The organism is Streptomyces sp. NPDC033229 (assembly GCF_055576875.1).
The window spans coordinates 135,533-192,942 of the sequence record NZ_JBVIQR010000009.1 but is presented as its reverse complement, the minus strand read 5'-3'; the positions used below and the strand labels follow the sequence as shown (position 1 = coordinate 192,942).

The window sequence follows — 57,410 nt, the reverse complement described above, 5'->3', positions numbered from 1 at the left end:
GCGGCCGAGGCGCTGCGCCGCCTCGGCATAGAGCCACCCTGCCTGGTGACCGGCCCGCGCGCGCAGCCCATCGCCTACGCGGCGGGGTGTGTGTCCGCCCAGACCGCGGGCAACAACCGCTCGACCACAGCCGCCGACATCGTCCGCACCTCGGGCCGTGAGCCGACGGCCGTCCTCTTCGACCCCCGCGACGGGCATCTGCCGTCCTTCGCCCGCGACTGGCTGCCCCGGCCGCTGCCGGGCACCGACTGGGTCGCGTACGTCCCGTGGGCGCCGCCGGGACCGCCCGGTCAGGCCTCCCGCAGCAGCGCGGCGAGGTCGCTGTCCACGTCGAGGTGACCCGCCTCGGTGCCCGCGGGCACCAGTTCGTACGAACGCCCCAGGAACCGGCGGAGTTCGGCGGTGTCGAGCTGGACCATGGCCACCCCCTCCCGCGCGTGGAACTCCAGCACCGTACGGTCCGTCCCGCACGGCCACACCTGTACGTCCCCGCAGCCCGTCGAGGTGTTGAGGCCCGTCGCCAGCAGCTCGCGGGCGAAGGTCCACTCGACCTCCGCACCGTCGAGGGAGGCGGCGGGCGGGAAGGCGATGTGCACGGCGAAGGGATCGGAGCGCTCGTAGCGCAGCCGCGCGGGAACGGCGCGGGCCGGCGGGGCCGAGACGATGAGCCGGGCCTGGACGGCCTGGTCGATGAGAGTGGACAACGCCTGCTCCCTTGCGCTTGATTCCGGGTGGTGCGGGTCCTTGCCTCTTCGGCTGGAGAGACGGGATATCGATCGCCCTCGTGCACATGAATCGAGCGTGAGCTGCGTCACTGCCCTTGGATGGGGGAGACATTTGCGATCTACGCTTGCGAACTCTAGGTAATGCCTCCAAGGGTGGGCGGACCTGCCGAGAAGTCGCCCGCCCGCGGCGAGGCACCGACAGGAGTGCGCACCACGATGACCGACCGTTCGACAGCGCCGGGAGCGGCCGACTACACGCGGCTCTACGAGCGCGAACACCCGCGGCTCGTGGCGTACGCGCGCACCCTCACCGCCGACTCCTGGGCCGCCGAGGACCTCGTGGCCGAGGCCCACTTCAGGGTCTGGCGCCGGCTGCGGGACGGGCACGACATCGACAACGTGTCCGCCTACCTCACCACCACCGTGAAGAACCTCGCCACCACCGTGGGGCGGGCGACGCGGGAGATCCCGCAGGACCCGGTGGACGGGCCCGCCTGGCCGGACGTCCCGGCCGCGGCCGGCTCCGACCCCTTCCAGCGCGTCGCCTACGTCGAACTGCTCGCGAAGGTCCTCGGACAGCTGCCCCGCCGCTGGGTCACCGCGCTCTGGCTGGCGGAGGCGGAGGAGCAGCCGCTGGAGACGGTCGGCCGGCGCATCGGCGCCGGGCGCGGCGCCACGGCCGTCCTGCTGCACCGGGCCCGCGAGGGCATGCGCCAGGCGTTCCTGCGCGCCCTGCCGGGTGCCCCGGCACGGGTGGCGTGCGGGAAGCACTGGGAGCGGATGCCCGCGTGCGTACGGGGGGTGGCCTCCGCCCGGCAGTCCGACGGGCTCGACGCGCACATCGCCGACTGCCCCGACTGCCGGGCCCGCATGGCCCTGCTGACCCGGGCCAACCACCGGCTGCCCGCCCTCGTCGGCCCGGCGCTGCTGGTGCTGTTCGCCGGAGGCGCGGGCAAGTTCCTGCTGCCGGTGCTGGGCACGGTGGGCGCGACCGGTGCGGCGCACGGTGGTTCGGGCGGTGCGGGGTCGGGCGCGCTCAAGTCCGTGGGGCAGCTGTTGCGTGGCGGGACGGGGCAGGCCGGTCCGGTCGCGGCGGGCGCGGCCGGTGTGGGCGTGCTGGCGGTGGCGGGCGCGGTCGCCGCGGGTATCGCGTTGGCCGGCGGGACCGGGACCGGGACCGGGCCGCGGCAGGAAGCCGCGGCCCCGGGGGTGACGGCGCCGGCGCGTACCGGTTCGCCTGCGCCGGGGCCGACGGCTGCGACGGAGGCGGCTGGGCCGACTGGCCCGGCTGAGTCGACTGGCCCGGCTGGGCCGTCGGCACCCGGCTCGCCCGCTCCCGGGGCGACGGGACGGCAGACGCCGGGTGTGCCCGCGCCCTCCGTCACGGCTGTCCCGCGCACGGTCACACCGACGGCGCCCCCGGTCGTCCGGCCGCCCGGTCCGTCCCCCACGGCCGCGTCCGCGCCCACGGTCGCGGCACCCACCCGGTCCCTGGCCCCCGCCCCGACCCCGACGGTCGCCCCGTCGACCACCCCACCGCCGATCCCGAGCCCCACCCGGGCACCGAACCCGTCACCCTCGCCCACCCGCCACTGCCTGGAGTGGGGCGCCGGGCACTGGACGATCTGCTGGTACGGCTGAGCCGCCCGTGCGGGCGTGCCGGGTGTACCTCCGCTGCGCGGCGGTGTCCTCGAGCTCCGCCGGCTACCGCTGGGAGGTGCCCCCAGCGGGCTGCTGTGCTGTCTCCTCAACCGCCGGACGGGCCTGGCGGCTGAGCTCGGCCACATCAAGCCGGTCCGGCGTTTGAGAACGCGCCCGCAGGGCGTTCGCCGCCGCAGGCGGCAAGACGGCCCCGCGGTCGGCAGGACAAACCGGCCCTACGGGCGGACAGGCAGCGCCGCCAGGACCTCCCAGCCACCACCCGGGACCGGCCCCGCCGTCAACGTGCCGCCGATCGCGTCGGCCCGTTCGGTGAGGCCGACGAGGCCGAGACCGCCGCTGTCCTCGGGCGTGCGGTGCGGCTGCCGCCCCGGGGCGGCGCCGTCGTCGCGCACGGACACGAACAGGCGGTGGCCGGCCCGGCGGAGGGTGACGCGGACGGCCGAGGCGCCGGGGCTGTGCCGGGCCACGTTGGCCAGGGCCTCGCCGACGATGCGGTGCACGGACGCCGCCAGTTCGGGGGCGAGGCCCGCGTCGAAGCAGGGGTCGACGCGCAGGGTGACCCGCGGGGCGCCCGGATGCGTCCGGTGGAAGCCGTCGACCAGCTCCGTGAGCCCGCCCACCCCCGGCAACGGCTCGCGGTGGGGCTGGTCCTGGTGCAGGACGCGCAACAGCCGCCGGGCCGACGTCATCGCCTCGTCGCCGGCCTCCTCGATGTCCCGCAGGGACGAGGCGACGCGTTCGTCCTTCGCTAGCGAGCCGGCGGCGCGCGCCAGCAGGGTCATCGCGGCCACGTGATGGGAGACGAAGTCGTGCAACTCGCCCGCCAGCTCCAACCGTTCGGCGTCGCGCGCGGCGGCCACCGCCGTCGCCCGCTCGGTATCCCGGTAGCGCAGACACAGGCCCAGCGCGGCGACCCCGGCCACGACGAGGGCGTAGGCGACGACGGTCGTGCCGAGCGCGTTCGCGTCCCGCACGGGCGCGGCGAGCACCCCGGCGGCCAGCGCGACGCCCAGCGGCACGGCGGCCCGTACCGGAACGCGCCGGGCGACGAGCGTCAGCAGGGTCAGCAGCGCCGCGCTCTCCGCGAACCCCAGGAGCGGCACGTGCGCCCCGACGGCCAGCAGAGCGCCGGTCGCCGACCACGACACCCCGGCGGCCGCCAGGGCCCGTACGGGGAGTGCCGCCCACGGCAGCACGCACAGGGCGACCAGCAGACCCGCGACCCACATCACCAGGTGCGCGTGGTGCCCACCCGGGTGGTCCGCGGCCTCCCGGCTCAGCACCCATCCCTCGATCAGCCACAGGCCGCACAGGACGGCCACCGGCCATCGGTGCCGTCGACGCGGGGGCCCGGGAGAGGCGCCGAAGGGGCACGGCAGGGGGAGGGGGGTCATGCGTTTCACGCTAGGCGCGCCCGCCGGGCCTTGGATCGCCCGTACAGTCACACCCGATCGGCCAAAAGGATGAAACTTGGACTGTTTCCTTCGGTAACGGCGCCATGGACGGGCCGCCCCCGGTCGGCTAGCTTCCCGCCCTATGAGACGGATGGGGAAGTCGTTACGAGGATTGCTCGCCGGGGTCTGCGGGGTGGCGCTCGCCGTCGTGGGCACCGCGCCCGCCCGGGGCGCCGTACCCGCCCCGCACGGCGGGGACGGCCTGCGGCAGCCGGCCCGGGACGCCTTGCGGCAGCCGGCCGGGGAGATGCCGCGGCAGCCCGCCTGGGAGGCGAAGACCAGCGGGTCCGACGCGCGGTTCCGCGGGCTCGCCGCCGTGAGCCGCAGCACCGCGTGGGTGGCGGGCACCAAGGGGACGGTGCTGCTCACCCGTGACGGGGGACGCCGCTGGCACGACGTCTCGCCGCCCGGCGCGGGCGGACTGGAATTCCGGGACGTGGAGGCCTTCGACGGGCGCCGCGCGGTGGTCCTGGCGATCGGCGAGGGCGAGGCCTCGCGCGTCTTCCGCACGGACGACGGCGGCGCCACCTGGGCGGAGAGCTTCCGCAACACCGACCCGAAGGCCTTCTACGACTGCCTCACGTTCTTCGACACCCGCCACGGCATCGCCCTCGGCGACCCCGTGGACGGGAGGTTCCACATCCTCGCGACCGACGACGGCGGGCGCCGCTGGCGGGTGCTGCCCTCGGTCGGGATGCCCGCGGCCCTGCCCGGCGAGGCGGCGTTCGCCGCGAGCGGTCAGTGCGTGGTCGGCGCGGACGCGCGCGCCGGATCCCACGCGTGGTTCGCCACCGGCGGTGGCGCGACGTCCCGCGTCTTCCACTCGGCCGACCGCGGCCGCACCTGGCGGGCCACCGACACGCCCCTGCCGGCCGGCGACCCCGCGCGCGGCGTCTTCGGGCTCGCCTTCCGTGACCGCGCGCACGGGCTGGCCGTCGGCGGCGACTACCGCGCCGGGCAGCCGTCGCCTTCCGCCGCGGCCCTCAGCGGCGACGGCGGCACGACCTGGACACCCTCGGGCCGGCCACCGGCCGCCTACCGCTCCGGCGTGGCCTGGCTGCCGCACAGCCGGTCCGCCGCCCTCGCCGTCGGACCGACCGGCAGCGAGTTCAGCACGGACGCGGGCCGCACCTGGCGCGCCTTCGACCCCGGCTCGTACGACACGGTCGACTGCGCACCCGACCGCGGCTGCTGGGCGGCGGGGGAGAAGGGGCGGATCGCCCGTCTCGCCCGGCCGGGCCGGTGACCGGTACCGGCGGGGCTCAGGAAGGCAGTTCCTGCCGGTAGGACTCCAGCGGCGGGGCGGTCTTCGTCGCGAGGAACTCCGTGACCGAGTACTCGCACACCCCCGCCACGGTGAACGGGTCGCTCTCCACGATCTCCTCGATCTTCGACCGGTCGTCGCCGAGGGCGATGATGACCCCGCCGTCGCGCGGCACCTTGCGGCCGGAGGCGATGAAGACACCGGACGCGTAGTGCGCGTCCAGCCAGGCGATGTGCTCGGCGAGGGCGGCCTCGACGCGCTCGACGGGGGCGATGTAGGTCAGCTCCAGTACAAACATGATCAACAGGCTACGCGCCCGGGGCGCCCGGTGCCCGCCCCGGGAGCCCGGCGCGCCCGCCCCTGGATTAACGTGAGCCGCACTATGACCACTGCGCACATTGACCACGGCGGCCACGAGAACCTGCCGGGCGACTGGCCGACGACGGAGGCGGAAGCGCTCGCCGTCCAGGACGAGTTGCGCGGCCGGGTCGTGACGGACGAGGCGGGGCCGCCGCCCGGGGAGCCGCTGGTGGTCGTCGGTGTGGACGTGGCCTACGACGACGAGCGGGACGTCGTCGCGGCGGCGGCCGTCGCGCTCGACGCGGAGACGTTCGACGTCGTCGAGGAGGCCACGGCGGTCGGCCGCGTGGCCTTCCCCTATGTGCCGGGCCTGCTGGCCTTCCGCGAGATCCCCACCGTGCTCGCGGCCCTCGACCGGCTCACCGTCACCCCCGGCCTGGTCGTCTGCGACGGCTACGGGCTCGCCCACCCCCGCCGCTTCGGCCTCGCGGCCCACCTCGGCGTCCTCACCGGCCTGCCCACGATCGGCGTCGCCAAGAATCCCTTCACCTTCACCTACGCCCCACCCGGCCCGCGCCGCGGCGACACGTCCGCGCTCCTGGACGGTGACGAGGAGGTGGGCCGCGCCCTGCGCACCCAGGACGGCGTCAAGCCCGTCTTCGTCTCCGTCGGCCACCGGGTGAGCCTCGACCACGCCTGCGCCCACGCCCTGCGCCTGGCCCGCGACTTCCGCCTCCCCGAAACCACCCGCGCGGCGGATTCCCTCTGCCGACGGGCGCTGTCGGAGGTGGGGGAGTCCAGGAGTGCGGGCGGCTGAGGACGACGTGACGCCGTCTTGACACCCCCCGGCCGCTGGGACAGATTCGGCCGCGGGCGCGGAAGCGGATCCGCCGTGTCCGGGTCGCTCGCCCGTTTCCCTCCGTCAAAGGCCGGTCCCGCGATGCGTCTGCCCAGTCCCCTCTCCGGCGTCGTCCCCCCGCTGTGCACTCCGCTCACCCCATCGGGCGACATCGACGCCCGCTCCCTCGCCTCCCTCGTCGAACACGTCCTCACCGCGGGCGCCACCGCCGTCTTCGTCCTCGGTTCCAGCGGGGAGACCGCCTGTCTGAGTGACGCCCAGCGCCGCACCGCGCTGCGGGCCGCCGTCGACGCCGTCGCCGGCCGGGTCCCCGTGCTGGCCGGGGTCATCGACATGACCACCGCCCGCGTGCTCGACCAGGCCCGCGCCGCCGCCGCGCTCGGCGCGGACGGGCTCGTCGCCACCGTGCCCTTCTACGCGCACCCCCACCCGACCGAGACCGCCACCCACTTCCGCCGCATCCGCGACGGGGTGGACCTGCCGCTCCTCGCCTACGACATCCCGTCCGCCGTCCACACCAAGCTCACCGCCGCCACCGTCCTCGCGCTCGCCGAGGACGGCACCCTCGCCGGGCTCAAGGACAGCAGCGGCGACGGCGGGGCGCTGCGCCGTCTGCTGGTGGCCCTGCGCCGCCGCGGACTCGCCGACACGTTCTCCGTGCTGACCGGCTCCGAACTCACCGTCGACGCCGCCCTGCTGGCGGGCGCCCACGGCGTCGTCCCCGGGCTCGGCAACGTGGACCCGGCCGGGTACGTACGGCTGTACGGGCACGTGCGCGCCGGCCGCTGGGCCGAAGCGGCCGCCGAACAGGACCGCCTGGCCGCGCTGTTCGCGCTCACCGAGACGGGCGACCCGGCGGCCATGGGCGGCAGCTCCTCCGCGCTCGGCGGCTTCAAGGCCGCCCTCCATCTGCTCGGCGTCATCGACTGCCCGGCCACCGCCGCCCCCCAGACACCTCTCCCCGACGCCGCCGTGCGGTCCGTACGCCGGCACCTGGAGGAAGGCGGGCTCCTGTGAACGCGGCGGGCCCGGCGCCTCCCCGGCGCCAATTCACTTTGCGCCCGCCCGTCCGGGCGCTACCGTCAGCGACGTGATCACCTACCGAAAGTCCCATGCCGCGTAAGCCCCCCGCCCGGATCCGCCCCGGGCTGCCGAGAAGGCCGCGCCGCCACGACCGCCCCGGTCGCGTCGTCCCCGGACTCTCCGCTCCCGCCCAGCGGCAGACGGCCGACTACGAAAACGTCCACGACCGCCCCGGCGGCCTCGCCGACGCCGTCACCTCCTGGTCCCGTACCGTCCACGGAATGCGACGTCACGCCTCGGACGGGGACTGGAACGACGACGCGGACTGCCCCTGCTGCTCCACGAGCCGCGAGGCGCGCATCCTCCTGGAGGCGGCCCTCCACGCCCTTCCGCCACGCGCCGCGCGGGAACTGCGCGCGGTGGTCGAGCCGCTGGACGCGCTGTTCCTCGACCGGGTCCTGCCCGACCAGCGCCACAGCGACGCCCCCGACTGGTGGACCTACACACACCACCGAAAGCGCTACTGACGAAACGTGCCGCGCCGCCGCCCGCGCACTAGCGTGACGGGCAGCGGCGCGTGCCGCGACGCGTACGGACAGCCCCGACCGGAGGACCCCATGCCGGCATCCCCAGCCCCCCTCACCGTGCGAGCGAAGGTCCGTGACTTCGCGCTCGGACTTCCCGGAACCGTCGAGGAGTTCCCGTGGGAGGACGACGCCGTCATCAAGGTCAACAAGAAGATCTTCGTCTTTCTGGGAGCCGAGGGGAACACCGAGAGCCCCGGCATCGGCGTCAAGCTCAAGGACGAGGAGACCCACGGGCACGCCCTCGCCGTACCCGGAGCCGCACCCAGCGGGTACGGGCTCGGGCGGTCGGGCTGGGTGTCCGTGCCGCTGACCGGCGGGACGCCGGTCGACCTGCTCTGCGACTGGGTCGAGGAGAGCTACCGGACCATCGCCCCCAAGCGGCTGATCGCCCAGCTCGACGCGGGCTGAGCCCGCCTCCCGCAGTCCGGGCACCCCCGCCCGAGCCCGCCGACGCCCCGGCCAAGTGCCGCCGCGGCGGCGGGATTCCGCCGTCTCCGGAACACTCCCGGGGGCTTGTGCGAAGTGGAACACGTTCTTAATATCGCGAGTGACATCACGAGTGTTACAGCAGTTGTGTCACAAGAGGTCGTCACGGGACTGGGGTCTGGATGGCAGCGTCGGGGAACGGTCCGCTCACGGGGTTGCGCGTCGTCGAGCTCGCGGGCATCGGGCCGGGCCCGTTCGCGGCCATGCTCCTCGCCGACCTCGGCGCCGACGTCGTCCGCGTCGACCGCCCCGGCGGTCCGGGGCTCGCCATCGACCCCGACCACGACATCGCCAACCGCAACAAGCGCTCCGTCGTCGTCGACCTCAAGGCCGAGCACGGTCCGGCCACCGTGCTCGACCTCGTCGAACGGGCCGACGTGCTGCTGGAGGGCTACCGCCCCGGCGTCGCCGAGCGGCTCGGCGTCGGCCCCGACACCTGCCTCGCCCGCAATCCCCGGCTCGTCTACGGACGGATGACCGGTTGGGGCCAGGAGGGCCCGCTCGCGCACACGGCCGGGCACGACATCGGCTACATCGCCGTCACCGGTGCCCTGGGCATGACCGGCCCGGCCGACGGCCCGCCCTACCCGCCCGCCAATCTCCTCGGTGACTACGCGGGCGGCTCCCTCTACCTCGTCATCGGCGTCCTCGCCGCCCTCCAGCACGCCCGGACCACCGGCACCGGACAGGTCGTCGACGCCGCCATCGTCGACGGCACCGCGCACCTCACCGCCATGATCCACGGCATGCTCGCGGCCGGCGGCTGGCAGGACCGGCGCGGGGCCAACCTCCTCGACGGCGGCGCGCCCTTCTACGGCACGTACGAGACGGCCGACGGGGGCCACATGGCGGTCGGCGCGCTGGAGCCCCGCTTCTACGCCGAGTTCATCCGTCTGCTCGGCGTCGAGGAGACCGCGCCCGCCCGCGACGACCTCACCCGCTGGGGCGAGCTGCGCACCGTCGTCGCCGACCGGTTCCGGCAGCGCAGCCGCGCCGAGTGGACGGCCGTCTTCGAGGACTCGGACGCCTGCGTCGCGCCGGTGCTGTCGCTGCGCGAAGCGCCCGGGCACCCGCACCTCGCCGCACGCGGCACCTTCATCGAGCACGCCGGCCTCGTCCAGCCGGCTCCCGCCCCGCGCTTCTCCGCCACCCCCGGCTCCGTCCGCAGGCCGCCCGCGCGGCCCGGCGCCGATACCGCCGAGGTCGCCCGCGACTGGGACGTCCGCGGCCTCGAAAAGCCCCAGGAGGGCCCGTGACGATGCAGCGCCGGATCTTTACCGCCGACCACGAGGCGTTCCGTGAGACCGTGCGGACGTTCCTCGCCAAGGAAGTGACACCGCACTACGCGCGGTGGGAGGAGGACGGCGTCGTCTCCCGCGACGCCTGGCTCGCGGCCGGGCGGCAGGGGCTGCTCGGCCTCGCGGTGCCCGAGGAATACGGCGGCGGGGGAGAGCCCGACTTCCGCTACAGCGCCGTGCTCACCGAGGAGTTCACCCGGGCGGGCGCCTCGGGGCTGGCGATCGGGCTGCACAACGACATCATCGGCCCGTATCTGACCTCGCTCGGCACGGACGACCAGAAGCGCCGCTGGCTGCCCGGCTTCTGCACCGGCGAGACCGTCGCGGCCATCGCCATGACCGAGCCGGGGGCCGGCTCCGATCTGCAGGGCATCCGCACCGCGGCCGAGGACCGGGGCGACCACTGGGTGCTGAACGGCTCCAAGACCTTCATCTCCAACGGCATCCTCGCCGACCTCGTCATCGTCGTCGCGAAGACCACGCCCGAGGGCGGGGCCAAGGGGCTCAGCCTGTTCGTCGTCGAGCGCGGGGCCGAGGGCTTCGAGCGCGGCCGCAACCTCGACAAGATCGGCCAGAAGGCCCAGGACACCGCCGAGCTGTTCTTCCGTGACGTCCGTGTCCCCAAGGAGAACCTCCTCGGGGAACTGCACGGCGCGTTCGGGCACCTGATGACCAACCTGGCCCAGGAGCGGATGAACATCGCCGTCGCCGGGATCGCGGCGGCCGAGCACCTGCTGGAGATCACCACCGCGTACGTCAAGGAGCGCGAGGCGTTCGGCCGTCCGCTGGCCAAACTCCAGCACATCCGCTTCGAGATCGCCGAGATGGCCACCGAGTGCGCAGTCACCCGCACGTTCCTGGACCGCTGCATCGAGGACCACGCCCGGGGCGGACTCGACGCCGTGCACGCCTCGATGGCCAAATGGTGGGCGACCGAGCTGCAGAAGCGGGTCGCCGACCGCTGTCTGCAACTGCACGGGGGGTATGGCTATATGACCGAGTACCGGGTCGCCAAGGCCTTCACCGACGGCCGGATCCAGACGATCTACGGCGGGACCACCGAGATCATGAAGGAGATCATCGGCCGGTCCCTGCTCTCCTGATCCGCCCTCGCCCCCTCACCGATCCCCCTTTTCGAAAGGCTGCCGACCTTGAGCACCGAAGCGTTTATGTACGACGCGATCCGCACCCCGCGCGGCCGCGGCAAGGCCAATGGGTCGCTGCACGGCACCAAGCCGATCGATCTCGTCGTCGGCCTGATCCACGAGATGCGCCGTCGCTTCCCGGACCTGGACCCGGCCGCCATCGACGACATCGTGCTCGGCGTCGTCAGCCCCGTCGGCGACCAGGGCTCCGACATCGCCAAGATCGCGGCCATCGCCGCCGGGCTCCCCGACACCGTCGCCGGCGTCCAGGAGAACCGCTTCTGTGCCTCGGGCCTGGAGGCCGTCAACCTCGCCGCCGCCAAGGTCCGCTCCGGCTGGGAGGACCTGATCCTCGCGGGCGGCGTCGAGTCGATGTCCCGCGTGCCCATGGCCTCCGACGGGGGCGCCTGGTTCGCGGACCCCATGACGAACTTCGACGTCAACTTCGTTCCCCAGGGCATCGGTGCCGACCTCATCGCCACCCTCGGCGGGTTCACCCGCCGCGACGTCGACACCTTCGCCGCCCGCTCACAGGAGCGCGCCGCCGAGGCGTGGAAGGCCGGCCGTTTCGACCGTTCCGTCGTGCCCGTACGGGACCGCAACGGCCTCGTCGTCCTCGACCGGGACGAACACCTGCGCCCCGGCACCACCGCCGACTCCCTGAGCGCGCTGAAGCCCTCCTTCGCGGGCATCGGCGAGGCGGGCGGCTTCGACGCGGTGGCGCTGCAGAAGTACCACTGGGTGGAGAAGATCGACCACGTCCACCACGCGGGCAACTCCTCCGGCATCGTGGACGGCGCGGCCCTCGTCGCCATCGGCAACCGCGAGGTCGGCGAGCGCTACGGCATGACGCCCCGCGCCCGTATCGTCTCCGCGGCCGTCTCCGGCGCCGACCCGACCATCATGCTCACCGGCCCCGCCCCCGCCACCCGCAAGGCCCTCGCCAAGGCGGGTCTGACCATCGACGACATCGATCTGATCGAGATCAACGAGGCGTTCGCCGCCGTGGTGCTGCGCTTCGCCCACGACCTGGGCATCGGACTGGAGAAGATCAACGTCAACGGCGGTGCCATCGCCCTCGGCCACCCCCTCGGCGCGACCGGCGCGATGCTGCTCGGCACCGTTGTCGACGAGCTGGAGCGCCAGGACAAGCGCTACGGCCTGATCACCCTCTGCGTCGGCGGCGGCATGGGCAGCGCGACCGTCGTCGAGCGCCTCTAGCCTGCCGGCTGTGGGCTGTCCGTGCCGCCTCTCGCCTGGCCGGCGGATCCTCGACTGCGGGCCGGCTTTGCCGCCTGCGGCGGCGAGCGCCCTGCGGGCGCGTCCTCAAGCGCCGGACGGGCTTGATGTGGCTGGGCTACGGCAATCAAGCCCAGCCAAAACCAGCCCCTGGGGGTACCTCCCAGCGGTAGCTGGGGGAGATTGAGGGCACCGCCGCGCAGCGGAGGTGTCCACCCAGCCACCATCCCGCGAAGACCACCCGGACCGGCTCAGCGCCAGCGCACCGCCACCGGAAAACCCTGGAGACTTCGACATGAGCGAGAGCACCACCATCCGCTGGGAGCAGAGCGGCGACGGCGTCGTCACCCTCGTCCTGGACGACCCGAACCAGTCGGCCAACACCATGAACGACGCGTTCCGGACGTCTCTGCGCGCGGTCGCCGACCGGCTCGAGGCCGAGCGCGCCTCGGTGACCGGCGTCATCGTCACTTCCGCGAAGAAGACCTTCTTCGCGGGCGGCGACCTCAAGGACATGATCAGGATCGGGCCCGCGCAGGCGCAGCAGGCCTTCGACGCGGGCATGGCCATCAAGCGCGACCTGCGCCGCATCGAGACCCTCGGGGTGCCCGTCGTCGCCGCGATCAACGGCGCCGCCCTCGGCGGCGGCTACGAGATCGCCCTCGCCTGCCACCACCGCGTCGCGCTCGACGCCCCCGGCACCAAGATCGGCCTGCCCGAGGTCACCCTCGGCCTGCTCCCGGCGGGCGGCGGCGTCACCCGCACCGTCCGGCTGCTCGGCATCACCGACGCGCTGCTGAAGGTCCTCCTCCAGGGCAAGCAGTACGACCCGCGCCGCGCCCTGGAGGCGGGCCTGATCCACGAGATCGCCGCCACCGGCGACGAACTGCTCGCCAAGGCCCGCGCCTTCGTCGCCGCCCACCCCGAGTCCCGGCAGCCCTGGGACGTCAAGGGCTACAGGATCCCCGGCGGCACCCCCTCGAACCCCCGCTTCGCGGCCGACCTGCCCGCCTTCCCGGCGAGCCTGAAGAAGCAGCTCGCGGGCGCCCCCTACCCCGCCCCGCGCAACATCCTGGCCGCCGCCGTCGAGGGCTCCCAGGTCGACTTCGAGACCGCCCAGGTCATCGAGGCCCGCTACTTCACGGAGCTGGTCACCGGGCAGATCTCCAAGAACATGATCCAGGCCTTCTTCTTCGACCTCCAGGCCGTCAACGCGGGCCGCAGCCGTCCGCAGGGCACCGCCCCCCGCACGGTCCGCAAGGTCGCCGTCCTCGGCGCCGGGATGATGGGCGCGGGCATCGCGTACTCCTGCGCCCGGGCCGGCATCGACGTCGTCCTCAAGGACGTCTCGCCCGAGGCCGCTGCCAAGGGCAAGGCCTACTCCGAGGGCCTGCTCGCCAAGGCGCTCTCCCGCGGCCGCACCACCGAGGCGAAGCGCGACGAACTGCTCGCCCGGATCACCCCGACCGCCGACCCGCAGGACCTCGCCGGCTGTGACGCCGTCATCGAGGCGGTCTTCGAGGACCCGGCCCTCAAGCACAAGGTCTTCCAGGAGGTCCAGCACATCGTCGAGCCCGACGCGCTGCTGTGCTCCAACACCTCCACCCTGCCCATCACCGTCCTCGCCGAAGGCGTCGAACGGCCGGTGGACTTCGTGGGCCTGCACTTCTTCTCGCCCGTCGACAAGATGCCGCTGGTGGAGATCATCAAGGGCGCGCGGACCGGCGACGAGGCCCTCGCCCGCGCCTTCGACCTCGTCCGGCAGATTCGCAAGACGCCCATCGTCGTCAACGACTCCCGCGGCTTCTTCACCTCCCGGGTCATCGGCCGGTTCATCAACGAGGGTGTGGCCATGGTCGGGGAGGGCGTCGACCCCGCCTCCGTCGAGCAGGCCGCCGCCCAGGCCGGGTACCCCGCCAAGGTGCTCTCCCTGATGGACGAGCTGACCCTCACCCTGCCGCGCCGGATCCGCGACGAGACGCGGCGCGCGGTCGAGGCCGCCGGCGGCACCTGGGCGCCGCACCCCGCCGACGCCGTCATCGACCGGATGGTGGACGAGTTCGGCCGCACGGGCCGGTCCGGCGGCGCCGGCTTCTACGACTACGCCGACGGCAAGCGGACCGGTCTGTGGCCGGGCCTGCGCGAGCACTTCGGCCGGGACACCGGGCGGGACGGGGCGGCCCGGCCCGTGCCCTTCGAGGACATGAAGGACCGGATGCTCTTCTCCGAGGCGCTGGACACCGTCCGCTGCCTGGAGGAGAACGTCCTCACCTCCGTCGCCGACGCGAACATCGGCTCCCTGCTGGGCATCGGCTTCCCCGGCTGGACGGGCGGGGTGCTCCAGTTCATCAACGGCTACGAGGGCGGCCTGCCCGGCTTCGTGGCCCGGGCCCGGGAGCTCCAGGCCGCCTACGGCGACCGCTTCGAGCCGCCCGCGCTGCTCGTGGAGAAGGCGGAACAGGGCGGCACGTTCCGCTGACGCGCGGGCGCGCCTGCGGCGGGCACGTGACTTCGGGCCTCGGCCCGCTGCGGGCCCGCCTTGCCGCCTGCGACGGCGGGCGCCCTGCGGGCGCGTCCTCAAACGCCGGACGGGCTGGAGGTGGCCGAGGCTGGTCATATCCAGCCACGGGCTTGGCGGCTGGGCTCAGCCAATGCAGCCCGTCCGGCGATTGAGGACACCGCCGCGCAGCGGAGGTGCGGCCGCCGGCCCGGACCGGCTACGGCCGCTTCTCGGCGTACACAGCCCGCAGCTCCTGCTTGAGCGACCGCTGGAACGCCGTCACCAGGGCCTGCACCACCAGCGGCTGCACATGGGCCGACAGCGACTTCATCGCCTCGATGTTCTCCTTGTCCACCTCGCCCTCGAAGAGCCGCGTCAACTCCCGGGCCGTGGAGCGGGCGTGCTCCAGCAGCACCGTGCGGGCCGCGAGGATCGTCTCCAGCGCGATCGGCACGTCCAGCAGCCGCACCCCCAGTCCCAGCAGCCCCGGGTCCACCCGGAACGTGTCCCCGTCGCCACCCCCGCCTTCCCGCGCGCCCATCCGCTCCAGGACGTTCAGCGCGGCCAGCCGGTCGATGTCCTCCTCGGCCAGCGCCCGCCCGGCCCGTCGCTCCAACTGGGCGCGGGTGGCCTCCTCCGCCTTGTCCGGCAGCCAGGACGCCACCAGCGCCCGGTGGATGGCCAGGTCGTGCGCGCTCAGGTCCGGTGGCAGCTGCCGCACATAGCGTTCGATGGCCGCGAGCGTCAGCCCCTGGTGCTGCAACTCCTCGATCAGCGCCAGCCGGGACAGATGGTCCGGGCCGTAGTGCCCGACCCGGCGCGGCCCGATCTCCGGCGGGGGCAGCAGACCGCGGGTGCTGTAGAAGCGGACCGTCCGGACGGTGACCCCCGCGCGGGCGGCCAACTCGTCGACGGTGAGGATGGTTTCCCCGCTGTCCGTGGCCATCGGCGGCGCCTCGCTCTCTCTTCCGGCCCTGCTGCGGTCGGCTCTGCCGCGGTTTCGTCCGGGCTGCGGTTTCGTCCGGGCTGCGGTTTCCGTCCGGGCTGTGGTTCCCGTCCGGCTCAATCGAGTTCAACAGTATTGCTGTGCCACCACCACTGTGAAACCTTCCCTCTCGACCGGTCGTCAGCCCAAGGCCCACGGACACCAACACCTGGAGGCCGCATTGAGCACGCCCCCGCGCCGTCGACTCCCCGCCGCACCGGACGAACTCACCCTCCCCGCGCTGCTGCTGCGCAACGCCGAGGAGTACCCCGAACTCCCCGCCCTGACCTGGCGCGACCCCGGCGCCGCCGGACCGCGCACGCTCACCTGGGCGCGGGTCCGCGCCGAGGTCGCCGCCCTCGCCGCGGGCTACGCCGCGCTCGGCGTCGGGCGCGGTGACCATGTGCTGATGATGATGGGCAACCGGCCCGAACACTGGCTCAGCGATCTCGCCCTCGTCCACCTCGGTGCCGTCCCCGTCTCGGTCTACGGCACGTCCTCGCCCGAGCAGATCGCCCATATCGCCCGGCACAGCCGGGCCCGGCTGGCCGTGCTCGAAGGGGCGGGCGAGCTGGCCCGCTGGGAGCCGCTGACCGATGACGCCACCGTCCCGTTGGAGAGGCTCCTGGTCGTCGACGCCGCGGCGGCCGGACGGCACACTCCGTACGCGACGCTCACCGCGCGGCAGTCGGCACCCCACGACGGCGCGGCCTTCGACAAGGCCTGGCGGGAGGTGCGCCCCACCGACCCGGTGACCGTCGTCTACACCTCGGGGACCACCGGCGACCCCAAGGGCGTGGTGATCACCCACCGCGCCGTGCTGCTCGACTGCGTCGGCATCGACCGCGCGGTCGACCTCCCCGAGCACGTCGAGCACCTCTGCTATCTGCCCTTCGCGCACATCGCCGAACGGGTGCTCGGCATCTACCTCCCCGCCCTGCGGGCCGCGCACGTCCACCTCTGCGACGACCCGGCCACCGTCGCCGCCCGGGTGCGCGAGCTGCGCCCGGCGGAGTTCTTCGGGGTGCCACGGGTGTGGGAGAAGCTGACCGCGTCCGTCCGGGCCGCGCTGGAAACCCTGCCGGAGGAGCGCCGACGGGTGATCGAGGCCGCGGGCGAGACGGCCCGCGCGCACGTGGCGCACCGGGCGCGGGGCGAGGAGCCGCCGCCCGCGCTGGCGGCCGCGTACGAGGCGGCCCGGCAGCAGGTGCTCGTGCCGCTGCTGGCCCTGGCGGGGCTGGACCGGCTGATGTGGGCCGGCAGCGCCACCGCGCCGATGCCCCGGGAAGTCGTCGACTTCTGGACCGGGTTCGGCATCGTGATCATGGACGGATGGGGGCTGACCGAGACCTCGGGCGTGGTGACCCTCAACGCGCCGGCCGACTTCCGCCTCGGGTCCGTGGGCCGCCCGCTCGACGGGGTGGAGGTGCGGACGGCAGCCGACGGCGAGCTCGAGGTGCGCGGCGAGATCGTCTGCGCCGGATATCTGCGGGCGGACGGGTCGGTGGAGAGCGCGACGGACGCCGAGGGATGGTTCCCCACCGGTGACATCGGGCGGATCGACGAGGACGGATTCGTCTGGGTCGTCGACCGCAAGAAAGAGATCATCGTGACCTCGACGGGCAAGAACGTCTCGCCCGCGCTCGTCGAGAACGCCCTCAAGGAACACCCGCTCGTCGGCCAGGCGTTCGTCCACGGCGACGGGCGTTCCTACCTCGTCGCCCTGCTCGTCCTCGACGCCGAGCTGACCCGGCCCTGGGCCGCCCGGCACGGCATCGACGCCGCCCCGGACGCCCTGGCGGACCACCCGGCCGTACGGGCGGAGATCGACCGGGCCGTGGCGGCGGCCAACGCACGGCTGAACCGCACCGAGCAGATCAAGCGCTACCGGCTGCTCACCCGCGAGTGGGGCCCGGCGACGGGCGAGCTCACGCCCTCGCTCAAGCTGCGGCGGCGGGTCGTGCGGGAGAAGTACGCCGAGGAGATCGAGGAGTTGTACGCCCCGTGAGCGCGACGGCGGCCCGTCACCCCGCACACGCGGGATGACGGGCCGCCCGGTGGCAACCGATCGCTGGATCAGTGCTTGTGCGCGCTCTGCGCGGCCTGGATCTTCTTCCACGACTTGGGCTCGGCGAACTTGCCGGGCCGGTCGGCCGACACGCCCTTGCCCGCCTTGCCCGCCTTGCCCGTGGCGGCGGTCTTGCCGATGCCCGCCTTCGCGGCGCTCGCCTTCGAGGGCTTGGAGCTGGTGAACAGCCAGGTGTCGAAGAGCTTCTTCAGCGGCTTGCCCGACGCCTTCTCCGCGAACGTCACGAAGTCCTGGACCGAGGCGTTGCCGAACTTGTTCGCCGTCGGCCAGTCCTTGAGGATCGCGAAGAACGCCTTGTCGCCCACCGTGTTGCGCAGCGCCTGGAGGGCGACCGCACCACGGTTGTAGACGGCGGTGTGGAACTGGTTCTCCGCGCCCGGGTCGCCCGGCTTGACCTTCCAGAAGGCGTTGTCCGCCGGGATCGAGGTGTAGATGTAGTCGGCCAGCTCCTGACCGGTGCCCTCGCCCTCCTTCTCCGACCACAGCCACTGCGAGTAGGTCGCGAAGCCCTCGTTGACCCAGATGTCACGCCAGTTCTTCACCGAGACGCTGTCACCGAACCACTGGTGCGCCAGCTCGTGCACGACCACCGAGGCGTTCGCACCGTTCGCGAACTGCTTGGGGCTGTAGAACGGCCGGGTCTGGGTCTCCAGCGCGTAACCCGTGGTCACGTTCGGCACATAGCCGCCGGCCGCGTTGAACGGGTACGGGCCGAAGACCTTGCTCTCCCAGTCGAGGACCTCGGTGGTGCGCTCGACGCTGGCCCTCGCCGACGCCGCGTTGTCGCCCAGGTCCTTGCTGTAGGCGTTCACGACCGGCAGGCCGTTGGTCGTGGTGTCCGTCGTGATGTCGAACCTGCCGACCGCGAGGGTGGTCAGATACGTGGCCTGCGGCTTGGTGGCGCGCCAGTTGTAGCGCGTCCATCCGAGCTTCGAACTCTTCGACGCGAGGACGCCGTTGCTGATCGCCTGGACGTCGTCCGGCACCGAGACGGAGATGTCGTACGTGGCCTTGTCGGTCGGGTGGTCGTTGCCGGGGAACCACCAGATCGAGCCCTCCGGCTCGCCCGCGATGACCGCGCCGTCCGGCGTGCGCAGCCAGGCGGTGGATCCGTCGACCTTCACCTGGGACGGCACTCCGCTGTAGCGGACGACCACGCTGATCTGCTTGTCCTTCTCCAGCGGGGCGGCGGGGGTGACCTCCACCTCGTGGGAGCCGGACTTGGCGAACGTCGCCTTCTTGCCGTTGACCAGCACCTCGCTCACATCGAGCGCGAAGTCGAGGTTGAAGCGCGACAACGTCTGGGTGGGCGTGGCGATCAGGGTCGCCGTGCCCTCCAGCTTGTCCGTCTTCGGCTGGTACTTCAGCCGCAGGTCGTAGTGGGACACGTCGTACCCGCCGTTGCCGGCGGCCGGGTAGTAGGAGTCTCCGACGCCCGGTGCCCCCGGTGTGGCATCGGCTGCCGACGCCGGGATCGCCAGCAGCAGGCAGGCAGCGGCCGCACTCGGAACGATGAGTCTGTGACGCACGAATCCTCCAACTCGTAAGGGAGAACGATCGGGAGAACGATCAATCACTCGCACCCTATGTACTCACTGTGCATAGGGCCATGTCCATGGCTTATCCCGACATGTGATCGACACGCGGCTGTCATCAGTGCGATCCCGGCCACCTCGTGAGTCCCGGTCCGCGTGCTCCCGCCCCTTCTGTACGGGAGTTGACTCACGCTACGGTCCGGCCGTGCCCAAACGCGCGCGGGACACCCGCATACCTGTGACCACGTTCGTCGTCGCGGCCCTGGCCGCCCTGTTCGCCGTACTCGTCCCGCTGCCGACGGCCGCGCAGGCCGCGCCCGCGCCGGAGGGCGGGTCACGGGGCGGGCAGAGCAGACCCGTCTACTCCTACGACCGCGCCGTGCGCGAGACCGTATGGGTCGACATCGCCCTCGACGGCGACGGGGACGGTCGCACCGACCGGGTCGCCGTCGACATCATCCGCCCCCGCGAAGCCGCCGAGCGCGGCCGCCGGGTGCCGGTGATCATGGACGCCAGCCCCTACTACTCCTGCTGCGGACGCGGCAACGAGAGCCAGAAGAAGACCTACGACGAGCAGGGCCGGCCCGTCGGCTTCCCGTTGTACTACGACAACTACTTCGTACCGCGCGGCTACGCCGTCGCCCTCGTCGACCTCGCCGGAACCAACCGTTCCGACGGCTGCACCGACGTCGGCGGCCGCTCCGACATCCAGTCCGCCAAGGCGGTCGTCGACTGGCTGAACGGCCGTGCGCACGGCTACCGCACCCGCACCGGCACCGACGCCGCCCCGGCCGACTGGACCACCGGCGCCGTCGGCATGATCGGCAAGAGCTACGACGGCACCATCGCCAACGGCGTCGCCGCCACCGGCGTCGAGGGCCTGGAGACGATCGTCCCGATCGGGGCCATCAGCTCCTGGTACGACTACTACTTCGCCAAGGGCGCCGCGCTCTTCGGCAGCGGCCCCGACGGACTCGCGTCCCGTGTCGAGAGTCCCGAGGCACGCGGCCGCTGCCAGGCCGTACAGCGTGAGCTCGTCGAGGGCGCCCCGCGCAACGGCGACTGGACCGCGCTGTGGAGCGAGCGCGACTACGTCCCCGACGCGCACCGGGTCCGTGCCGGCGTCCTCGCCGTCCACGGCATGCAGGACCTCAACGTCCGCACCAAGCACTTCGGCCAGTGGTGGGACGCCCTCGCCGCGAACGGTGTCGAACGCAAGCTCTGGCTCTCCCAGACCGGGCACGTCGACCCGTTCGACTTCCGCCGCGAGGCGTGGGTTGCCACCCTGCACCGCTGGTTCGACCACTACCTCCTCGGCTACGACAACGGCGTCGAGCGCGAGCCGATGGCCGACGTCGAACACGCCCCCGACCAGTGGCGCACCGACCGCGTCTGGCCGCCGCGGGCCACGGCCACGACCACGCTGCGCCCCGCGCCCGGAACCACCCCGGGCGTCGGCACCCTCGGCCTCGCACCGGCGCCGCGCGGCGCCACCGCGTCGTTCACCGACGACCCCGCGAAGAGCGAGCGCGACTGGTCGGACCGCATCGACACCGCCACCCCCGACAAGGCCGGGTTCACCACGCAACCGCTCGCCCGTGATCTGCGGCTGTCCGGCTCTTCCCGGGTGAGCCTCACGGTCACCCCGTCCACCGCCTCCGCCCATCTCTCGGCCGTCCTCGTCGACCTGGGCCCGGCCGGCATCCGCGACTACGCGGCCTACGGGGAGGGCATCCGCACCCTGGAGGACCGCACCTGTTGGGGCAGCACCGGCACGGGCGACAGCGCCTGCTACAAGCGGACGGAGGCCGAGACGGCGCAGGTCGGTTTCACGGTCTTCAGCCGCGGCTGGGCCGACCTCGGCCATCACGCGAACCTCGCCCAGGGCCGCCCGCTGACCCCCGGCAAGCCGTACACCATCACCCTCGACCTGGCCGCGAGCGACCACGTCGTCCCGGCGGGCCACCGCCTGGCGCTGATCGTCGCGGGCACGGACCGGGGTCTCCTCCAACCCGCCTCCACCACCCCGCGGTTGACGGTGGACCTTCGCCGCACCGCCGCCCGCCTCCCGCTCGTCGGCGGCCACGCGGCCTTCGCCCGTGCGACGGCGGGGTCGCACGACGGCCTGCCGCTGATGCCGATCGCCCCGGCGCGCGGCCTGGGCATCCCGGTCCTCGACCACCTGCCGTAGGCCTGGCCGGTAGTTCCAGCCCGTCCGGTGTTTGAGGACGCACCCGCAGGGGCCCGCCGCCGCAGGCGGTACGGACGGCCCGAGGCCGAGGGGCCGACGGATCATGTGAGCGGGCACTGCGGGACGCCTCGTGCGCACCACCGCTGCGCGGCGGGTGTCCTCGATCTCCCCCAACTACCGCTGGGAGGCGCCCCCAGCGGGCTTGTTTCGGCTGAGCCCGGCCCACATTCGCACGGTCAGCCCTCGGCCAGCTCCGCCGCCGCGAGGGCGCAGCCCCAGGAGACGGTGACCCCGGCCCCGCCATGGCCGTAGTTGTGGATCAGCCGCGCCCCGCCCGGCAGCCGGGCGGCCTCCAGCCGCACCCGGGACCGGGCCGGGCGCAGCCCCACCTTGTGTGCCAGGACGGGCGCGTGCGCGAGAGCGGGGTACACCCGGGCACAGCGGGCGACGATCGCCTCGGCGGTGACGGGCGTGGGCGTACGGTCCCAGACGTGGTCCAGGGCGGTGCCGCCGAGCACCACGCCGTAGGGCTGGGGGAGCACGTAGAGGATGTCGGCGGCGTCGTGGGCGGCGGCCACGAACCACTCGGTCACGCCGGGGTTGTCGACGACGACGATCTGGCCCCGCACGGGGTGCACGTCCGGGTCGGGCACCAGATCGCGGGCCCCGAGCCCGGTGCAGTTCACGACGGTCGCCGCCGCGCGGCCCGCCTCCGCGAGCGAGCCGACCGTACGGGCGGTGACCGTGCCGCCCGCGGCGGCCAACCGCCGGTGCAGGTAACGGAGATGCGTCGGCATGTCCAGCAACGGGGTCCGGGCGCGCAGCCCGTACCCGTACCCCGCGGGCAACTCGTCCGGCCCGGCCGCCCGCAGCCCCGGCACCCGCGCCGCCCACGGGCCCAGCTCCGCCAGGCCGACCTCCGCCTGGGTGCCGTCGACCATGCGCACCCCGGTCTCCGCGGGCCGCCCCGCCAGCTCGGCCATCTCCCGCAGCGACCGCAGCGCCCACTCCCCGGCTGCGGCCTCCGGCTCGATGCGGTACGGCCACCACAGCCCCCCGGCCAGCGCCGACGTGGTGCGGGCGGCGGCCTCCCGGCTCCACACCTCGACCCGCCGCCCGCGCTCCGCCAGCACGACCGCGCTGGTCAGACCTATGACCCCGGCACCGATCACGATCACGTCACTCGCCATGCGGTGACCGTACCCACGAAATCCCCGGCGGTGGGCTCGAAGCGGCACACGCGGGGGAATACTGCGGGCATGGCCACGTACGCGACCTTCGGGCTGGCACCGGCGACGCGCGCCGGCGGTGTGCTGCCGGACGGCGGGTACCAGGCGCACCGGGACTTCCTGGACTTCATCGTCGACGGCCGGGCCCTGCTGGCCCGCCTCGCCGACCTCGACGCGGTCTCCCCGCTCGCCGCCGACCTCGGCCCGTCGATCTTCACCGCACACGTCCGCCGACTGCTGCTGGACGCCGACCCCCCGCTCTCCGACGGGCGGTACGTGCTCTACGGCTGCCCCGAGTGCGAGGGCCTTGCGTGCGGCGCGGTCACCGCCGTGATCGAGCGGGACGGCCCCGACATCGTCTGGCGGGACTTCGCCTGGCAGACCGACGAGACCCTCGACCTCGCCCGCGACGGCTACCCCGGCATAGGCCCCTTCCGCTTCCGCGCCGGCGAATACCGCGCCACGCTGGAACGGCTCCTCGCCGACGGCGCCCCCCATACGGCCGCCCGCCGGGTCCTGCTGGTCGGCGGCCGCGTCGACGTGCTCGCCCGGCTCGCGTCGGCCCTGCGGTCCATCGGCGTCGGCGCCGAGATCACCCGCGACGCGGCGGGCGCGACCGGCGAGGAACTGCGGACCTACGGGGCGGTGGCCTTCGACCCGGCGATCGGCGACGACGAGCGGGCCGCCGTCCGCGCCGCGCTCGCGGCCGCGGGATCCGACGCCGTCGTCATCGAGCCCCTCGCGCCCATCGTCCCGCTCCTCGTCGCCCGCATCGAACAAGCCCTCCAGCGCACCCCCGACGACCGGCGCCCGCTGACCGCCCTGACCGCCACCACGGCCGAGGCCTACGTCGAGGTGTCCGCCGCCTGCCGGGTCCGCCTGACCGGCTACCGGCTGGACCGCCTGCACCGGGTCCGTACCCATGACCTCCTCGACGCCCGCCTGGAACCGGGCCCGCACACGGTGCCCCTCGACGGACGCCTGGGGAAACGGGCGAAGGACGGGACGTATCTGGTGGCGCGCACCTTCGGGGACGTACGGGTGGCGAGAGTGGGCGGGTGAGCGGCGGGCCCCCGGGAAAACCGGTTCGGGAGCGCCCGGAGCAGCGGCTAAAGTCGAAGGTCTTATGAGTGCCACTCTCGTCGCCAAGGACCTCGCCGCCGGACACGGCGACCGCACCCTCTTCTCCGGGCTCGACCTCGTCGTCGCGCCCGGCGACGTCATCGGTCTCGTCGGGGCCAACGGCGCCGGGAAGTCGACGCTGCTGCGCCTGCTCGCGGGCCTCGACACCCCCGAGGCGGGCGGCCTCCGGCTCAGCCCGCCGACCGCGAACGTCGGCCACCTGCCGCAGGAGCCCGACCGCCGGGACGGCGAGACCGTACGCGCCTTCCTCGCCCGCCGCACCGGCGTCGCCGAGGCCCAGGCCACGCTCGACGCCGCCACGCAGGCACTCGTCGACGGCACCCCCGGCGCGGACGACGCGTACGCCACGGGCCTCGACCGCTGGCTCGACCTCGGCGGCGCGGACCTCGACGAGCGCGCGGCGGAGGTCGCGGGCTCCCTCGGCCTCACCGTCGACCTCGACCGGCCCATGACCAGCCTCTCCGGCGGCCAGGCGGCCCGCGCCGGCCTCGCCTCGCTGCTGCTCAGCCGCTACGACGTCTTCCTCCTCGACGAGCCCACCAACGACCTCGACCTGGACGGCCTGGCCCGCCTGGAGAACTTCGTCACCGGGCTGCGCGCCGGCACGGTCCTCGTCAGCCACGACCGCGAGTTCCTCGCCCGCACGGTGAACAAGGTCCTCGAACTCGACCTCGCCCAGCAGCAGGTCACCCTCTACGGCGGCGGCTACACCGCCTACCTGGAGGAACGCGAAACGGCCCGCCGGCACGCCCGCGAGCAGTACGAGGAGTACGCCGACACCCGCGCCGGGCTGGAGGACCGCGCCCGCACCCAGCGGAACTGGATGGAGAAGGGCGTCCGCAACGCCCGGCGCAAGTCCACCGACAACGACAAGATCGGGCGCAAGTTCCGCGCCGAGTCGACCGAGAAGCAGGCGGCCAAGGCCCGGCAGACCGAGCGGCTCATCGAGCGGCTGGACACGGTCGAGGAACCGCGCAAGGAGTGGGAGCTGCGCATGGAGATCGCCGCCGCGCCCCGCTCGGGCGCGGTCGTGGCCACCCTGCGCGGCGCCGAAGTACGACGCGGCTCCTTCACCTTCGGCCCCGTCGACCTGCAGATCGACTGGGCGGACCGGGTCGCCATCACCGGCGCCAACGGCTCGGGCAAGTCCACGCTCCTCGCGGCGCTGCTCGGCCGGCTGCCGCTGGACGCGGGCGGCGCGACGCTGGGCCCGGGCGTGGTGGTGGGCGAGGTGGACCAGGCACGCGCCCTGTTCTTCGGCGACGAGGCGCTGCTGGCCGCGTTCGAGGCGGCCGTACCGGAACTGGAGCCGGCCGACGTCCGCACCCTGCTCGCCAAGTTCGGCCTCAAGGCCGCGCATGTGCTCCGCCCGGCCGCGACGCTCTCCCCTGGCGAGCGCACCCGCGCCGCGCTGGCACTCCTCCAGGCCCGCGGCGTCAACCTCCTCGTCCTCGACGAGCCCACCAACCACCTCGACCTGCCGGCCATCGAGCAACTGGAATCCGCACTCGCCTCCTACAACGGCACGCTGCTCCTGGTCACCCACGACCGCCGCATGCTCGAAGCGGTCCACACGACGCGCCGCATCGAGGTGACGTCCGGCCGCATCGCGGAGCGCTGACGCGCCCCACGCGACCGGGACCGTGTCACCCCGGGGCCCGGTGTGGCACCGCCGGGCTCCATCGCTGGGGTTGGGCGCCGTCGCGGCGGGAAGTCGTTGCGCCCCGGCCGCTCGTTTCCGCCGGAGCGGTGGGCCCCCCACGGAGTGGTCCGATCGTGGAGGGCCGTCCGGGTGGGGTTACTGGTTCAACAGTCCCGCGCGGCGCAGCGCGTCCGCCATCGCGTCGTTCGCCGGGGGCGCGGCCTCGCGGGGGGTCGTGCCCCCGCGGCGCTGCTGCGGGGCGGCGCGACGGTCGGCGCCGCGGGCGCCACCGCGGGCTCCGCGCGGCTCGCGGGCCGCAGGCCCGCCCGCAGCCCCGCCGGACGGCGACTCGTCGTCCAACCTGAGCGTCAGCGAAATCCGCTTGCGCGGAATGTCGACGTCCATGACCTTCACCCGCACGATGTCGCCCGGCTTGACCACATCCCGCGGGTCCTTCACGAACGTCTTCGACATGGCCGACACATGCACCAGCCCGTCCTGGTGCACCCCCACGTCCACGAAGGCACCGAAGGCGGCCACATTGGTGACGACCCCCTCCAGCAGCATCCCCGGCGCCAGATCGCCGATCTTCTCGACGCCGTCCTTGAACGTCGCCGTCTTGAACGCCGGACGCGGGTCACGGCCCGGCTTCTCCAGCTCGCGCAGGATGTCCGTGACCGTCGGCAGGCCGAAGGAGTCGCTCACGAAGTCCGCCGGGCGCAGCGAGCGCAGCGTCGTCGTGTTGCCGATGAGGGAGGCGACCTCGCCACCCGTCTTCTTGATCATCGCCCGCACCACCGGGTACGCCTCGGGGTGCACGCTGGACGCGTCCAGCGGGTCGTCGCCGTCGCGGATGCGGAGGAAGCCCGCACACTGCTCGTACGCCTTCGGGCCGAGCCGGGCCACGTCCTTCAGCGCCCGGCGGGACCGGAAGGGGCCGTTGGAATCGCGGTGGGCGACGATGTTCTCCGCGAGGCCCGCGCTGATGCCCGAAACGCGCGAGAGCAGCGGCGCGGAGGCGGTGTTGACGTCGACGCCCACGCCGTTGACGCAGTCCTCGACGACCGCGTCGAGGGAGCGGGACAGCTTCACCTCGGACAGATCGTGCTGGTACTGCCCGACGCCGATCGACTTGGGGTCGATCTTGACCAGCTCGGCCAGAGGGTCCTGGAGCCGCCGGGCGATCGACACCGCGCCGCGCAGCGACACGTCCAGGTCCGGCAGCTCCTGCGAGGCGAAGGCCGACGCGGAGTACACCGACGCCCCCGCCTCCGACACCATCACCTTCGTCAGCTTCAACTCCGGCTGTCGGGCGATGAGATCCGTCGCGAGCTTGTCGGTCTCGCGCGACGCCGTGCCGTTGCCGATCGCGATCAGCTCCACGTCGTGCTCGCGGGCGAGCCGGGCCAGCGTCGCCAGCGACGCGTCCCACTTCTGCTGCGGGACGTGCGGGTAGATCGTCTCGGTCGCGGCTACCTTGCCCGTGGCGTCCACGACGGCGACCTTCACGCCCGTACGGAAGCCGGGGTCGAGCCCCATCGTGGCGCGGGTGCCCGCGGGTGCGGCGAGCAGCAGGTCCCGCAGGTTCGCCGCGAAGACCCGGACCGCCTCGTCCTCGGCGGCCTGCCGCAACCGCAGCCGCAGATCGATGCCGAGGTGGACCAGGACGCGGGTGCGCCAGGCCCAGCGCACGGTGTCGGCCAGCCACTTGTCCCCGGGCCGGCCCCGGTCGGCGATGCCGAACCGCCGTGAGATCGCCTGCTCGTACGTGCTCGGGCCGCCGTCCTCGCGCGGCTCCTCCGGCTCCAGGGTGAGGTCGAGGACCTCTTCCTTCTCGCCCCGCAGCATCGCCAGCACCCGGTGCGAGGGCAGCTCGGTGAAGGGCTCGGCAAAGTCGAAGTAGTCGGCGAACTTCGCGCCCGCCTCCTCCTTGCCGGCCCGCACCTTGGCCGCCACGCGCCCGCGCGACCACATGCGCTCGCGCAGCTCGCCGATCAGGTCCGCGTCCTCCCCGAACCGCTCGGTCAGGACGGCCCGCGCGCCCTCCAGCGCGGCGGCCGCGTCGGCGACGCCCTTGCCGGGATCCACGAAGGCCGCGGCCGCGGCGAGCGGCTCGACGCCGGGGTCGCGCAGCAGCCCGTCCGCCAGCGGCTCCAGCCCGGCCTCCCGCGCGATCTGTGCCTTGGTGCGCCGCTTGGGCTTGAAGGGCAGATAGATGTCCTCCAGCCGCGCCTTGGAGTCCGCCTCGCGGATCCGCGCCTCCAGCGCCCCGTCCAGCTTGCCCTGCGACCGCACGGACTCCAGGACCGCCGTCCGGCGGTCCTCCAGCTCCCGCAGATACCGCAGCCGCTCCTCGAGGGCGCGCAGCTGCGCGTCGTCGAGCATCTCGGTCGCTTCCTTGCGGTAACGGGCGATGAACGGCACGGTCGAACCGCCGTCGAGCAAGTCGACGGCCGCCTTCACCTGCCGCTCCCGCACGCCGAGCTCCTCGGCGATCCTGCCTGCGATCCTGCCTTCGGTCGACGCACCAGCTGCCGTCACGATCACGCTCCGCTTTCTCTTCGAGCTGCGATCTGCATTGTGGCAGGTACCGCCGACAGCGCCGCCCGCCGCCGCGCGTTCCTCCGCACGCGGCGGCGGGTAGCCCGCATCGACGGAGGGAGCCTCAGCCGCGCAGGTCCGGGGGGAACGCGCCCGCCTTGACGACGGCCGTCGCGAAGACCGTCCCCAGCTCGGTGAGCCGCTCCACGCCCGCCGCGCCCAGGTGCTCGTACGGCCCCGCGTCCAGCCGGTCCGTCTCGATCTCCAGGTCCTCGCGCTGCTTGACGCCCGCCTCCGTCAACTTCCCGTCCGCGTCGAGCAGTCCGCGCTCCCGCAGCCGCTCCCGCCCCGCGGCCAGCTCCTCCTCGCTCCAGCCGCGCGTGGCGAGCAGCCACTTCTCGGACATGCCCTGGCCGCTCGCGGCGTGGCTGACGATCGCCTCCACCGGCCCGACGCCCGCCGCGGCCAGTGCCATCAGATGCCCGTCGCCGCGGTGCTCGCGCAGCAGCGTGGCCGCGTGCCAGTAGGCCAGGTGCGGGGCGTCCGGCACCGGCAGATCGGCGTGCGCGGAATACAGCGGGCGGGCGGAGCGGCTGCAGCCCTCCGTGGCGCGCAGCGCGAGTTCGGCCGCCTCGGCCATCTCCGGGGAGGCGACGACGTCGTCACCGAGCAGCCGCCGCATCATGCTGTCACACGCCCGCAGCCGGGCCTGGAGAACGTCCTGCGGCGAGGCGACGTCCCACAACCGCGGGATGAATCCGGCCACCAGGTCGTGCTTGAAGTTGTAGAAGGTCGCCGTGATCGTGCCCGCTTCGACCCGGCCGAGGGCGGCGCCCCGTCCGGCGAAGTAGGCGCCCTCCTGGAGACCGAGCCGGCCCAGCTCCTCCCGCAGGTCCGGCGAGAAGTAGAGGGCGGAGTGCACGGTGTTGACAACGTTGTGGCAGCGCCGACCGGCGCGCTCGGGCAGAGTGGTCATGTGCCGCACGTTACCTACTAGTTGGTAGGGGTGGTAGGGCGGGGTGGCCCTCCCCGGACCGCCGCAAGCCCCCCGGGGGTGCCGGCTAGCGGGGCCGTCCCACGGTCCATCCGAAGCGCGGTGCCCGGCGTTCCAGGAAGGCGGCGACCCCCTCGGCGGTGTCGCCGCTGTCGCGCGCCTGCTCCGCCCAGTACGCGAGCCGCTCCGGGTCCTCCCCGGCACGCGCCCCCGCCGCGAACTCCTTGGCCGCAGCCTGGGTCAGCTGCGAACGCGAGGCCAGCACCCGGGTGAACTCCGCCACCCGCTTGTCCAGCGCGTCCCGCGGCCACACCTCGTCCACCAGGCCCGTCCGCAGCGCGCGCTCGGTGTCGATCAGCTCGGCGGAGAAGAGCAGGTACTTCGCCGTCGCCGGGCCGACCAGCTCCACCAGCCGCCGGGTGGACGACGCCGCGTAGACGATCCCCAGCCGCGCCGGGGTGATGCCGAAGGACGCCCCTTCCGCCGCGAACCGCAGGTCGCAGGCGGCCGCGAGCTGGCAGCCGCCGCCCACGCAGTGGCCCCGCACGGCCGCGACCGTCGGCTTGGGGAACGCGGCGAGGGCCTCCTCGGCGGCGACCGCCAGGTCCCGTGACGCCTCGGCGCCCTCGGTCAGCGTGGCGATGTCCGCGCCCGCGCAGAAGGTGTCCCCCTCGCCGGTCAGGACGAGGACGCGGACGGCCTCCTCGGCCGCGCACTCCGCCAGCAGCCCGGGCAGCGCCCGCCACATGTCCGTGGTCATGGCGTTCCGCTTGGCGGGGTTGGCGATGCGGACGGTCGCGACACCGTCGGCGGTGTCCAGATGCAGTGCGGGCTCCATGTGCCGGATGCTATCCGGGCGTGATCATGCGATCCGACCTATGATCCGGACAGGGGGCGCTGTGAGGAGGCGCTGATGTCCGGAACCCGCAGGCGCGAGAACGGGCGGGCCGGCCCCCACGGTCGGCTGAGCCGCAGCTTCGGCCGGCTCGCGCTGCTGGGCGCGGTGCTCGTCGTCGCGGGGCTGGTGGGTCTGTGCTACGTCGGCTTCGCGACCCTCACCACCATGATCCTCTTCGGCTGGCTGCTGCTGGTGGGCGGTGTGGTCGGACTGCTGCACGCCTTCCAGTCGCGGCAGAGCAACTTCTTCTGGCTGGCCGTGGTGGTCGCCGCGCTGAACCTCGCCGCGGGCGTGGTGGTGATCCGGCGGCCCGAGGGCGCCGCCGAGACCCTGACGATGTTCGCGGCACTGCTCTTCCTGGCCGGCGGGGTGTTCCGGCTGGCGGGCGGTCTGGTGGTGCGCGGCCCGCAGTTCGGCTGGACGCTGGTGCAGGGTGCCTTCGGGGTGCTGCTGGGCGTTCTGGTGCTCGCCGACTGGCCGCACAGCAGTCTCTATGTGATCGGCACCTTCTTCTCCCTCGCGTTGCTCTTCGACGGCCTTGGGCTGATCGCGATCGGGGTGGGCGGGCGCCGCGTGGTGAGCCTGGTGGAACAAGAGGGCCAACAGGGGCGAGGGGGAGGCCTGGGCGGCGGGGGAGCGGGCCCGGCGGCCGGCGCGCCCCCGGACTGACTTGGAGTCCGATATTCCGCAACGTTCATGGAACGCGGAACACAGCGACCGAAATCGGTCACCTGGATGCCCAATTGCCGCGTCCTCGATCAAATACCATCTAAAAGTGCTGATTTCTACACAGTGCGCAGGTGTGGACCTTTACATTCCCCAACACTCGTGGGTGCGGCACAGCCACGGTGAGGGGTTGGTATCGGACATGGAAATCCTCGGGAGCGTCCCGCCCGAACCGGGGCAGGCCGCCCCGCTCCGGAGACCGATGGAATACGACGGCACCTGGCGGTTCACCGCCCCCGCGCTCGACTCCTCCGTGCCCCAGGCCAGACACGCGGTCCGCGATCTCCTCCGGCACCAGGGCGTACGGCTGCCGGGCGATCTGCTGCACGGGCTGCTGCTGATCGTCTCCGAGCTGGTCACCAACGCCGTACAGCACGCGGCGCTGCTCTCCCCGGAGGTGGCCGTGGAGGTCTCCCTCGGCCCGGACTGGGTGCGGGTGGCCGTCGAGGACAACCACCCCTACCGGCCCAAGCCCCTGGAGGCGGACGACGGCCGCACCGGCGGCCGGGGGCTGCTGCTGGTCAAGGCCATCTCGGAGGAGGCGGGCGGCCGGTGCGACGTCGAGCACACCGCGAGCGGCGGCAAGGTGGTCTGGGCCGCCCTGCCGCTCCTCGCGACGGCTACCAGCCCGCCGCGTCCCCGGTGATCTCCCGCACCACCGGCCGGGCGGCGTCGAGCACGGTCGTGAACCACGCGGAGAAGGGATACTCCGCCAGCAGCGCGTCCAGCTCGGCGGGGGTGACGAACGCCGTCTCGCCGATCTCCTCCGGATCCGGGTGCGGCTCGGCCGTCACGGTCCCGACGAAGAGGTGGTTGTACTCCTGCTCGACCAGGCCCGAGGCCGGGTCGGGGTGGTTGTAGCGCACGGTGCCGGCCTCCCGCATCAGCGCGGGGGCAAGGCCCAGCTCCTCGCCGGTACGGCGGGCGGCGGCGACGAACGGGGGCTCGCCGGGGTACGGATGGCCGCAGCAGGTGTTCGACCAGACACCGGGGGAGTGGTACTTCCCCAGCGCCCGACGCTGCAGCAGCAGCCGGCCGCGGTCGTCGAAGAGGAAGACCGAGAACGCGCGGTGCAGTCGGCCGGGCGCGACATGGGCGGAGAGCTTCTCGGCGGTCCCGATGGTTCTGCCGTCCTCGTCGACCAGCTCCAGCATGATCGGTTCAGCGGTGGATACGGAGTCGGCGGAGCCCTCGGCTGATGTGATCGGCATTGACCATCCTCTTTGTCGGTCTTCGGTTCACAAGTCTGCCGTACGAGCCCCCGCCGTCAGTGACAGAGTTTGGCTTCGTGCTCGGCATGTCCGCTGGGCTCCAGCTGGAACGTGCAGTGCTCCACGTCGAAGTGCTCGCCGAGGCAGCCCTGCAGGTCGTGCAGCATCTTCTCGTGGCCGCCGGTCTCCAGCGCCGACTGGTCCACCACCACGTGCGCCGAGAGCACCGGCATTCCGGATGTGATCGTCCACACATGGAGGTCGTGCAGGTCCACCACCCCCGGCAGCGCCATGATGTGCGCCCGGACCTCGTCCATGTCGACGTCCTTCGGCGCGGCCTCCAGCAGGATGTCCAAGGCCTCGCGCAGCAGCTTGAGCGTGCGCGGCACGATCATCAGACCGATCAGCAGCGAGGCGATCGGGTCCGCCTGCGTCCAGCCGGTGGCCATGATCACCAGGGCCGAGACGACCACGGCCAGCGATCCCAGGGCGTCCGAGAGGACCTCCAGGAACGCCCCGCGGACATTGAGGCTCTCCTTCTGGCCGCGCATCAGCAGCGCCAGCGAGATGACATTGGCGACCATGCCGATGAGGCCGAAGACGACCGTCATGCCGCCTGGCACGTCCGTCGGGTTGATCAGCCGGTCGACGGCCTCGAAGAGGATGTAGCCGCCCACGCCCAGCAGCAGCAGACAGTTCAGCAGCGCCGCGAGGATCTCGGCGCGGGCGTAGCCGTAGGTGCGGCGTGCGCTGGCCGGCCGGTTGGCGAAGTGGATCGCCACCAGCGCCATCGAGACGCCCACCGCGTCCGTCGCCATGTGCCCGGCGTCCGCGAGCAGCGCCAGCGAACCGGTCAGCGCGGCCCCGATGATCTCCGCGACGAGCACCGTGAGCGTGATGCCGAGCGCGATCCGCAGCCGCCCCCGGTACGCGGCGGCCGCCGTGCCGCTCGTACCCGGCGGCGGCCCTCCGTGCGAGTGGCCGTGGTCGTGCCCTGCGCCCATGAATGCCGCCTCCCGAAACACCTCGCACGCACGGCCGACGAACATCGGCCGAGCCCTCAGTGAACTACGGGAGGGGGGTATTGGCAACGCGGCACTGAACACCGTTGTCATTGCCTCTGACCTGCGGCGATGCTCCGAACGCCTGATCAGCGAAGACGTGCCTCCGGGTGGTGCAGACACCATCCTTCCCAAGCGGAGGTGACCATGGCGCGCACGTCGTGCGCGGGGCTCCAGCCGAGCTCCTTCGCGATCCGCTCGCCCGAGGCCACGACACGCGCCGGATCACCCGGACGGCGCGGCTCGACGACGGGCGCGGGCTCGGTGTAGCCGGTCACCGCGGCGATCAGATCGGCCATCTCGCGCACCGACACCCCCCGCCCGGTGCCCACGTTCAGCGTCAGATCGCCCGCGCCCGGCCGCTCGGCGAGCCTGCGGGCCGCCGCCAGATGGGCGGTGGCGAGGTCCTCGATGTGGATGTAGTCACGGACACACGTGCCGTCGGGGGTGTCGTAGTCGGCCCCGAAGATCCGCGGGCTCTCGCCCCGGGTGAGCCGGTCGAACATCATCGGAATGATGTTGTAGATCCCCGTGTCGGCGAGTTCCGGCTCGGCCGCGCCCGCGACGTTGAAGTACCGCAGACAGGCCGTGGAGATCCCGTGCGCCGCGCCGGTGGCCCGGACGAGCCACTCGCCGGCCAGCTTCGTCTCCCCGTAGGGGTTCATCGGCAGACAGGGCGTCTCCTCCGTGACGAGGTCCACATCCGGCATGCCGTAGACGGCCGCGGAGGAGGAGAAGACGAAGCTGGCGACCTGCGCGTCGACCGCGGCTTCCAGCAGCCGCGTCAGGCCGTGCACGTTCTCCCGGTAGTACAGCAGCGGCTTCTCGACCGACTCCCCGACCTGCTTCTTCGCCGCGAGGTGCACCACCCCCGTCACGTCCAGGTCCCCGAACGCCTGGTCCAGCGCCGCGCGGTCCAGGACCGACCCCCGGATCAGCGTGCATTCCTCCGGCAGCCGGGTGGCCACGCCGCTGGACAGATCGTCCAGCACGGCCACCCGCTCCCCGGCCTGCACCATCGCCCGCGCAACGTGCGCCCCGATATATCCGGCTCCGCCTGTGATCAGCCACGTCATGACGGGCACCCTAGGCGGTGTCCGGCGGGTCATGCGAGCCGGCTCCGCGCCCCGTGTCGTCCACACCACCGCTGCGGGGTGGTCGTCCTCAAGCGCCGGACGGGCTGGATGTGGCCGAGCTCAGCCACAACCAAGCCCGTCCGGCGATTGAGGACGCGCCCGCAGGGCGCTCGCCGCCGCAGGCGGCACCACGGCCGTCAGCCGAGGAACCGCCGGCCAGGCGAACGGCGGTGAACGACCGCCTCCGGTGATCCGATAGCCTCTGCCGACGTGCCGCACGCCGCCCCCGACGGGGCCCTGGCGCGCCACACCGCTGCTCGGCCGCCCCCGCGGACGCAAAGAGCGGCCACGTCCGTTTCCAAGGAGTGAGTTCGTCTGTCGACCGCCATCCTCACCGGTTTGCCGCCCGTCGGCTCCTCCCTCGAGGACGACCTGCGGTCCCTGGGCTTCGATGTGCGCGCGGCGGCCGATGCCGCCGGCACCGCGGCGGCGCTGGCCGCCGTCCCGGCGGCCGAGCGGGTCGCCCTCGTCGACGCCCGCTTCGTCGGCCACCTCCACGCCCTGCGGCTGGCCCTGACCGACCCGCGCTTCCCCGCGGCGGCGGTGGAGGGCGCGCTCACCGCGCAGCCCGAGGCGCGCGGCGCGCTCACCCGCGCGCTCGCCACGGTCACGGACGCGGGCCCGGGGGAGAACCTGCCGGACGCCCTCGGGCCCCACCTGGAGGCCGACGGCGTCGGCGTGCACCGCCCCGACCTCGGGGTGCTCGTCGCCACCGTCCCCGCCGACGCCGACGTGCGTGCGAAGGCCGAAGGGGACGTCGCCGCGGTTGACGACGAGGCCGTACGGCTGCGCACCGCCGTGAAGTCCCGCGACGGGTTCTTCACCACCTACTGCGTCAGCCCGTACTCCCGCTACCTCGCCCGCTGGTGCGCCCGGCGCGGACTCACCCCCAACCAGGTGACGACCGCCTCACTGCTCACCGCGCTCATCGCCGCCGGCTGCGCGGCGACCGGCACCCGGCCCGGCTTCGTCGCCGCCGGCGTGCTGCTGATTTTCTCGTTCGTGCTCGACTGCACCGACGGCCAGCTCGCCCGCTACTCCCTGCAGTACTCCACGCTCGGCGCCTGGCTCGACGCGACCTTCGACCGTGCCAAGGAATACGCCTACTACGCGGGCCTCGCCATCGGTGCGGCCCACGGCGGCAGCGACGACGTCTGGGCCCTCGCGCTCGGCGCCATGGTCCTGCAGACCTGCCGGCACGTCGTCGACTTCTCCTTCAACGAGGCGAACCACGACGCCACGGCCAATACGAGCCCCACCGCCGCCCTCTCCGACAAGCTGGACAGCGTCGGCTGGACGGTCTGGGCGCGTCGCATGATCGTGCTGCCCATCGGTGAGCGCTGGGCCCTGATCGCGGTCCTGACCGCGCTCACCACGCCCCGCATCGTCTTCTACGTGCTGCTCGTCGGCTGCGCGCTGGCCGCCTGCTACACCACGGCAGGCCGGGTCCTGCGCTCGCTGACCCGCAAGGCGCACCGCACGGACCGCGCGGCCCGGGCGCTGGCCGACCTCGCCGACTCCGGCCCGATCGCGGAGCTCGCGAGCCGGACCGTGGGCACCACCTTCCCCCCCGGCGCCTACACCGCCCCCCTGTGGGCGCTGCTGGCCACCGCCTCGCTGTTCGTCGGCCCGCTCTTCGCGGGCACCGCCGGCACCTGGCAGGCCGTCCTGCAGGCCGGGGTGTACGCCGTCTTCGCCGGCTGCGCCGTCGCCCGCCCCCTCAAGGGCCCCCTCGACTGGCTCGTACCGCCGCTCTTCCGGGCGTCCGAATACGGGATCATCCTGCTCCTCGCGGCCAAGTCCGGCGTCGACGGTGCGCTGCCCGCGGCTTTCGGCCTGGTGGCCGCGGTCGCCTACCATCACTACGACACGGTGTACCGCATCCGCGGCGGCAGTGGCGCGCCCCCGCACTGGCTGGTGCGGGCGATCGGCGGCCACGAGGGACGCGTCCTGGCGGTCACGATCGCCGCCGCCCTGTGGCACAACCAAGGTTTCACCATCGCGCTGACGGCCCTCGCGGCCGCCCTCGCGCTCGCGGTGCTCAGCGAGAGCATCCGCTTCTGGGTGTCCTCCGGGGCCCCCGCAGTACACGACGAAACAGGAGAACCCGCATGATCGGCCTCGTGCTGGCAGCCGGCGCTGGACGGCGTCTGCGCCCCTACACCGACACCCTGCCCAAGGCTCTGGTGCCGGTCGGCCCCGAGGGGGAAGAGGAGTCGATCACCGTCCTCGACCTCACCCTCGGCAACTTCGCCGAGGTCGGCCTGACCGAGGTCGCGATCGTCGTCGGCTACCGCAAGGAGGCCGTGTACGCGCGCAAGGAGGCGCTGGAGGCGAAGTACAACCTCAAGCTCACCCTGATCGACAACGACAAGGCCGAGGAGTGGAACAACGCCTACTCCCTGTGGTGCGCGCGTGAGGTCCTGGGCCGCGGTGTGATCCTCGCCAACGGCGACACCGTCCACCCCGTCTCCGTCGAGAAGACCCTGCTCGCCGCCCGCGGCCAGGGCCAGAAGATCATCCTCGCCCTCGACACGGTGAAGAAGCTCGCCGACGAGGAGATGAAGGTCGTCGTGGACCCCGCCAAGGGCGTCCAGAAGATCACCAAGCTCATGGAGCCCGCCGAGGCCACCGGTGAGTACATCGGTGTCACCCTCATCGAGGCCGAGGCCGGCGCCGAGCTCGCCGCCGCGCTGAAGACCACCTTCGAGCGCGACCCCGACCTCTACTACGAGGACGGCTACCAGGAGCTCGTCAACGGCGGCTTCAAGATCGACATCGCGCCGATCGGCGACGTCAAGTGGGTCGAGATCGACAACCACGAGGACCTCGCCAAGGGCCGGGAGATCGCGTGCCAGTACTGACGAGGCTCATCCCCTCGCCGGTCGTCGTCGACATCCGGGCCGGAGCGCTGGACGATCTGGCGAAGATCCTCGCCGATCAGCGGATCTCCAGCTCCGGCAAGCTGGCCATCGCCATCAGCGGCGGCTCCGGGGCGAAGCTGCGCGAGCGGCTCGCCCCGGCGCTGCCCGGCGCCTCCTGGTACGAGGTCGGCGGCGGCACGCTCGACGACGCGATCAAGCTCGGCGACGCGATGAAGTCCGGCCGCTACGACGCGGTCGTTGGCCTCGGCGGCGGCAAGATCATCGACTGCGCGAAGTACGCCGCGGCGCGCATCGGCCTGCCGCTGGTCGCCGTCGCGACGAACCTCTCGCACGACGGCCTCTGCTCGCCCGTCGCGACCCTCGACAACGACGCGGGCCGCGGCTCCTACGGCGTGCCGAACCCCATCGCCGTCGTCATCGACCTCGACGTGATCCGTGAGGCCCCGGTCCGCTTCGTGCGCTCCGGCATCGGCGACGCGATCTCCAACATCTCCGCGGTCGCGGACTGGGAGCTCGCCCACCGCGAGCGCGGCGAGGACATCGACGGCCTGGCCGCCGCCATCGCCCGGCAGGCCGGCGAGGCCGTGCTGCGCCACCCCGGTGGCGTCGGCGACGACGGCTTCCTCCAGGTTCTCGCCGAGGGCCTCGTGCTCACCGGCATCTCGATGTCGGTCGCGGGCGACAGCCGCCCGGCCTCCGGTGCCTGCCACGAGATCAACCACGCCTTCGACCTGCTCTTCCCCAAGCGCGCCGCCAGCCACGGCGAGCAGTGCGGCCTCGGCGCGGCCTTCGCCATGTACCTGCGCGGTGCCCGCGAGGAGTCCGCGCTGATGGTCCAGGTGCTGCGCAGGCACGGCCTGCCGGTCACCCCGCAGGAGATCGGCTTCACCACGGAGGAGTTCGTCCAGGCCGTCGAGTACGCCCCGCAGACCCGCCCCGGGCGCTACACGATCCTGGAACACCTCGACCTCTCCACCGACCAGATCAGGGACGCATACGCCGACTATGCAAAAACCGTCAGTCGCTGAACTCCGCCCGGTCGTCCACCCCGCAGGGGTCAAGGACCGGCGCAGCGGTGAGCACTGGGCCGGTCGCCTGTACATGCGAGAGATCTCGCTGCGCTGCGACCGGCATCTGGTGAACACCAGGATCACGCCCAACCAGCTCACCTACCTGATGACCGTCTTCGGTGTCCTCTCCGCTCCGGCGCTGCTGGTGCCGGGGATCGCGGGCGCCGTGCTCGGCGTGCTGATGGTCCAGCTCTATCTGCTGCTCGACTGCGTCGACGGCGAGGTCGCCCGCTGGAAGAAGCAGTTCTCGCTCGGCGGCGTGTACCTGGACCGGGTCGGCGCCTATCTGTGCGACGCCGCGGTCCTGGTCGGCTTCGGTCTGCGCGCCGCCGATCTGTGGGGCTCCGGCCGGATCGACTGGCTGTGGGCCTTCCTCGGGACCCTCGCCGCCCTCGGCGCCATCCTGATCAAGGCCGAGACCGACCTCGTCGGCGTCGCCCGCCACCAGACCGGGCTGCCGCCGGTCAAGGAAGCGGCGTCCGAGCCGCGGTCGTCCGGCATGGCACTGGCCCGCAAGGCCGCCGCCGCGCTGAAGTTCCACCGCCTCGTCCTCGGGATCGAGGCGTCCCTGCTGATCCTGGTCCTCGCGGTCCTGGACACCGTCAGGGGCGACCTGTTCTTCTCGCGGCTCGGCGTGGCCGTCCTCGCGGGTATCGCGCTCGTGCAGACGCTGCTCCACCTCGTGTCCATCCTCGCTTCGAGCAGGCTCAAATGAGTGCCCCGACGAAGGTCGGCGCGGTCGTCCTGACCATGGGCAACCGCCCCGAGGAACTGCGCGCGCTGCTCGACTCCGTCGCCAAGCAGCAGGGCGAGGCCATCGAGGTCGTCGTCGTCGGCAACGGCTCGCCGCTGCCGGAGCTGAACGTTCCGGGGCTGACCGTACGGACCGTCGAGCTGCCCGAGAACGTGGGCATCCCGGCCGGCCGCAACGTCGGCATCGAGGCGTTCGGGCCCGGCGGCCGCGAGGCCGACATCCTGCTCTTCCTCGACGACGACGGTCACCTGCCCGGCCAGGACACCGCCGAGCTGTGCCGCGAGGCGTTCGCCGCCGATCCGAAGCTGGGCATCATCAGCTTCCGGATCGCCGACCCCGACACCGGGGTCACCCAGCGCCGGCACGTACCGCGGCTGCGGGCGGCTGACCCGATGCGGTCCTCGCGGGTGACGACCTTCCTCGGCGGCGCCAACGCGGTCCGCACGAAGGTCTTCGCCGAGGTCGGCGGGCTGCCGGACGAATTCTTCTACGCGCACGAGGAGACCGACCTCGCGTGGCGGGCCCTGAACGCGGGCTGGATGATCGACTACCGGTCGGACATGGTGCTGCACCACCCGACCACAGCCCCCAGCCGGCACGCGGTCTACCACCGCATGGTGGCCCGCAACCGGGTCTGGCTGGCCCGTCGCAATCTCCCGGCCCCCCTCGTCCCGGTCTACCTCGGGGTGTGGCTGCTGCTGACGTTGGCCCGGCGGCCGTCGCCGCCCGCGCTGCGCGCCTGGTTCGGCGGCTTCAAGGAGGGGTGGACGACGCCCTGCGGTCCACGGCGCCCCATGAAGTGGCGTACCGTTTGGCGCCTGACCCGACTGGGTCGCCCTCCCGTGATCTGACAAGCTCGTGTCTGAGAGCATCGGGCGCTGCCCGGGGCACCGCCCCGGCAGCGCACCTTGAGGACGAAAGTGTCAACTGTGAGCGAGACAACGCACGACAGTGCGGTCGCCCTGAGTGCCCCACCGTCGCCCGACGACGGACTGCCCGCCGCCGAGCTGGCCAAGAAGTACGGCCTGGCGGTCAGCGGTGCGCGCCCCGGGCTGGGGGAGTACGCCCGGCAGCTGTGGGACCGGCGTCACTTCATCGTGGCGTTCTCCCGGGCGAAGCTGACGGCGCAGTACAGCAAGGCGAAGCTCGGACAGGTCTGGCAGGTGGCCACGCCCCTGCTCAACGCCTTCGTGTATTTCCTCATCTTCGGCGTGCTGATGGACGCCAAGCGGGACATGGGCCCGGACACCTACATTCCCTTCCTGGTCACGGGTGTCTTCGTCTTCACCTTCACCCAGACCTCGGCGATGGCGGGCGTCCGGGCGATCTCGGGGAACCTGGGCCTGGTGCGGGCCCTGCACTTCCCACGGGCGGCGCTGCCGATCTCCTTCGCGCTGCAGCAGCTCCAGCAGCTGCTCTACTCGATGGGCGTGCTGCTCGTCATCCTGGTCGGTTTCGGGCACTTCCCGAAGCTCTCCTGGCTGCTGATCTTCCCGACGCTGGTGTTGCAGTTCGCCTTCAACACGGGCCTGGCGCTGATCATGGCCCGGGCGGGCAGCAAGACGCCGGACCTGGCGCAGCTGCTGCCCTTCATCACCCGTACGTGGATGTACGCGTCCGGCGTGATGTACAGCATGACGGACCAGCTCAAGCGGGCCCATGCCCCGGAGTGGGTGATCGACGTCCTCGGGGCCAACCCGGCGGCCGTCTACATCGACCTCATGCGCTTCGCGCTGATCGACGGCTACGGCGCGGACAAGCTGCCGCCGCACGTCTGGGTGCTGGCGCTCGGCTGGGCACTGCTGCTCGGCCTCGGGGGCTTCGTGTACTTCTGGAAGGCTGAGGAGCAGTACGGCCGTGGCTGATCAGAACAGCGCCGACAAGGCGGCGGCCTCCGGCCGCGTTCCCACCGTGATCGCGGACGACGTCCACATCGTCTACCGCGTCTACGGGGGCAACACCGGCCGGGGCAGCGCGACCGCCGCCCTGAACCGGATCATCAAGCGCAGGCCGGACGCCGGTGTCCGTGAGGTGCACGCCGTCAAGGGCGTCAGCTTCACCGCCTACCGGGGCCAGGCCATCGGCCTCATCGGCTCCAACGGCTCCGGCAAGTCCACCCTGCTCAAGGCCATCGCCGGGCTGCTGCCCGCCGAGCGGGGCAAGGTCTACACCGACGGCCAGCCCTCGCTGCTGGGTGTCAACGCCGCGCTGATGAACGACCTCACGGGCGAGAAGAACGTGATGCTCGGCGGGCTGGCCATGGGCATGACCCGGGAGCAGATCCGCGAGCGCTACCAGTCCATCGTCGACTTCTCGGGCATCAACGAGAAGGGCGACTTCATCACGCTGCCCATGCGGACGTACTCCTCCGGCATGGCGGCCCGGCTGCGCTTCTCCATCGCCGCGGCCAAGGACCACGACGTGCTGATGATCGACGAGGCGCTGGCCACCGGCGACCGTTCCTTCCAGAAGCGCTCCGAGGCCCGCATCCGCGAGCTGCGCAAGGAAGCCGGCACCGTCTTCCTCGTCAGCCACAACAACAAGTCCATCCGCGACACCTGCGACCGGGTGCTGTGGCTGGAGCGCGGCGAGCTGCTGATGGACGGGCCGACCGACGAGGTCGTCCGGGCGTACGAGAAGGAGACGGCCCGCTAGGGTGTGTCCGCGAAGTCGCGGCGTACGCCCGAAGGGCGTGGCCCGCGGCGTCTGGTGCGTGCGATCGCAAGGCGGAGGGTCGTCCTCGTACTGGGCGTACTCGGGCGAGCCCGACAACGCAGCGAGCGTGCGTGCCAGGCGTCGCGGGCCAGGCGCGAATTTGCGGACACACCCTAGCGCCTGGCCGGCGGATCGGCGGCGGGCGCCCTGCGGGCGCGTCCTCAATCTCCCCCGGCTACCGCTGGGAGGTACCCCCAGCGGGCTTGGTTCGGCTGAGCTCAGCCTGTCCGGCGACCGAGCGCACGGCGCGGACTTGACCGAGCTGTAACGATCAACTCGCCTATTGGCAGGGTTGATTCACGCCCTGCGTGGCATTGTATGGATCAAGCACGTACCCCGGCGGGTGTCGGACATTTGTGCGGCGTACGCTGTACCGTGCTGATTTGTGCCGAAGCGGGCTGATAGTTGGCCATCCCCGGCACCAGGGGCGAGGTGGGGGGACCTGCGGCGTGTCCGAAATAGGATGTTCTGGGTTTGCAGTGTAGAACGGGAGATGTGACGGCAATGGCTACGGGAACTCTCCAGCTCCGCGGCGCGCACGCCGTCCCCGGTCCTGGCAGCCCGCGATGACCGCAGGGACGGACGCGCACGCGCGCGCCGTGCTCGACAAGGCCGCGCACGAGAACTTCCCCGTGGCTCCCTTCTTCGTGCCCCGCTCCTGGCGCGCCGACCTCATGGCGATCTACGGCTACGCCCGTCTCGTCGACGACATCGGCGACGGCGACCTGGCCCCCGGCGGCCGGGACGCCGAGCTGCTCGGCCTCGACCGCGAGCAGGCCGACGACCGGCTCGCCATGCTCGACGCCTTCGAGGCCGACCTCCGCCGGGTCTTCGACCGCACCGGCACCGGCCCGCGACACCCACTGCTGCTCCGCCTCCGGCCGACCGTCCGCCGGTGCGGGCTGACCCCCGAGCCCTTCCTCGGGCTGATCGAGGCCAACCGCCAGGACCAGCGGGTGCGCCGCTACGCCACCTACGAGGAACTGCTCGCCTACTGCGAGCTGTCCGCCAACCCCGTCGGCCACCTCGTCCTCGGCATCACCGGCACACTGAGCCCCGAGCGGATCCGCCGCTCGGACGCGATCTGCACGGCCCTGCAGATCATCGAACATCTCCAGGACGTCGCCGAGGACCTCGCGCGCGACCGCGTCTACCTGCCCGCCGAGGACATGAAACGTTTCCGTGTGAGCGAGAGCGATCTCGCCCTTGCGACCAGTGGCGCATCGGTGCGCGCACTGGTCGCGTACGAGGCGGAACGCGCCGGGGACCTGCTGAATGAAGGCACCCCCCTGGTGGGTAGCGTCCACGGCAGGCTGAAGCTGTTGCTCGCGGGGTTCGTGGGCGGCGGGAAGGCCGCACTCAAGGCGGTCGCCGCCGCGGGCCACGACGTACTCCCCGGACCGCCCAAGCCCACCAAGCTCAGCCTGCTGCGCGAGGTGGGGGCGACACTGCGAAGAGAGGGGTGAGCGGGACCGTGAACGGAACGCCGACCGCGTCCGCGCCGGTGCTCGCCGCGTACAGCTACTGCGAGGCCGTCACCGCACAGCAGGCAGGTAACTTCAGCTACGGCATCAGACTGCTCCCGACCGCCAAGCGCCGGGCCATGTCCGCGTTGTACGCCTTCTCGCGGCGGGTCGACGACATCGGTGACGGCACCCTGGACGCGGCGTCCAAGACGCTGCGGCTGGAGGAGACACGCGCGCTGCTCGACCGGATCCGGGAGGGCACCGTCGACGAGGACGACACCGACCCGGTGGCCGTCGCGCTGACGCATGCCGCCCGCCGCTTCCCGATCCCCCTCGGGGGCCTCGACGAGCTCATCGACGGCGTCCAGATGGACGTGCGCGGTGAGACCTACGAGACCTGGGACGACCTCGCCCTGTACTGCCGCTGCGTCGCGGGCGCCATCGGCAGGCTCTCGCTCGGCGTGTTCGGCACCGTCCCCGGCGCCCGGGACACCGCGCGCGCCTCGGAGTACGCCGATACGCTCGGCCTCGCCCTGCAGCTCACCAACATCCTGCGTGACGTCCGCGAGGACGCGGCCAACGGCCGTACGTACCTCCCCGCCGAGGACCTCGCCAAGTTCGGCTGCTCCGCGGGCTTCCACTCCGCCACGCCCCCGGCCGGCGCCGACTTCACCGGCCTCGTGCAGTACGAGGTCCGGCGCGCCCGCGCGCTGTTCGCCGAGGGCATGAAGCTGCTGCCCATGCTGGACCGGCGCAGCGGCGCCTGCGTCGCCGCCATGTCCGGCATCTACCGCAGACTCCTGGACCGCATCGCCCAGGACCCCCGGGCCGTGCTGCGCGGCCGGGTCTCCCTGCCCGGGCACGAGAAGGCCTATGTCGCCGTGCGCGGCCTGTCCGGCTTCGACGCCCGCAGCGTCCACCGGCAGACCGCCAAGGGGCGCGCTTGATGGCCCGAGCTCACACCGAGGATCGGTGTGCAACCCTCCGCACCGCGGACGCGTCCCTGACAGCAGCCGAGGGAGAGGGCGCATGACAGCACGGACGACGACCCGGCCCGACGGGCACCGCGCACAGGAGGCAGGCCGCCCCGTCGGGGCGGCCGCGGTGGTGATCGGGGGCGGCCTCGCGGGCACCACCGCGGCGCTCGAACTCGCCGACGCGGGGCTGCGCGTCACCCTGATCGAGGGGCGCCCCCGGCTGGGCGGGCTGGCCTTCTCCTTCCGCCGCGGCGAGCTGACCGTCGACAACGGCCAGCACGTCTACTTGCGTTGCTGCACCGCCTACCAGTGGTTCCTCGACCGGGTCGACGCCCTGGCGCTCGCCCCGCTGCAGAGCCGGCTGGACGTCCCCGTCCTCGACGTCGGCCACCCCTCCGGGCGGCCCGTCCTGGGTCGGCTGCGCCGCACCGCGCTGCCCGTGCCGCTGCACCTGGCGGCCAGCCTCGCCACGTACCCGCACCTCTCGCTCGCCGAGCGGGCCAAGGTCGGCCGCGCCGCGCTGGCGCTGCGCGGCCTCGACCCGATGGACCCCGCGCTGGACGGGGAGGACTTCGCTAGCTGGCTGCACCGCCACGGCCAGTCCTCCCGCGCGGTCGAGGCACTGTGGGACCTCGTCGGCGTCGCCACCCTCAACGCCACCGCCGACCAGGCCTCCCTGGGCCTGGCCGCCATGGTCTTCAAGACCGGCCTGCTCTCCGAGCCCGGCGCCGCCGACATCGGCTGGGCGCACGTGCCGCTGGGCGAGCTGCACGACGTCCGCGCCCGCGCGGCCCTCGACAAGGCGGGCGTCCGCACCTGTCTGCGCACCCGAGCCACCGGCCTCACCCGGGGCACCGACGGCACCTGGCACGTGGCCACCGAGTCCGGCCCGGGTTCGGCCGAGCGGCTGGACGCCGACACCGTCGTGCTCGCCGTACCGCAGCGCGAGACCCACGCCCTGCTGCCCGAGGGCGCCCTGGACGACGCCGACCGGCTGCTCGACATCGGCACCGCCCCGATCCTCAACGTGCACGTCGTCTACGACCGCAAGGTCCTGCGACAGCCGTTCTTCGCGGCCCTCGGTTCCCCCGTGCAGTGGGTCTTCGACCGCACGGACTCCTCCGGCCTCGCCGGCGGCGGCCAGTACCTGGCCGTCTCCCAGTCGGCCGTGCAGGACGAGATCGACCTGCCGGTCGCCGAGCTGCGCGACCGCTATCTTCCCGAGCTGGAGCGGCTGCTGCCCGCGGCACGCGGCGCCGGCGTCCGGGACTTCTTCGTGACCCGGGAGCGGACAGCGACGTTCGCCCCCACCCCGGGCGTCGGCCGGCTCCGGCCGCACGCCCCCACGAACGCGCCCGGCCTGTACCTGGCCGGCGCGTGGACCGCCACCGGCTGGCCCGCGACCATGGAGGGCGCGGTGCGCAGCGGTCTGTCCGCCGCCGACGCGGCCCTCTCCGAGCTCGGGCGTCCGTACCGGAGTCCCCTCCGGGAGCCGGCACGAACGAGCGAGCCACCCAAGGCGTGCACCCCCGGCACGGGGGACGCATGAGCATGAACACCAGAGGAGAGACCGTGACTTCGGCGATCCCAGCTGTCGACACCGCAGGCGTCACCGCCCTGCTGGAGCGCGGACGGACGCTTGCCACGCCGGTGCTGCGTGCCGCCGTGGACCGGCTCGCGCCGCCCATGGACACCGTCGCCGCCTACCACTTCGGCTGGATCGACGCCGAGGGCCGGCCCTCGCACGGCGACGGCGGCAAGGCCGTCCGGCCCGCCCTTGCCCTGCTCTCGGCCGAAGCGGCCGGGGCCGCCCCCGAGGTGGGCATCCCCGGCGCGGTGGCCGTGGAGCTCGTGCACAACTTCTCGCTGCTCCACGACGACCTGATGGACGGCGACGAGCAGCGCCGGCACCGCGACACCGTGTGGAAGGTGCACGGCCCGGCCCAGGCCATCCTGGTCGGCGACGCCCTCTTCGCCCTCGCCAACGAGGTCCTGCTGGAGCTCGGCACGGTCGAGGCCGGCCGCGCCACCCGGCGGCTGACCACCGCCACCCGCAAGCTCATCGACGGCCAGGCCCAGGACATCTCCTACGAGCACCGCGAGCGCGTGACCGTCGAGGAGTGCCTGGAGATGGAGGGCAACAAGACGGGCGCCCTGCTCGCCTGCGCCGTCTCCATCGGCGCGGTCCTCGGCGGCGCCGACGACCGTACGGCCGACACCCTGGAGGCCTACGGCTACCACCTCGGCCTCGCCTTCCAGGCCGTCGACGACCTGCTCGGCATCTGGGGCGACCCGGAGGCCACCGGCAAGCAGACCTGGAGCGATCTGCGCCAGCGCAAGAAGTCCCTGCCCGTCGTCGCCGCCCTCGCCGCCGGCGGCCCCGCCTCCGAGCGGCTCGCCCGGATCCTCGCCGCCGACGCCAGGCTCAGCGACGCCGCGGCCGCCGACTTCGACGAGGAAGAGTTCGCCAGCCGCGCGGCGCTGATCGAGGAGGCGGGCGGCCGGGAGTGGACCTCCCAGGAGGCCCGCCGCCAGCACGCCACCGCGATCGAGGCGCTGGACGGCGTCGACATGCCCGCAGAGGTCCGAGCGCAGCTCGTCGCGCTCGCCGACTTCGTCGTCGTACGAAAGAGATGATTCCCATTCACCCGATCTAGACCTCGCAGTCGCCGGCAGGCGCCCCTCGCTCGGGGCGCCGCCGACGGAACCCCCAAGTACGGCAGTACGGCAGAGAAGAAACTCACTGCAAAAGGGGAAGCCATGACAGCGACGACCGACGGAGGCACCGGGGCGGGCTCGCCCCCTGCGGCCGCGGCCACCGAGAGCACCACCGTCCTGCCGCCCGTCGACCGGGCCGCGCAGGAGCAGCCGCACGCGGCCGCGGAGCGGGCCACCGCCCGCGCGGTCGACCACCTGCTCGCCCGGCAGGACGCGGCGGGATGGTGGAAGGGCGACCTGGAGACCAACGTCACCATGGACGCCGAAGACCTGATGCTCCGCCAGTTCCTCGGGATCCAGGACGAGAAGACCACCCGGGCGGCGGCCCTCTTCATCCGCACCGAGCAGCGCCCGGACGGCACCTGGTCCACCTTCCACGGCGGACCCGCCGAACTCTCCGCCACCATCGAGGCCTATGTCGCGCTGCGGCTCGCCGGGGACGCCCCCGAAGCCCCCCACATGGCCGCCGCGGCGCTCTGGATCCGCGAGCAGGGCGGCATCGCCGCCGCCCGGGTCTTCACCCGGATCTGGCTGGCCCTCTTCGGCTGGTGGAAGTGGGACGACCTCCCCGAACTGCCGCCCGAGATCATGTACTTGCCGAAGTGGTTCCCGCTCAACATCTACGACTTCGGCTGCTGGGCCCGGCAGACCATCGTGCCGCTGACCGTCGTCTCCGCGAAGCGCCCGGTACGGCCCGCGCCGTTCCCCCTCGACGAGCTGCACACCGACCCGCGGCGCCCCAACCCCCCGCGCCCGGCGGCCCCGGCCGCCAGCTGGGACGGCCTCTTCCAGCGCCTGGACAAGGCGCTGCACGTCTACCGCAGGTTCGCGCTCGCCCCCCTGCGCCGCACCGCGCTCAGAGCGGCCGAGCGCTGGATCATCGAGCGCCAGGAGAACGACGGCTGCTGGGGCGGCATCCAGCCCCCCGCCGTGTACTCCGTCATCGCCCTCCACCTCCTCGGCTACGACCTCGGGCACCCGGTGCTGCGCGCCGGGCTCGAGTCGCTGGACCGTTTCGCCATCCGGCGGGAGGACGGCGCACGGATGATCGAGGCGTGCCAGTCGCCCGTCTGGGACACCTGCCTCGCCGTCATCGCGCTCGCCGACGCGGGCGTCGCCCCCGACCATCCGGCCCTCGTCAAGGCCGCCGACTGGATGCTGGACGAGCAGATCACCCGGCCCGGCGACTGGACCGTACGCCGGCCCGAGCTGCCCCCGGGCGGCTGGGCGTTCGAGTTCCACAACGACAACTACCCCGACATCGACGACACCGCCGAGGTCGTCCTCGCCCTCAAGCGGGTGCGCCACCCCGACCCCGGGCGCGTCGAGACGGCCGTCTGGCGGGCCACCCGCTGGAACCTGGGCATGCAGTCCAAGAACGGCGCCTGGGGGGCCTTCGACGCCGACAACACCAGCCCCTTCCCCAACCGGCTGCCGTTCTGCGACTTCGGCGAGGTCATCGACCCGCCGTCCGCCGACGTCACCGCGCATGTGGTCGAGATGCTGGCGGTCCTCGGCAGGCAGCACGACCCGCGCACCCGGCGCGGCATCGACTGGCTGCTCGCCGAGCAGGAGCCCTCGGGCGCCTGGTTCGGCCGCTGGGGCACCAACTACGTCTACGGCACCGGGTCGGTGCTGCCCGCCCTCGTCGCCGCCGGGCTGCCCGTGACGCACCCGGCCGTCCGCCGGGCCGTGACGTGGCTGGAGAGCGTGCAGAACGCCGACGGCGGCTGGGGCGAGGACCAGCGCTCCTACCGTGACCCCGAGTGGATCGGGCGCGGCGCGACCACCCCCTCGCAGACGGCCTGGGCGCTGATGGCGCTGCTGGCCGCGGGGGAGCGGGAGAGCAAGGCCGTCGAGCGCGGGGTGGCCTGGCTGGTGGACAACCAGCGCCCGGACGGCTCCTGGGACGAGCCGTACTTCACCGGTACCGGCTTCCCCTGGGACTTCTCCATCAACTACCACCTGTACCGGCAGGTCTTCCCCCTCACGGCCCTCGGCCGCTACCTGCACGGCGAGCCCTTCGCCCCCGACGGGCGGGAGGGCTGATGACCCCCGGCACGGGCACCCCCGGCTCCGCTCCCCTGCTGATCGCCTGTGCGCTCGGCATCGAGCGGCTCGCCCTGGGCGGCGGCTTCGGCGGAGCCGCCGGGCCCGTGACCGTACTGCGCACCGGCATGGGACCGCAGGCCGCGGACCGCGCCGTGGCCCTCGCGCTGGGGGACGACCCGGCGCTGTGCGACGCCGCCGTGATCGCCACCGGCTTCTGCGCCGGCCTCGCCCCGGGGATGCACCCCGGGGACCTGGTCGTCGCCGACGAGACCCGCGACGGCGCCGGACGCACCGAGTGCGTCGGTGTGGAGCTGCTGGCCAAGGAGCTGGCCCGGGCCGTGCCCCGGCGTGTCATCCACACCGGCCCGCTGATCGGCTCCGACCACGTCGTGCGCGGCGCGGAACGGACGGCCCTGCACGCCGCGGGAGCGCTCGCGGTGGACATGGAGTCCGCCGCCACGCTCCGCAGCGCCGTGCGGGCCGGCCCGCGCCCGGTTGCGGCCGTCCGGGTGGTCGTGGACGCTCCAGAACATGAACTCGTCCGAATCGGGACCCTGCGGGGTGGAATATCGGCTTTCCGCGTACTGCGCACTGTTCTTCCGGCCTTTTTCGAATGGCACCGTTCTTTGTTGCTCCCCAGGAGGTGAGCTAGATGGCCATGCCGCTCCGCCAGACCATCCGGGTCGGGACGTACCTTTTTGAACAGAAGCTCCGGAAGCGCGAGAAGTTTCCGCTGATCGTGGAACTCGAGCCGCTTTTCGCCTGCAACCTCAAGTGCGAGGGCTGCGGGAAGATCCAGCATCCGGCCGGGGTGCTCAAGCAGCGGATGCCGGTCGCCCAGGCCGTGGGCGCGGTGCTGGAATCCGGTGCGCCCATGGTGTCCATCGCGGGCGGCGAGCCCCTGATGCACCCGCAGATCCATGAGATCGTGCGGCAGCTGGTGGAGCGGAGGAAATACGTTTTCCTCTGCACCAACGCCATGCTGATGCGCAAGAAGATGGAGAACTTCACGCCCTCGCCCTATTTCGCGTTCGCGGTGCACATCGACGGGCTGCGCGAGCGGCACGACGAGTCCGTGGCGAAGGAGGGCGTCTTCGACGAGGCGGTGGAGGCGATCAAGGAGGCCAAGCGACGCGGCTTCCGGGTCACCACCAATTCGACCTTCTTCAACACCGACACCCCCCAGACCATCATCGAGGTGCTCAACTACCTCAATGACGACCTCCAGGTCGACGAGATGATGATCTCGCCCGCCTACGCCTACGAGAAGGCCCCCGACCAGGAGCACTTCCTGGGCGTCGAGCAGACCCGCGAGCTGTTCAAGAAGGCCTTCGGGGGCGGCAACCGGCGCCGCTGGCGGCTCAACCACAGCCCGCTGTTCCTCGACTTCCTCGAGGGCAAGGCGGACTTCCCGTGCACCGCGTGGGCCATCCCCAACTACTCCCTCTTCGGCTGGCAGCGCCCCTGCTATCTGATGAGCGACGGGTACGTGCCGACCTACCGGGAGCTGATCGAGGAGACCGACTGGGACAAGTACGGGCGCGGCAAGGACCCGCGGTGCGCCAACTGCATGGCGCACTGCGGCTACGAACCCACGGCCGTGCTGGCCACCATGGGCTCCCTGAAGGAGTCGCTGCGCGCCGCCCGCGAGACCATCGCCTCGAACCGGGGCTGAGTCCCTGGGCCCGCGGCGCGACGGATAGCGCCCGGGTTCCCCGGCGTACCGGCCCGGCCGCTCGCGACGCGCCGTCCCTCGCGAGACGTCCGGGCCGGGCCGGGGTCCGGCGCGGGGGCCGGGACCTCCGACGCCGGGCCGACCGGCCCGTACGGAGACGAGAGCGAAAGACGAGGAGGGGCCCGCGTGTCGTTGTTGGAGAACATCCGCGGTCCGCGCGACCTGAAGGCGCTCGACGCGGAGGACCTGACCGAACTGTCCGAGGAGATCCGGCACTTCCTGATCCACGCGGTCGCCAGGACCGGCGGCCACCTGGGCCCGAACCTCGGCGTGGTGGAGCTCTGCATAGCCCTGCACCGCGCCTTCGACTCGCCCGCCGACCGCATCCTGTGGGACACCGGGCACCAGAGCTACGTGCACAAGCTGCTCACCGGGCGGCAGGACTTCTCCAAGCTGCGCGGCAAAGGCGGCCTCTCCGGCTATCCCTCGCGCGAGGAGTCCGAGCACGACGTCATCGAGAACAGCCACGCCTCCACCGTGCTCGGCTGGGCCGACGGGCTCGCCAAGGCCAACCAGGTGCTCGGGCGCTGGAACCGCCATGTCGTCGCCGTCATCGGCGACGGCGCGCTGACCGGCGGCATGGCCTGGGAGGCGCTGAACAACATCGCCGCCGCCAAGGACCGCCCGCTGATCATCGTCGTCAACGACAACGAGCGCTCCTACGCGCCCACCATCGGCGGCCTGGCCCACCACCTCGCCGGGCTCCGCACCACCGACGGCTACGAACGCGCCCTGTCCTGGGGCAAGGACGTCGTCCAGCGGCTGCCGCTGCTCGGCACCCCGCTCTACGAATCGCTGCACGGCGCCAAGAAGGGCTTCAAGGAGGCCTTCGCGCCCCAGGGCATGTTCGAGGACCTCGGCCTGAAGTACGTCGGCCCGATAGACGGACACGACATCGGAGCCGTCGAGGAGGCGCTGCGCCGGGCGAAGCGCTTCCACGGGCCCGTGCTCGTGCACTGCCGTACCGAGAAGGGGCGCGGCTACCGGCCCGCCCTGGAGGACGAGGCGGACCGTTTCCACACCGTCGGTGTGATGAACCCGGTGACCTGCGAGCCGCTGGTCCCGGCCGGCGGCCGGTCCTGGACCTCGGTGTTCGGCGACGAGATGCTGCGCATCGGCGCCGAGCGGCCGGACGTGGTGGCGATCACCGCAGCGATGCTGCACCCCGTGGGCCTCACGAAGTTCGCGGCCGCCTACCCCGACCGGGTCTGGGACGTCGGGATCGCCGAGCAGCACGCGGCGACCTCGGCCGCCGGGCTGGCGACGGGCGGTCTGCACCCGGTCTTCGCGGTGTACGCCACCTTCCTCAACCGCGCCTTCGACCAGGTCCTCATGGACGTCGCCCTGCACAAGTGCGGCGTGACGTTCGTGCTGGACCGGGCCGGCGTCACCGGCACGGACGGGCCCAGTCACAACGGCATGTGGGACATGTCGATCCTCCAGGTCGTCCCCGGGCTCCGGATCGCCGCCCCGCGCGACGCCGACCAGCTCCGCGCCCAACTGCGCGAGGCCGTCGACGTCGAGGACGCACCGACCGTCGTGCGGTTCCCCAAGGAGACCGTGGGCCCGGCCCTCCCCGCCCTGGCCCGGGTGGGCGGCATGGACGTGCTGAGTGCGCCGGAGACCACCCATCCCGATGTGCTGCTGGTCGCGGTCGGCCCCATGGCCCGCGTCGCCCTCGACGCCGCCGATCTGCTCGCCGCGCGCGGCACCGCCTGCACCGTCGTCGACCCCCGCTGGGTCAAGCCGGTCGACGAGGCGCTGCCCGCGCTCGCCGCGCGACACCGCGTCGTCGCCGTCGTCGAGGACAACAGCCGCACCGGCGGTGTCGGCTCGGCGATCGCGCAGACGCTGCGCGACGCGGGCGTCGACCTGCCCGTACGGACCTTCGGCATCCCCGAGCAGTTCCTGCCGCACGCCAAGCGCGGCGAGGTGTTGGCGGACCTGGGTCTCACCCCCGCCGAGATCGCCGGCCGGATCAGCGCCGCGCTGGTCCGCCGGGCGGCCGCCCCGGTCACGGAGGAGAAGGACGCATGACGGACGACACCCCCGGCTTCGACCTCGCCCGGCTCCTGGCGGAGCGCGGCGGCGAGCGGTACGACCTGCACGACCGGTACCTCAACCACCAGCTCCCGCGGATGCTGCACACCATCGGCTTCGACAAGGTCTACGAACGGGCCGAGGGCGCGTACTTCTGGGACGCGGACGGGCAGGACTATCTCGACATGCTCGCGGGCTTCGGGGTGATGGGCCTCGGCCGGCACCACCCCGTCGTGCGCAAGGCGCTGCACGACGTCCTCGACGCCTCCCTCGCCGACCTCACCCGCTTCGACTGCCAGCCGCTCCCCGGTCTCCTCGCCGAGAAGCTGCTGTCCTACGCACCGCACCTGGACCGGGTCTTCTTCGGCAACAGCGGCACCGAGGCCGTCGAGACGGCCCTGAAGTTCGCCCGCTACGCCACCGGCAGACCCAGGATCCTGTACTGCGCGCACGCCTTCCACGGGCTGACCGTCGGCTCCCTGTCGGTCAACGGCGAGGGCGGCTTCCGCGACGGCTTCGCCCCCCTGCTGCCGGACACGGCGGTTCCGCTCGGCGACCTCGACGCCCTGGAGCGGGAGCTGCGGCGTGGCGACGTGGCGGGCTTCGTGGTCGAGCCGATCCAGGGCAAGGGCGTCCTGGAGCCGCCGGCCGGATATCTGCGGGCCGCTCAGGAGCTGCTGCGCCGGCACAAGGCGCTGTTGATCGCCGACGAGGTGCAGACCGGCATGGGGCGGACCGGTGCCTTCTTCGCCTACCAGCACGAGAGCGGGCTCGAGCCGGACCTGGTGTGCGTGGCCAAGGCGCTCTCCGGCGGCTATGTGCCGGTCGGCGCGACCCTCGGCAAGGACTGGATCTTCAAGAAGGTCTATTCCTCCATGGACCGGGTGCTGGTCCACTCGGCGAGTTTCGGGGCCAACGCCCAAGCCATGGCGGCCGGGCTCGCGGTGCTCGCCGTGATGGAGGACGAACAGATCGTGGCCAACGCCCGGCAGACCGGTGATCTGCTGCGGACCCGGCTGGCGGGGCTCGTCGAGAAGTACGAGCTGCTGCAGGAGGTGCGCGGCAGGGGCCTGATGATCGGCATCGAGTTCGGCCGGCCCAAGTCGCTCGGGCTGCGGAGCCGTTGGACCATGCTCCAGGCCGCGCGGAAGGGGCTGTTCGCGCAGATGGTGGTGGTGCCGCTGCTCCAGCGGCACCGCGTTCTCACCCAGGTCTCCGGGGACCGGCTGGAGGTCATCAAGCTGATCCCGCCGCTGATCATCGGCGAGCGGGAGGTGGACCGGTTCGTGGAGGCCTTCACGGCCGTCATGGACGACGCGCACGGTGGTGGCGGGCTGATGTGGGACTTCGGCCGCACCCTGGTCAAGCAGGCGGTCGCGGGTCGCTGACGGCTGCGGGGAGGGGGAGCCCCCGCAGCCGTCGTCCGGGTCAGTCGGTGAGCAGCCGCCCCCGCAGCCGCTCGCGCGTCCCCGCCGTGAGCCCGAGGCCCTCGGCGAGATAGCGCTCGGTCGTCCCCCAGGTCTCCTCGATGGCCGTGAACGCGGCGGCGAGGTACTCGGCGCGGGCCTCGAACAGCGGCGAGAGTAGCTCCATGACCTCGGGGGACGTACCGCCGGGCGCGCCCTCGCCCCGGCGCACCCGGTAGCGGCGGTGCGGCGCGTTGGACTCCAGGTAGTCCGCCTCGATGGTCTCGCGCGAGGCGCCGAGCGCGAGCAGGGTCACCGCGATGGACAGCCCCGCCCGGTCCTTGCCGGCGGCACAGTGCATGAGCGCGGGGACACTGTCCTCGGCGAGGGCGTGCAGCACCCGGCTGTGGTCGGCGGTGCGGGTGGTGATGATCTCGCGGTAGGTGTCGGACATCCGCCCGGCGGCCCGGCCCTCGGACAGGATCGACCGCAGCAGATCCAGGTCGCCGTTGCGGACCATCCGCCAGAACTCGGTGCCGTCCGCCGGGTCGGTCAGCGGGATGTTGACGTTCCGCACCCCGGTGAGGGCGACGTCCTCACCCTCCAGCGCGATGTCGGCGGCGTTGCGGAAGTCGAAGACCGTGTGCAGCCCCAGCGAGTCGAGGAAGCGCGCGTCATCCTCGGTCGCGTGGGCGAGGTGGCCGCTGCGGAAGAGCACGCCGGGTCGGACCCGCCGCCCGTCGGCGGCCGGCAGACCGCCGAGATCACGGAAGTTGCGCACCCCCGCCAGCTCCGGCTCGGTCGACGGGATCTGCGGCGTCTGCGTCACGGGCGCTCTCCTCTGGTCCGGCTGTCGACGCTGCTCGTCGACGAAGCGGCCCAACGACCTTACGACACCCTTTTCACGGGGGGATCGGCCCGTACGGGAGCCGTGACGACGTATTCCGGATACACCGACTTTGTCGAGGTGGGATACATCACGGCACGTCAACCCTTGGTTACGGTGGCGTAAGTCACTCGGTGAGGTGAAAGATGTGCTGACGTGGCAGACGATTCGAAATCATTCAGCAAGGGCGCGATCGGGTCGTACGCAGCCGTCGGGGACAGCTTCACCGAAGGCGTCGGCGACCCTGGGCCGGACGACACCTTCATCGGCTGGGCCGACCGACTGGCCGTACTCCTCTCGGACCAGCAGGCGGAGCACTCCTTCAGATACGCCAACCTCGCGGTCCGCGGCAGACTCCTCGATCAGATCGTCGAAGAACAGATCCCCCGGGCGAAGGAGCTGGCGCCGGACCTCGTCACCTTCTGCGCCGGGGGCAACGACATCCTGCGGCCGGGCAGCGACCCGGACGACGTGGCCGAGCGCTACGAGGCGGCCGTAGCCGAGCTGGCGGGTTCCGTCGGCACGGTCCTGCTGTGCACCGGCTTCGACACCCGGGGCATCCCCGTCCTGCGCCATCTGCGGGGCAAGATCGCGACGTACACCGCGCACGTGCGGGCCATCGCCGACCGCCACGACTGCCCGGTCCTCGACCTGTGGTCGCTGCGCTCGGTCCAGGACCGGCGGGCGTGGAGCGACGACCGGCTGCACCTCTCGGCGGACGGTCACACGCGCGTCGCGCTGCGGGCCGCCCAGGTACTCGGGCTGCGGGTGCCGGCCGACCCCGACCAGGCCTGGCCGGAAGAGGGGCACCGCTCGCCCGCCGAGGTGCGCCGGGACAACATCCACTGGGCACGCGAGCACCTTGTGCCGTGGATCGGCCGACGGCTGCGCGGGGAATCCTCGGGGGACCATGTGGAACCCAAGCGGCCGGACTTGCTGCCGCTGTAACACCGCACCTTCACCCATCGCGATCCCGCCCGAGGGGCTCGTACGGAAAGACAGGTCCGTACGGCTCAGTGGAGGATCCGACGGTGCGACAGGTCGGCCCAGACGACACGGCCACGGCCGCTGTCGTCGGGCCGTACTCCCCAGGCCTCGGACACCGCGCCGACCAGCAGGAGGCCGCGCCCGCTCTCCTCGTCCGCGCCGCTGCACCGCGCCCGGGGCTCGGTGGGGGTGTGCCCCTGGTCGGCGATCTCTATGCGCAGCCGGGCACCGCTGATCCGCAGTTGACAGCTGACCTTGTCGCTGTCGGTGTGCCGCACGGCGTTGGTGAAGAGCTCCGACACCACCAATTGGGCGTCGTCACAGGCCACTTCGTCGATGCCCCACTCCCGCAGCCGGGCGAGGACTCGTCTTCGCGCCTCCGCCACCGAGGTGTTGAGGGCCGGGAAGTGAAAGGCGTCTTGCAGACGCTCGGCGATGGAACTGCCGCAGCGCCCGAGCAGGGGGGCGTCATGGGAGGGGACCACTCCGCAACTATGTGCGATACGGCTCCGGTGTGGCAAGGTTCAATCTGTAAATTGCAGAATCGTAAGGACAGTCTGTCGGCTCCACAGGTCGCGTGGCACACTGCTGGCATATGACAGCAGTTGGAGGGGGTGGACAGTGGCGGACGCGCGCGGTGTAGGCGCCCCGACTGTCCTGCGAGTCGTGCTCGGCAAGCGGCTGCAGGACCTCAGAGAGAAGGCCGGGCTCTCCTTCGAGGAGGCGGGCCGCGCCCTAGACGTCACGCACGCCACCGTCCGGAGAATGGAAAAGGCCGAGGTCGGCCTGAAGATTCCCTATGTGGAGAAGCTGCTTCGGGTCTACGGCGTCACCGACCCGGCGGAGGTCGACGGCTTCCTCACCCTCGCCCGGGAGGCCAATCGCCCCGGCTGGTGGCACCGCTTCCGCGACGTCCTGCCCGAGTGGTTCAGCGCGTTCGTCAGCCTGGAGGGAGAGGCCAATCTCATCCGGGCCTACGAACCGCACTACGTCCCCGGGCTGTTGCAGACGGAACAGTACGCCCGCGCCGTGCTCCGCGCCGGAATGCCCCACGCGCCCGACGCCGACATCGACCGCGCGGTGGCCGTCCGCCGCGAGCGCCAGAGCCTGCTCACCCGGGACCGGGCGCCGCTGCTGTGGGTCGTGATGGACGAGACCGTGCTGCGCCGGCCGATCGGCGGGCCGGGGGTGATGCGCGAGCAGATCGCCCATCTCGTCGAGGCGACCGCACTGCCGAACGTACGACTGCAGATCATGCCGTTCGCCGCCGGGCCGCACCCGGCGATGTACGGACCGTTCCATATCTTCCGGTTCCCGCTCCCCGAGCTGCCGGACATCGCGTACGCGGAAAACCTCGTCGGGGCCTCCTACTTCGACCAGCGTGACGATGTCTCGGCCTTCCTGGAGGCGCTGGACCGGATGTGCGCGCAAGCCGCGCCGGCACAGACCACCGAGGCCTTCCTGGGTGGCATTCGTAAGGAGATCTGAACCATGGATCGCATCTACAACGGCATGCGGGCCACCGACCTCGGCACCGAGGGCTGGAGCAAGCCGTGGAGCGGCGGCAACGGAGGCAGCTGCGTGGAGGTCATGCGCCTGGGGGACGGCCGGGTGGCCGTCCGCCAGTCCACCGACCCGGCGGGCCCCGCTCTGATCTACACGCACCACGAGATGGAGACGTTCATCCGCGGCGCGAAGGCCGGCGAGGCCGACTTCCTGCTCGCCGGACCGAGCGTCGGCGGCGAGTGAAGCGGCCCCGCCGGTGAACGCGGCGGGGCGGCGACCGGCACAACGGG

The 57,410-nt window shown here is 72.6% G+C and carries 50 protein-coding genes (1 of these 50 cut by a window edge); 36 read left to right on the top strand and 14 right to left on the bottom strand.

Annotation, left to right across the window (positions count from 1 at the left end):
- Positions 1-339, top strand: the end of a protein-coding gene (locus ACZ53N_RS11450) for a hypothetical protein (RefSeq protein WP_469140680.1). The gene continues 1,212 nt to the left of window position 1, outside the view; only the last 339 of its 1,551 coding nucleotides appear in the window; the start codon falls outside the window, past its left edge; its stop codon occupies positions 337-339.
- Here the strand turns inward: ACZ53N_RS11450 and ssgD are convergent.
- Positions 291-704, bottom strand: coding sequence for a spore wall synthesis regulator SsgD (gene ssgD, locus ACZ53N_RS11445; RefSeq protein WP_469140679.1), 414 nt, complete (start codon positions 702-704; stop codon positions 291-293). The two genes, ACZ53N_RS11450 and ssgD, sit on opposite strands and share 49 nt — an antisense overlap.
- Positions 705-941: 237 nt before the next feature.
- Here ssgD and ACZ53N_RS11440 point away from each other — a divergent pair, with 237 nt between their 5' ends.
- Positions 942-2,366 (top strand): sigma factor, encoded by a 1,425-nt coding sequence (locus ACZ53N_RS11440; protein WP_469140678.1) that lies wholly within the window; start codon positions 942-944, stop codon positions 2,364-2,366.
- A 236-nt stretch (positions 2,367-2,602) separates the two neighbouring features.
- Here ACZ53N_RS11440 and ACZ53N_RS11435 read toward each other — a convergent pair whose 3' ends face one another.
- Complete coding sequence (locus ACZ53N_RS11435) at positions 2,603-3,781, bottom strand: sensor histidine kinase (protein WP_469140677.1); 1,179 nt, start codon at positions 3,779-3,781, stop codon at positions 2,603-2,605.
- Positions 3,782-3,923: 142 nt separating this feature from the next.
- Here ACZ53N_RS11435 and ACZ53N_RS11430 point away from each other — a divergent pair, with 142 nt between their 5' ends.
- The gene (locus ACZ53N_RS11430; RefSeq protein WP_469140676.1) at positions 3,924-5,087 is read left to right on the top strand and encodes a WD40/YVTN/BNR-like repeat-containing protein; all 1,164 of its coding nucleotides are present in this window, start codon (positions 3,924-3,926) and stop codon (positions 5,085-5,087) included.
- A 16-nt stretch (positions 5,088-5,103) separates the two neighbouring features.
- Here the strand turns inward: ACZ53N_RS11430 and ACZ53N_RS11425 are convergent, their stop codons facing one another.
- A complete protein-coding gene (locus tag ACZ53N_RS11425; protein ID WP_356455038.1) occupies positions 5,104-5,403 on the bottom strand; it encodes a YciI family protein in 300 nt (99 codons plus the stop codon).
- A gap of 84 nt (positions 5,404-5,487) precedes the next feature.
- Between ACZ53N_RS11425 and ACZ53N_RS11420 the strand changes: the two genes are divergently transcribed.
- The 8 genes from ACZ53N_RS11420 (at position 5,488) to ACZ53N_RS11385 (ending at position 14,521) form a co-directional block, all read left to right on the top strand.
- Positions 5,488-6,222, top strand: coding sequence for an endonuclease V (locus ACZ53N_RS11420; protein WP_469140675.1), 735 nt, complete (start codon positions 5,488-5,490; stop codon positions 6,220-6,222).
- 123 nt (positions 6,223-6,345) lie between these two features.
- Positions 6,346-7,281, top strand: a complete 936-nt coding sequence (locus tag ACZ53N_RS11415; protein ID WP_469140674.1) for a dihydrodipicolinate synthase family protein — start codon at positions 6,346-6,348, stop codon at positions 7,279-7,281.
- Positions 7,282-7,376: 95 nt separating this feature from the next.
- A complete protein-coding gene (locus ACZ53N_RS11410; protein ID WP_469140673.1) occupies positions 7,377-7,814 on the top strand; it encodes a hypothetical protein in 438 nt (145 codons plus the stop codon).
- A gap of 90 nt (positions 7,815-7,904) precedes the next feature.
- Positions 7,905-8,282, top strand: coding sequence for an MmcQ/YjbR family DNA-binding protein (locus ACZ53N_RS11405; RefSeq protein ID WP_469140672.1), 378 nt, complete (start codon positions 7,905-7,907; stop codon positions 8,280-8,282).
- A gap of 200 nt (positions 8,283-8,482) precedes the next feature.
- Entirely contained in the window at positions 8,483-9,616 is a 1,134-nt protein-coding gene (locus ACZ53N_RS11400; RefSeq protein WP_469140671.1) for a CaiB/BaiF CoA transferase family protein, read from the top strand.
- Between the two features lie 2 nt (positions 9,617-9,618).
- Entirely contained in the window at positions 9,619-10,761 is a 1,143-nt protein-coding gene (locus ACZ53N_RS11395) for an acyl-CoA dehydrogenase family protein (protein WP_469140687.1), read from the top strand.
- Between the two features lie 48 nt (positions 10,762-10,809).
- Positions 10,810-12,024: an acetyl-CoA C-acetyltransferase gene (locus ACZ53N_RS11390; RefSeq protein WP_469140670.1), complete on the top strand. Its 1,215-nt coding sequence runs from the start codon at positions 10,810-10,812 to the stop codon at positions 12,022-12,024.
- Between the two features lie 313 nt (positions 12,025-12,337).
- Entirely contained in the window at positions 12,338-14,521 is a 2,184-nt protein-coding gene (locus ACZ53N_RS11385) for a 3-hydroxyacyl-CoA dehydrogenase NAD-binding domain-containing protein (protein ID WP_469140669.1), read from the top strand.
- A gap of 238 nt (positions 14,522-14,759) precedes the next feature.
- Here ACZ53N_RS11385 and ACZ53N_RS11380 read toward each other — a convergent pair whose 3' ends face one another.
- Positions 14,760-15,488 (bottom strand): MerR family transcriptional regulator, encoded by a 729-nt coding sequence (locus ACZ53N_RS11380; RefSeq protein WP_469140668.1) that lies wholly within the window; start codon positions 15,486-15,488, stop codon positions 14,760-14,762.
- 220 nt (positions 15,489-15,708) lie between these two features.
- Between ACZ53N_RS11380 and ACZ53N_RS11375 the strand changes: the two genes are divergently transcribed.
- Positions 15,709-17,535 (top strand): AMP-dependent synthetase/ligase, encoded by a 1,827-nt coding sequence (locus ACZ53N_RS11375; protein WP_469140667.1) that lies wholly within the window; start codon positions 15,709-15,711, stop codon positions 17,533-17,535.
- Positions 17,536-17,603: 68 nt separating this feature from the next.
- Here the strand turns inward: ACZ53N_RS11375 and ACZ53N_RS11370 are convergent, their stop codons facing one another.
- A complete protein-coding gene (locus ACZ53N_RS11370; protein ID WP_469140666.1) occupies positions 17,604-19,145 on the bottom strand; it encodes a M1 family metallopeptidase in 1,542 nt (513 codons plus the stop codon).
- Between the two features lie 211 nt (positions 19,146-19,356).
- Between ACZ53N_RS11370 and ACZ53N_RS11365 the strand changes: the two genes are divergently transcribed.
- On the top strand, positions 19,357-21,342 hold the full coding sequence (locus ACZ53N_RS11365; protein WP_469140665.1) for a Xaa-Pro dipeptidyl-peptidase: 1,986 nt from the start codon (positions 19,357-19,359) through the stop codon (positions 21,340-21,342).
- A gap of 236 nt (positions 21,343-21,578) precedes the next feature.
- Here the strand turns inward: ACZ53N_RS11365 and ACZ53N_RS11360 are convergent, their stop codons facing one another.
- The gene (locus tag ACZ53N_RS11360; protein WP_469140664.1) at positions 21,579-22,532 is read right to left on the bottom strand and encodes an FAD-dependent oxidoreductase; all 954 of its coding nucleotides are present in this window, start codon (positions 22,530-22,532) and stop codon (positions 21,579-21,581) included.
- Between the two features lie 69 nt (positions 22,533-22,601).
- Between ACZ53N_RS11360 and ACZ53N_RS11355 the strand changes: the two genes are divergently transcribed.
- The gene (locus tag ACZ53N_RS11355; RefSeq protein ID WP_469140663.1) at positions 22,602-23,633 is read left to right on the top strand and encodes an oxidoreductase; all 1,032 of its coding nucleotides are present in this window, start codon (positions 22,602-22,604) and stop codon (positions 23,631-23,633) included.
- A gap of 64 nt (positions 23,634-23,697) precedes the next feature.
- Positions 23,698-25,335, top strand: coding sequence for an ABC-F family ATP-binding cassette domain-containing protein (locus ACZ53N_RS11350; RefSeq protein WP_469140662.1), 1,638 nt, complete (start codon positions 23,698-23,700; stop codon positions 25,333-25,335).
- Positions 25,336-25,512: 177 nt separating this feature from the next.
- On the opposite strand, the gene ACZ53N_RS11345 is transcribed toward ACZ53N_RS11350, so the two are convergent.
- From ACZ53N_RS11345 to ACZ53N_RS11335, 3 genes are all read right to left on the bottom strand, one after another.
- Complete coding sequence (locus tag ACZ53N_RS11345; protein WP_469140661.1) at positions 25,513-27,903, bottom strand: Tex family protein; 2,391 nt, start codon at positions 27,901-27,903, stop codon at positions 25,513-25,515.
- Between the two features lie 118 nt (positions 27,904-28,021).
- The gene (locus ACZ53N_RS11340) at positions 28,022-28,873 is read right to left on the bottom strand and encodes an SCO6745 family protein (RefSeq protein ID WP_469140660.1); all 852 of its coding nucleotides are present in this window, start codon (positions 28,871-28,873) and stop codon (positions 28,022-28,024) included.
- An 85-nt stretch (positions 28,874-28,958) separates the two neighbouring features.
- On the bottom strand, positions 28,959-29,729 hold the full coding sequence (locus tag ACZ53N_RS11335) for an enoyl-CoA hydratase/isomerase family protein (protein WP_469140659.1): 771 nt from the start codon (positions 29,727-29,729) through the stop codon (positions 28,959-28,961).
- Positions 29,730-29,804: 75 nt separating this feature from the next.
- Here ACZ53N_RS11335 and ACZ53N_RS11330 point away from each other — a divergent pair, with 75 nt between their 5' ends.
- Complete coding sequence (locus tag ACZ53N_RS11330) at positions 29,805-30,458, top strand: HdeD family acid-resistance protein (RefSeq protein ID WP_469140658.1); 654 nt, start codon at positions 29,805-29,807, stop codon at positions 30,456-30,458.
- A gap of 199 nt (positions 30,459-30,657) precedes the next feature.
- Positions 30,658-31,161 carry an ATP-binding protein gene (locus ACZ53N_RS11325; protein ID WP_469140657.1) on the top strand — a complete coding sequence of 168 codons (504 nt, stop codon included), beginning with the start codon at positions 30,658-30,660 and terminating at the stop codon, positions 31,159-31,161.
- Here ACZ53N_RS11325 and idi read toward each other — a convergent pair.
- From idi to galE, 3 genes are all read right to left on the bottom strand, one after another.
- Positions 31,136-31,726, bottom strand: a complete 591-nt coding sequence (gene idi, locus ACZ53N_RS11320) for an isopentenyl-diphosphate Delta-isomerase (RefSeq protein WP_469140656.1) — start codon at positions 31,724-31,726, stop codon at positions 31,136-31,138. The two genes, ACZ53N_RS11325 and idi, sit on opposite strands and share 26 nt — an antisense overlap.
- A 56-nt stretch (positions 31,727-31,782) precedes the next feature.
- Entirely contained in the window at positions 31,783-32,730 is a 948-nt protein-coding gene (locus ACZ53N_RS11315; RefSeq protein WP_469140655.1) for a cation diffusion facilitator family transporter, read from the bottom strand.
- Between the two features lie 146 nt (positions 32,731-32,876).
- Positions 32,877-33,863, bottom strand: coding sequence for a UDP-glucose 4-epimerase GalE (gene galE, locus ACZ53N_RS11310; protein WP_469140654.1), 987 nt, complete (start codon positions 33,861-33,863; stop codon positions 32,877-32,879).
- Positions 33,864-34,238: 375 nt separating this feature from the next.
- Between galE and ACZ53N_RS11305 the strand changes: the two genes are divergently transcribed.
- The 16 genes from ACZ53N_RS11305 to ACZ53N_RS11230 all read left to right on the top strand — a co-directional run bounded on the left by ACZ53N_RS11305 (position 34,239) and on the right by ACZ53N_RS11230 (position 53,723).
- The gene (locus tag ACZ53N_RS11305; protein WP_469140686.1) at positions 34,239-36,038 is read left to right on the top strand and encodes a DUF5941 domain-containing protein; all 1,800 of its coding nucleotides are present in this window, start codon (positions 34,239-34,241) and stop codon (positions 36,036-36,038) included.
- Positions 36,035-36,787, top strand: a complete 753-nt coding sequence (locus tag ACZ53N_RS11300; RefSeq protein ID WP_362208384.1) for a phosphocholine cytidylyltransferase family protein — start codon at positions 36,035-36,037, stop codon at positions 36,785-36,787. Before ACZ53N_RS11305 ends, ACZ53N_RS11300 begins: the two co-directional genes overlap by 4 nt.
- Positions 36,775-37,836, top strand: a complete 1,062-nt coding sequence (locus tag ACZ53N_RS11295; protein WP_130881384.1) for an iron-containing alcohol dehydrogenase family protein — start codon at positions 36,775-36,777, stop codon at positions 37,834-37,836. Before ACZ53N_RS11300 ends, ACZ53N_RS11295 begins: the two co-directional genes overlap by 13 nt.
- Entirely contained in the window at positions 37,814-38,593 is a 780-nt protein-coding gene (locus ACZ53N_RS11290; protein WP_469140653.1) for a CDP-alcohol phosphatidyltransferase family protein, read from the top strand. The genes ACZ53N_RS11295 and ACZ53N_RS11290 overlap by 23 nt, the downstream gene beginning before the upstream one ends.
- Entirely contained in the window at positions 38,590-39,483 is an 894-nt protein-coding gene (locus ACZ53N_RS11285; RefSeq protein WP_469140652.1) for a glycosyltransferase family 2 protein, read from the top strand. Before ACZ53N_RS11290 ends, ACZ53N_RS11285 begins: the two co-directional genes overlap by 4 nt.
- 78 nt (positions 39,484-39,561) lie before the next feature.
- The gene (locus ACZ53N_RS11280; RefSeq protein ID WP_469140651.1) at positions 39,562-40,497 is read left to right on the top strand and encodes an ABC transporter permease; all 936 of its coding nucleotides are present in this window, start codon (positions 39,562-39,564) and stop codon (positions 40,495-40,497) included.
- Positions 40,490-41,287 carry an ABC transporter ATP-binding protein gene (locus ACZ53N_RS11275; protein WP_469140650.1) on the top strand — a complete coding sequence of 266 codons (798 nt, stop codon included), beginning with the start codon at positions 40,490-40,492 and terminating at the stop codon, positions 41,285-41,287. The genes ACZ53N_RS11280 and ACZ53N_RS11275 overlap by 8 nt, the downstream gene beginning before the upstream one ends.
- 626 nt (positions 41,288-41,913) lie before the next feature.
- Positions 41,914-42,813, top strand: coding sequence for a squalene synthase HpnC (gene hpnC, locus ACZ53N_RS11270; protein WP_469140649.1), 900 nt, complete (start codon positions 41,914-41,916; stop codon positions 42,811-42,813).
- The gene (gene hpnD / locus ACZ53N_RS11265) at positions 42,810-43,760 is read left to right on the top strand and encodes a presqualene diphosphate synthase HpnD (RefSeq protein ID WP_469140648.1); all 951 of its coding nucleotides are present in this window, start codon (positions 42,810-42,812) and stop codon (positions 43,758-43,760) included. The genes hpnC and hpnD overlap by 4 nt, the downstream gene beginning before the upstream one ends.
- Positions 43,761-43,842: 82 nt before the next feature.
- Positions 43,843-45,339, top strand: a complete 1,497-nt coding sequence (gene hpnE / locus ACZ53N_RS11260) for a hydroxysqualene dehydroxylase HpnE (RefSeq protein ID WP_469140647.1) — start codon at positions 43,843-43,845, stop codon at positions 45,337-45,339.
- The gene (locus ACZ53N_RS11255) at positions 45,336-46,427 is read left to right on the top strand and encodes a polyprenyl synthetase family protein (RefSeq protein WP_469140646.1); all 1,092 of its coding nucleotides are present in this window, start codon (positions 45,336-45,338) and stop codon (positions 46,425-46,427) included. Before hpnE ends, ACZ53N_RS11255 begins: the two co-directional genes overlap by 4 nt.
- Positions 46,428-46,550: 123 nt before the next feature.
- On the top strand, positions 46,551-48,557 hold the full coding sequence (gene shc, locus ACZ53N_RS11250) for a squalene--hopene cyclase (protein ID WP_469140645.1): 2,007 nt from the start codon (positions 46,551-46,553) through the stop codon (positions 48,555-48,557).
- Positions 48,557-49,207, top strand: a complete 651-nt coding sequence (locus tag ACZ53N_RS11245) for a phosphorylase family protein (RefSeq protein WP_469140644.1) — start codon at positions 48,557-48,559, stop codon at positions 49,205-49,207. The genes shc and ACZ53N_RS11245 overlap by 1 nt, the downstream gene beginning before the upstream one ends.
- A gap of 5 nt (positions 49,208-49,212) precedes the next feature.
- Positions 49,213-50,235, top strand: a complete 1,023-nt coding sequence (gene hpnH / locus ACZ53N_RS11240) for an adenosyl-hopene transferase HpnH (protein ID WP_469140643.1) — start codon at positions 49,213-49,215, stop codon at positions 50,233-50,235.
- A gap of 186 nt (positions 50,236-50,421) precedes the next feature.
- Positions 50,422-52,332, top strand: a complete 1,911-nt coding sequence (dxs, locus tag ACZ53N_RS11235; RefSeq protein WP_469140642.1) for a 1-deoxy-D-xylulose-5-phosphate synthase — start codon at positions 50,422-50,424, stop codon at positions 52,330-52,332.
- Positions 52,329-53,723 (top strand): aspartate aminotransferase family protein, encoded by a 1,395-nt coding sequence (locus ACZ53N_RS11230; protein WP_469140641.1) that lies wholly within the window; start codon positions 52,329-52,331, stop codon positions 53,721-53,723. The genes dxs and ACZ53N_RS11230 overlap by 4 nt, the downstream gene beginning before the upstream one ends.
- A gap of 40 nt (positions 53,724-53,763) precedes the next feature.
- Here ACZ53N_RS11230 and ACZ53N_RS11225 read toward each other — a convergent pair whose 3' ends face one another.
- The gene (locus tag ACZ53N_RS11225) at positions 53,764-54,570 is read right to left on the bottom strand and encodes a tyrosine-protein phosphatase (RefSeq protein WP_469140640.1); all 807 of its coding nucleotides are present in this window, start codon (positions 54,568-54,570) and stop codon (positions 53,764-53,766) included.
- A 213-nt stretch (positions 54,571-54,783) separates the two neighbouring features.
- Between ACZ53N_RS11225 and ACZ53N_RS11220 the strand changes: the two genes are divergently transcribed.
- Positions 54,784-55,575 carry an SGNH/GDSL hydrolase family protein gene (locus ACZ53N_RS11220; RefSeq protein ID WP_370422667.1) on the top strand — a complete coding sequence of 264 codons (792 nt, stop codon included), beginning with the start codon at positions 54,784-54,786 and terminating at the stop codon, positions 55,573-55,575.
- A gap of 65 nt (positions 55,576-55,640) precedes the next feature.
- Here the strand turns inward: ACZ53N_RS11220 and ACZ53N_RS11215 are convergent, their stop codons facing one another.
- Entirely contained in the window at positions 55,641-56,099 is a 459-nt protein-coding gene (locus ACZ53N_RS11215) for an ATP-binding protein (protein ID WP_469140639.1), read from the bottom strand.
- Between the two features lie 136 nt (positions 56,100-56,235).
- Here ACZ53N_RS11215 and ACZ53N_RS11210 point away from each other — a divergent pair, with 136 nt between their 5' ends.
- Together ACZ53N_RS11210 and ACZ53N_RS11205 are read left to right on the top strand one after the other, a co-directional pair.
- Complete coding sequence (locus tag ACZ53N_RS11210; protein WP_469140638.1) at positions 56,236-57,102, top strand: helix-turn-helix domain-containing protein; 867 nt, start codon at positions 56,236-56,238, stop codon at positions 57,100-57,102.
- Between the two features lie 3 nt (positions 57,103-57,105).
- Positions 57,106-57,363, top strand: coding sequence for a DUF397 domain-containing protein (locus ACZ53N_RS11205; RefSeq protein WP_469140637.1), 258 nt, complete (start codon positions 57,106-57,108; stop codon positions 57,361-57,363).
- Positions 57,364-57,410: the final 47 nt, after the last annotated feature.

Bases quoted from the DNA above. Each gene is read 5' to 3' on its own strand.
- ACZ53N_RS11440 (WP_469140678.1), top strand. From the start codon at position 942: ATGACCGACCGTTCGACAGCGCCGGGAGCGGCCGACTACACGCGGCTC.
- ACZ53N_RS11435 (WP_469140677.1), bottom strand. From the start codon at position 3,781: ATGACCCCCCTCCCCCTGCCGTGCCCCTTCGGCGCCTCTCCCGGGCCC.
- ACZ53N_RS11430 (WP_469140676.1), top strand. From the start codon at position 3,924: ATGAGACGGATGGGGAAGTCGTTACGAGGATTGCTCGCCGGGGTCTGC.
- ACZ53N_RS11425 (WP_356455038.1), bottom strand. From the start codon at position 5,403: ATGTTTGTACTGGAGCTGACCTACATCGCCCCCGTCGAGCGCGTCGAG.
- ACZ53N_RS11420 (WP_469140675.1), top strand. From the start codon at position 5,488: ATGACCACTGCGCACATTGACCACGGCGGCCACGAGAACCTGCCGGGC.
- ACZ53N_RS11415 (WP_469140674.1), top strand. From the start codon at position 6,346: ATGCGTCTGCCCAGTCCCCTCTCCGGCGTCGTCCCCCCGCTGTGCACT.
- ACZ53N_RS11410 (WP_469140673.1), top strand. From the start codon at position 7,377: ATGCCGCGTAAGCCCCCCGCCCGGATCCGCCCCGGGCTGCCGAGAAGG.
- ACZ53N_RS11405 (WP_469140672.1), top strand. From the start codon at position 7,905: ATGCCGGCATCCCCAGCCCCCCTCACCGTGCGAGCGAAGGTCCGTGAC.
- ACZ53N_RS11400 (WP_469140671.1), top strand. From the start codon at position 8,483: ATGGCAGCGTCGGGGAACGGTCCGCTCACGGGGTTGCGCGTCGTCGAG.
- ACZ53N_RS11395 (WP_469140687.1), top strand. From the start codon at position 9,619: ATGCAGCGCCGGATCTTTACCGCCGACCACGAGGCGTTCCGTGAGACC.
- ACZ53N_RS11385 (WP_469140669.1), top strand. From the start codon at position 12,338: ATGAGCGAGAGCACCACCATCCGCTGGGAGCAGAGCGGCGACGGCGTC.
- ACZ53N_RS11380 (WP_469140668.1), bottom strand. From the start codon at position 15,488: ATGGCCACGGACAGCGGGGAAACCATCCTCACCGTCGACGAGTTGGCC.
- ACZ53N_RS11360 (WP_469140664.1), bottom strand. From the start codon at position 22,532: ATGGCGAGTGACGTGATCGTGATCGGTGCCGGGGTCATAGGTCTGACC.
- ACZ53N_RS11355 (WP_469140663.1), top strand. From the start codon at position 22,602: ATGGCCACGTACGCGACCTTCGGGCTGGCACCGGCGACGCGCGCCGGC.
- ACZ53N_RS11350 (WP_469140662.1), top strand. From the start codon at position 23,698: ATGAGTGCCACTCTCGTCGCCAAGGACCTCGCCGCCGGACACGGCGAC.
- ACZ53N_RS11340 (WP_469140660.1), bottom strand. From the start codon at position 28,873: ATGACCACTCTGCCCGAGCGCGCCGGTCGGCGCTGCCACAACGTTGTC.
- ACZ53N_RS11335 (WP_469140659.1), bottom strand. From the start codon at position 29,729: ATGGAGCCCGCACTGCATCTGGACACCGCCGACGGTGTCGCGACCGTC.
- ACZ53N_RS11330 (WP_469140658.1), top strand. From the start codon at position 29,805: ATGTCCGGAACCCGCAGGCGCGAGAACGGGCGGGCCGGCCCCCACGGT.
- ACZ53N_RS11325 (WP_469140657.1), top strand. From the start codon at position 30,658: ATGGAAATCCTCGGGAGCGTCCCGCCCGAACCGGGGCAGGCCGCCCCG.
- idi (WP_469140656.1), bottom strand. From the start codon at position 31,726: ATGCCGATCACATCAGCCGAGGGCTCCGCCGACTCCGTATCCACCGCT.
- ACZ53N_RS11315 (WP_469140655.1), bottom strand. From the start codon at position 32,730: ATGGGCGCAGGGCACGACCACGGCCACTCGCACGGAGGGCCGCCGCCG.
- galE (WP_469140654.1), bottom strand. From the start codon at position 33,863: ATGACGTGGCTGATCACAGGCGGAGCCGGATATATCGGGGCGCACGTT.
- ACZ53N_RS11300 (WP_362208384.1), top strand. From the start codon at position 36,035: ATGATCGGCCTCGTGCTGGCAGCCGGCGCTGGACGGCGTCTGCGCCCC.
- ACZ53N_RS11290 (WP_469140653.1), top strand. From the start codon at position 37,814: ATGCAAAAACCGTCAGTCGCTGAACTCCGCCCGGTCGTCCACCCCGCA.
- ACZ53N_RS11285 (WP_469140652.1), top strand. From the start codon at position 38,590: ATGAGTGCCCCGACGAAGGTCGGCGCGGTCGTCCTGACCATGGGCAAC.
- hpnC (WP_469140649.1), top strand. From the start codon at position 41,914: ATGACCGCAGGGACGGACGCGCACGCGCGCGCCGTGCTCGACAAGGCC.
- hpnE (WP_469140647.1), top strand. From the start codon at position 43,843: ATGACAGCACGGACGACGACCCGGCCCGACGGGCACCGCGCACAGGAG.
- ACZ53N_RS11255 (WP_469140646.1), top strand. From the start codon at position 45,336: ATGAGCATGAACACCAGAGGAGAGACCGTGACTTCGGCGATCCCAGCT.
- shc (WP_469140645.1), top strand. From the start codon at position 46,551: ATGACAGCGACGACCGACGGAGGCACCGGGGCGGGCTCGCCCCCTGCG.
- ACZ53N_RS11245 (WP_469140644.1), top strand. From the start codon at position 48,557: ATGACCCCCGGCACGGGCACCCCCGGCTCCGCTCCCCTGCTGATCGCC.
- hpnH (WP_469140643.1), top strand. From the start codon at position 49,213: ATGGCCATGCCGCTCCGCCAGACCATCCGGGTCGGGACGTACCTTTTT.
- ACZ53N_RS11230 (WP_469140641.1), top strand. From the start codon at position 52,329: ATGACGGACGACACCCCCGGCTTCGACCTCGCCCGGCTCCTGGCGGAG.
- ACZ53N_RS11205 (WP_469140637.1), top strand. From the start codon at position 57,106: ATGGATCGCATCTACAACGGCATGCGGGCCACCGACCTCGGCACCGAG.